At 67.5% G+C, this 57,154-nt stretch carries 53 protein-coding genes (2 of these 53 only partly in view); 12 read left to right on the top strand and 41 right to left on the bottom strand.

From position 1 onward, the window contains the following. From QM572_RS01140 to QM572_RS01010, 27 genes are all read right to left on the bottom strand, one after another. Nucleotides 1–1,362 carry the 5' portion of a VirB4 family type IV secretion system protein gene (locus QM572_RS01140; protein ID WP_415089137.1) on the bottom strand. It extends 120 nt beyond the left edge of the window, so the window shows 1,362 of its 1,482 coding nt (coding positions 1–1,362); it begins with the start codon at nt 1,360–1,362; its stop codon lies off the left edge, out of view. Next, nucleotides 1,359–1,763, bottom strand: coding sequence for a hypothetical protein (locus tag QM572_RS01135; protein ID WP_415089135.1), 405 nt, complete (start codon nt 1,761–1,763; stop codon nt 1,359–1,361). The genes QM572_RS01140 and QM572_RS01135 overlap by 4 nt, the downstream gene beginning before the upstream one ends. Nucleotides 1,764–1,827: 64 nt before the next feature. After that, entirely contained in the window at nt 1,828–3,300 is a 1,473-nt protein-coding gene (locus QM572_RS01130) for an SCO6880 family protein (RefSeq protein WP_415089133.1), read from the bottom strand. Beyond that, nucleotides 3,297–4,619, bottom strand: coding sequence for a conjugal transfer protein TrbL (locus QM572_RS01125; RefSeq protein WP_415089131.1), 1,323 nt, complete (start codon nt 4,617–4,619; stop codon nt 3,297–3,299). The genes QM572_RS01130 and QM572_RS01125 overlap by 4 nt, the downstream gene beginning before the upstream one ends. 30 nt (nt 4,620–4,649) lie before the next feature. Further along, the gene (locus tag QM572_RS01120) at nt 4,650–4,982 is read right to left on the bottom strand and encodes a DUF6112 family protein (RefSeq protein ID WP_415089129.1); all 333 of its coding nucleotides are present in this window, start codon (nt 4,980–4,982) and stop codon (nt 4,650–4,652) included. A 67-nt stretch (nt 4,983–5,049) separates the two neighbouring features. Beyond that, the gene (locus QM572_RS01115) at nt 5,050–5,763 is read right to left on the bottom strand and encodes a DUF6349 family protein (protein WP_415089127.1); all 714 of its coding nucleotides are present in this window, start codon (nt 5,761–5,763) and stop codon (nt 5,050–5,052) included. 59 nt (nt 5,764–5,822) lie between these two features. After that, a complete protein-coding gene (locus QM572_RS01110) occupies nt 5,823–6,122 on the bottom strand; it encodes a DUF6112 family protein (RefSeq protein ID WP_415089125.1) in 300 nt (99 codons plus the stop codon). A gap of 16 nt (nt 6,123–6,138) precedes the next feature. Continuing rightward, a complete protein-coding gene (locus tag QM572_RS01105; protein WP_415089123.1) occupies nt 6,139–7,125 on the bottom strand; it encodes a C40 family peptidase in 987 nt (328 codons plus the stop codon). 129 nt (nt 7,126–7,254) lie between these two features. Then, complete coding sequence (locus tag QM572_RS01100; RefSeq protein WP_415089121.1) at nt 7,255–7,725, bottom strand: cell wall protein; 471 nt, start codon at nt 7,723–7,725, stop codon at nt 7,255–7,257. A 263-nt stretch (nt 7,726–7,988) separates the two neighbouring features. Then, a complete protein-coding gene (locus tag QM572_RS01095) occupies nt 7,989–9,023 on the bottom strand; it encodes a ParB N-terminal domain-containing protein (RefSeq protein ID WP_415089119.1) in 1,035 nt (344 codons plus the stop codon). Then, complete coding sequence (locus tag QM572_RS01090) at nt 9,016–9,864, bottom strand: serine/arginine repetitive matrix protein 2 (protein WP_415089117.1); 849 nt, start codon at nt 9,862–9,864, stop codon at nt 9,016–9,018. Before QM572_RS01090 ends, QM572_RS01095 begins: the two co-directional genes overlap by 8 nt. Then, nucleotides 9,861–10,244 carry a hypothetical protein gene (locus QM572_RS01085; protein ID WP_415089115.1) on the bottom strand — a complete coding sequence of 128 codons (384 nt, stop codon included), beginning with the start codon at nt 10,242–10,244 and terminating at the stop codon, nt 9,861–9,863. The genes QM572_RS01090 and QM572_RS01085 overlap by 4 nt, the downstream gene beginning before the upstream one ends. Next, the gene (locus QM572_RS01080; RefSeq protein ID WP_415089113.1) at nt 10,241–10,870 is read right to left on the bottom strand and encodes a DUF2637 domain-containing protein; all 630 of its coding nucleotides are present in this window, start codon (nt 10,868–10,870) and stop codon (nt 10,241–10,243) included. Before QM572_RS01080 ends, QM572_RS01085 begins: the two co-directional genes overlap by 4 nt. Nucleotides 10,871–10,881: 11 nt before the next feature. Continuing rightward, on the bottom strand, nt 10,882–11,793 hold the full coding sequence (locus tag QM572_RS01075) for a bifunctional DNA primase/polymerase (protein ID WP_415089111.1): 912 nt from the start codon (nt 11,791–11,793) through the stop codon (nt 10,882–10,884). Between the two features lie 148 nt (nt 11,794–11,941). Then, on the bottom strand, nt 11,942–15,082 hold the full coding sequence (locus QM572_RS01070; RefSeq protein WP_415089109.1) for a LysM peptidoglycan-binding domain-containing protein: 3,141 nt from the start codon (nt 15,080–15,082) through the stop codon (nt 11,942–11,944). Next, nucleotides 15,079–15,507: a TadE/TadG family type IV pilus assembly protein gene (locus QM572_RS01065; protein WP_415089107.1), complete on the bottom strand. Its 429-nt coding sequence runs from the start codon at nt 15,505–15,507 to the stop codon at nt 15,079–15,081. Before QM572_RS01065 ends, QM572_RS01070 begins: the two co-directional genes overlap by 4 nt. Beyond that, a complete protein-coding gene (locus tag QM572_RS01060; protein ID WP_415089105.1) occupies nt 15,504–15,932 on the bottom strand; it encodes a TadE/TadG family type IV pilus assembly protein in 429 nt (142 codons plus the stop codon). Before QM572_RS01060 ends, QM572_RS01065 begins: the two co-directional genes overlap by 4 nt. Then, on the bottom strand, nt 15,929–16,366 hold the full coding sequence (locus QM572_RS01055) for a TadE/TadG family type IV pilus assembly protein (RefSeq protein ID WP_415089103.1): 438 nt from the start codon (nt 16,364–16,366) through the stop codon (nt 15,929–15,931). The genes QM572_RS01060 and QM572_RS01055 overlap by 4 nt, the downstream gene beginning before the upstream one ends. After that, nucleotides 16,335–16,526: a hypothetical protein gene (locus QM572_RS01050; RefSeq protein WP_415089101.1), complete on the bottom strand. Its 192-nt coding sequence runs from the start codon at nt 16,524–16,526 to the stop codon at nt 16,335–16,337. The genes QM572_RS01055 and QM572_RS01050 overlap by 32 nt, the downstream gene beginning before the upstream one ends. Before the next feature lie 61 nt (nt 16,527–16,587). Then, nucleotides 16,588–17,493: a type II secretion system F family protein gene (locus QM572_RS01045; protein ID WP_415089099.1), complete on the bottom strand. Its 906-nt coding sequence runs from the start codon at nt 17,491–17,493 to the stop codon at nt 16,588–16,590. Continuing rightward, nucleotides 17,490–18,182, bottom strand: a complete 693-nt coding sequence (locus QM572_RS01040; protein ID WP_415089097.1) for a type II secretion system F family protein — start codon at nt 18,180–18,182, stop codon at nt 17,490–17,492. Before QM572_RS01040 ends, QM572_RS01045 begins: the two co-directional genes overlap by 4 nt. Before the next feature lie 167 nt (nt 18,183–18,349). Continuing rightward, a complete protein-coding gene (locus QM572_RS01035) occupies nt 18,350–19,843 on the bottom strand; it encodes a CpaF family protein (protein WP_415089095.1) in 1,494 nt (497 codons plus the stop codon). Beyond that, entirely contained in the window at nt 19,840–20,604 is a 765-nt protein-coding gene (locus tag QM572_RS01030; protein WP_415089093.1) for a hypothetical protein, read from the bottom strand. Before QM572_RS01030 ends, QM572_RS01035 begins: the two co-directional genes overlap by 4 nt. A gap of 1 nt (nt 20,605) precedes the next feature. Beyond that, nucleotides 20,606–21,088 carry an SAF domain-containing protein gene (locus tag QM572_RS01025; RefSeq protein WP_415089091.1) on the bottom strand — a complete coding sequence of 161 codons (483 nt, stop codon included), beginning with the start codon at nt 21,086–21,088 and terminating at the stop codon, nt 20,606–20,608. A 219-nt stretch (nt 21,089–21,307) separates the two neighbouring features. After that, complete coding sequence (locus tag QM572_RS01020) at nt 21,308–22,267, bottom strand: hypothetical protein (RefSeq protein ID WP_415089089.1); 960 nt, start codon at nt 22,265–22,267, stop codon at nt 21,308–21,310. Further along, nucleotides 22,252–22,833: a hypothetical protein gene (locus QM572_RS01015; RefSeq protein WP_415089087.1), complete on the bottom strand. Its 582-nt coding sequence runs from the start codon at nt 22,831–22,833 to the stop codon at nt 22,252–22,254. Before QM572_RS01015 ends, QM572_RS01020 begins: the two co-directional genes overlap by 16 nt. Nucleotides 22,834–23,279: 446 nt before the next feature. After that, complete coding sequence (locus QM572_RS01010; RefSeq protein WP_415089085.1) at nt 23,280–24,254, bottom strand: aldose epimerase family protein; 975 nt, start codon at nt 24,252–24,254, stop codon at nt 23,280–23,282. 108 nt (nt 24,255–24,362) lie between these two features. Here QM572_RS01010 and QM572_RS01005 point away from each other — a divergent pair, with 108 nt between their 5' ends. The 4 genes from QM572_RS01005 to araA all read left to right on the top strand — a co-directional run bounded on the left by QM572_RS01005 (nt 24,363) and on the right by araA (nt 29,446). After that, nucleotides 24,363–25,397 carry a LacI family DNA-binding transcriptional regulator gene (locus QM572_RS01005; RefSeq protein WP_415089082.1) on the top strand — a complete coding sequence of 345 codons (1,035 nt, stop codon included), beginning with the start codon at nt 24,363–24,365 and terminating at the stop codon, nt 25,395–25,397. 141 nt (nt 25,398–25,538) lie between these two features. Further along, nucleotides 25,539–27,128 carry a xylulokinase gene (locus tag QM572_RS01000; RefSeq protein WP_415089080.1) on the top strand — a complete coding sequence of 530 codons (1,590 nt, stop codon included), beginning with the start codon at nt 25,539–25,541 and terminating at the stop codon, nt 27,126–27,128. A gap of 47 nt (nt 27,129–27,175) precedes the next feature. Next, nucleotides 27,176–27,865 (top strand): L-ribulose-5-phosphate 4-epimerase, encoded by a 690-nt coding sequence (locus tag QM572_RS00995; RefSeq protein WP_415089077.1) that lies wholly within the window; start codon nt 27,176–27,178, stop codon nt 27,863–27,865. A gap of 69 nt (nt 27,866–27,934) precedes the next feature. Continuing rightward, nucleotides 27,935–29,446 (top strand): L-arabinose isomerase, encoded by a 1,512-nt coding sequence (gene araA, locus QM572_RS00990; RefSeq protein WP_415089075.1) that lies wholly within the window; start codon nt 27,935–27,937, stop codon nt 29,444–29,446. 949 nt (nt 29,447–30,395) lie between these two features. Here the strand turns inward: araA and QM572_RS00985 are convergent. The 7 genes from QM572_RS00985 to QM572_RS00955 form a co-directional block, all read right to left on the bottom strand. Further along, nucleotides 30,396–31,469 (bottom strand): ABC transporter ATP-binding protein, encoded by a 1,074-nt coding sequence (locus tag QM572_RS00985; protein WP_415089072.1) that lies wholly within the window; start codon nt 31,467–31,469, stop codon nt 30,396–30,398. A gap of 11 nt (nt 31,470–31,480) precedes the next feature. Next, nucleotides 31,481–33,679 (bottom strand): hypothetical protein, encoded by a 2,199-nt coding sequence (locus QM572_RS00980; protein ID WP_415089070.1) that lies wholly within the window; start codon nt 33,677–33,679, stop codon nt 31,481–31,483. Between the two features lie 121 nt (nt 33,680–33,800). Further along, nucleotides 33,801–35,369, bottom strand: coding sequence for an ABC transporter substrate-binding protein (locus tag QM572_RS00975; RefSeq protein WP_415089068.1), 1,569 nt, complete (start codon nt 35,367–35,369; stop codon nt 33,801–33,803). A 96-nt stretch (nt 35,370–35,465) separates the two neighbouring features. Then, nucleotides 35,466–36,371 (bottom strand): carbohydrate ABC transporter permease, encoded by a 906-nt coding sequence (locus QM572_RS00970; RefSeq protein ID WP_415089066.1) that lies wholly within the window; start codon nt 36,369–36,371, stop codon nt 35,466–35,468. 21 nt (nt 36,372–36,392) lie between these two features. Next, nucleotides 36,393–37,220, bottom strand: a complete 828-nt coding sequence (locus QM572_RS00965) for an ABC transporter permease subunit (protein ID WP_415089064.1) — start codon at nt 37,218–37,220, stop codon at nt 36,393–36,395. A 322-nt stretch (nt 37,221–37,542) separates the two neighbouring features. Beyond that, complete coding sequence (locus tag QM572_RS00960) at nt 37,543–38,229, bottom strand: ThuA domain-containing protein (protein WP_415089062.1); 687 nt, start codon at nt 38,227–38,229, stop codon at nt 37,543–37,545. After that, nucleotides 38,226–39,839: a family 43 glycosylhydrolase gene (locus QM572_RS00955; RefSeq protein WP_415089060.1), complete on the bottom strand. Its 1,614-nt coding sequence runs from the start codon at nt 39,837–39,839 to the stop codon at nt 38,226–38,228. Before QM572_RS00955 ends, QM572_RS00960 begins: the two co-directional genes overlap by 4 nt. A gap of 104 nt (nt 39,840–39,943) precedes the next feature. Between QM572_RS00955 and QM572_RS00950 the strand changes: the two genes are divergently transcribed. Next, nucleotides 39,944–40,972 carry a LacI family DNA-binding transcriptional regulator gene (locus QM572_RS00950; protein ID WP_415089058.1) on the top strand — a complete coding sequence of 343 codons (1,029 nt, stop codon included), beginning with the start codon at nt 39,944–39,946 and terminating at the stop codon, nt 40,970–40,972. A gap of 27 nt (nt 40,973–40,999) precedes the next feature. On the opposite strand, the gene QM572_RS00945 is transcribed toward QM572_RS00950, so the two are convergent. Genes QM572_RS00945 through QM572_RS00920 form a run of 6 tightly spaced genes read right to left on the bottom strand, consistent with a single transcriptional unit; the run spans nt 41,000 to nt 48,396 of the window. Continuing rightward, complete coding sequence (locus QM572_RS00945) at nt 41,000–42,811, bottom strand: ABC transporter ATP-binding protein (RefSeq protein ID WP_415089056.1); 1,812 nt, start codon at nt 42,809–42,811, stop codon at nt 41,000–41,002. Further along, a complete protein-coding gene (locus QM572_RS00940; protein ID WP_415089054.1) occupies nt 42,812–44,086 on the bottom strand; it encodes an AGE family epimerase/isomerase in 1,275 nt (424 codons plus the stop codon). Continuing rightward, the gene (locus tag QM572_RS00935; protein WP_415089052.1) at nt 44,083–45,249 is read right to left on the bottom strand and encodes a glycerate kinase; all 1,167 of its coding nucleotides are present in this window, start codon (nt 45,247–45,249) and stop codon (nt 44,083–44,085) included. Before QM572_RS00935 ends, QM572_RS00940 begins: the two co-directional genes overlap by 4 nt. Nucleotides 45,250–45,254: 5 nt before the next feature. Next, on the bottom strand, nt 45,255–46,094 hold the full coding sequence (locus tag QM572_RS00930; RefSeq protein WP_415089050.1) for a sugar phosphate isomerase/epimerase family protein: 840 nt from the start codon (nt 46,092–46,094) through the stop codon (nt 45,255–45,257). Next, nucleotides 46,091–47,251, bottom strand: a complete 1,161-nt coding sequence (locus tag QM572_RS00925) for a dihydrodipicolinate synthase family protein (protein ID WP_415089048.1) — start codon at nt 47,249–47,251, stop codon at nt 46,091–46,093. Before QM572_RS00925 ends, QM572_RS00930 begins: the two co-directional genes overlap by 4 nt. Next, on the bottom strand, nt 47,248–48,396 hold the full coding sequence (locus tag QM572_RS00920; protein ID WP_415089046.1) for a Gfo/Idh/MocA family protein: 1,149 nt from the start codon (nt 48,394–48,396) through the stop codon (nt 47,248–47,250). Before QM572_RS00920 ends, QM572_RS00925 begins: the two co-directional genes overlap by 4 nt. 169 nt (nt 48,397–48,565) lie before the next feature. Here QM572_RS00920 and QM572_RS00915 point away from each other — a divergent pair, with 169 nt between their 5' ends. The 4 genes from QM572_RS00915 to QM572_RS00900 are packed head-to-tail and all read left to right on the top strand — an operon-like array spanning nt 48,566 to nt 53,221. Next, entirely contained in the window at nt 48,566–49,558 is a 993-nt protein-coding gene (locus QM572_RS00915) for a hydroxyacid dehydrogenase (protein WP_415089044.1), read from the top strand. Further along, nucleotides 49,555–50,502 carry a PfkB family carbohydrate kinase gene (locus QM572_RS00910; RefSeq protein ID WP_415089042.1) on the top strand — a complete coding sequence of 316 codons (948 nt, stop codon included), beginning with the start codon at nt 49,555–49,557 and terminating at the stop codon, nt 50,500–50,502. Before QM572_RS00915 ends, QM572_RS00910 begins: the two co-directional genes overlap by 4 nt. Then, nucleotides 50,496–52,421, top strand: a complete 1,926-nt coding sequence (locus QM572_RS00905) for a DUF2264 domain-containing protein (protein WP_415089040.1) — start codon at nt 50,496–50,498, stop codon at nt 52,419–52,421. The genes QM572_RS00910 and QM572_RS00905 overlap by 7 nt, the downstream gene beginning before the upstream one ends. Then, on the top strand, nt 52,418–53,221 hold the full coding sequence (locus QM572_RS00900; protein ID WP_415089038.1) for an alpha/beta fold hydrolase: 804 nt from the start codon (nt 52,418–52,420) through the stop codon (nt 53,219–53,221). Before QM572_RS00905 ends, QM572_RS00900 begins: the two co-directional genes overlap by 4 nt. A gap of 343 nt (nt 53,222–53,564) precedes the next feature. Here the strand turns inward: QM572_RS00900 and QM572_RS00895 are convergent, their stop codons facing one another. Then, nucleotides 53,565–54,356, bottom strand: a complete 792-nt coding sequence (locus QM572_RS00895) for a 1-acyl-sn-glycerol-3-phosphate acyltransferase (protein WP_415089036.1) — start codon at nt 54,354–54,356, stop codon at nt 53,565–53,567. Nucleotides 54,357–54,417: 61 nt separating this feature from the next. Between QM572_RS00895 and QM572_RS00890 the strand changes: the two genes are divergently transcribed. The 3 genes in view from QM572_RS00890 to QM572_RS00880 are tightly spaced (at most 53 nt apart) and all read left to right on the top strand, a layout consistent with a single transcriptional unit that may run on beyond the window. Next, nucleotides 54,418–55,470: an amidohydrolase family protein gene (locus QM572_RS00890; protein ID WP_415089034.1), complete on the top strand. Its 1,053-nt coding sequence runs from the start codon at nt 54,418–54,420 to the stop codon at nt 55,468–55,470. Continuing rightward, nucleotides 55,470–56,531 (top strand): amidohydrolase family protein, encoded by a 1,062-nt coding sequence (locus QM572_RS00885; RefSeq protein ID WP_415089032.1) that lies wholly within the window; start codon nt 55,470–55,472, stop codon nt 56,529–56,531. Before QM572_RS00890 ends, QM572_RS00885 begins: the two co-directional genes overlap by 1 nt. 53 nt (nt 56,532–56,584) lie before the next feature. Next, nucleotides 56,585–57,154: the 5' portion of a TetR/AcrR family transcriptional regulator gene (locus QM572_RS00880; RefSeq protein WP_415089030.1), read on the top strand. Its footprint extends 75 nt past the window's final position; only the first 570 of its 645 coding nucleotides appear in the window; it begins with the start codon at nt 56,585–56,587; its stop codon lies beyond the right edge, outside the window.

Raw genomic sequence — 57,154 nt, 5'->3', positions numbered from 1 at the left:
CAGTCGCCGCTCGGTGCCGGTGAGGCCAAGAGCGTCGGCGGTAGCGCCCAACTGGTCCGATTCCTGGCGGTAGATGATGCGCGTTTCGGCGTTGGCCAGCAGCGAGGACGCAAGAGCCCGCATCGCCGAGCCCTGATCGCCCACGGTTTCGAGGTCGCTGAGCTTGTGGAAGATCAACAGGTTGGCGATGCCGTAGTGCCTCGCCAACCTCCAGTGGGCGTCCATTCGTCGCAGCAGGGCGGGGTGGGACATGAGCCTCCAGGCTTCGTCGTAAACGACCCAGCGTTGTCCGCCGTCGGGGTCGGCCAGGGCGGACTCCATCCACGCCGATGCGCAGGTCATCAGCACCGAGATCAGGGTCGCGTTCTCGGTGACCCGCGAGAGGTCGAGCGAGACCATTGGCAGCGTTGGGTCGAATCGCACGGTCGATGGCCCGTCGAACAGGCCGGCCAGGTCGCCACCTACGAGACGCCGCAGCGCGTGCCCGACGAGCCGGCCGTCCTCGGCCAGGCGGCCTTCGCTGTCATCGCGGGCGTCGGGGGTCAGGAGCCGGTCGACCACCATCGGCAGCAACGGGACCTCGGTCGCGCGCACAGTGCTGGCCAAGGCGACGTCGATGGCGGTGTGCTCCAAGGGAGTCAGCCGTCGGTCCAGGACGGTTTCGGTCAAGGCCCCGATGAGGTCGCGTCGACGAGCCGTGACCTGCGCCGCCCATTCAACGTCGTCGAGCCCACTGGGCCGGTAGCCCTCATCGAGCGGGTTGAGTCGTGCGGGCATTCCGTGCCCCAGTTCGATGGCCATGCCACCCACGGCCCGCGCGACCGCCGTGTGCTCGCCCTTCGGATCGCCAGGCACGTAGACCCGTCGTCCGAACGGGAGGGAACGTGTATAGAGACTCTTGGCCAGCGCTGACTTGCCAGAGCCCACGATCCCGGCGACCACGACGTTGGGAGCGGTGATGAGTCCGTTGCGATACAGCACCCACGGGTCGTAGACGAACGATGCACCGCTGTAGAGGTCTTGTCCGACGAACACCCCATCAGAGCCGAGTCCGCCCTCGGCAACGAACGGATAGGCCCCGCCCCAGGTGGCGGAGGTGTCCTGGTGGCGAGGCAGCCGCAAGCGACCGGAGGTGCGGAGAGCGGCCGGTCCAGGTTCCCCGGAGCGCGGCAGGACCGCCATCGACCGACGCTCGGCCGTCAGCCTCTCGACCTTCTGCTTCGCGTCCGCTTTGCGAGCGTCGCGGTCGGCGGCCATCAGCGACTTGGCTGACGCCTGTCGAGTTCGCCGGTCACGGCGTCGCTCCCGTCGTGGGGCGACCAGGACTGCGCTGTGCAGCCGCTCGTCGTCCGTTCTGCTCACAGCGACAGGCCCTGGTCGACGGCGGCGGTGCGGTGGGCACCGTGCTCGGGAAACTCCCGGTGGTAGCGAAGGACCGCCTCGGCTTCGTGAGCATTGCTGATCGACTCGGAGGCCTGGTGCAAGACCTCACCCGCCCGGTGGAGCTCCCACGACACCCGGTAGGACGTCGACCTAGCCTGAGCCGAATCGGCAGCCACCCAGCCGCCACTCTTCGCCGGACCGTCGTGGAACGCCGCGATCTGATGGAGGGACTGGCTCAGTGAGGCAACGGCCGACGTCAGCGATCCGAGCACGGAATAGACCTGGCGCGGGTCGTCGATGGAGCGGGTCGCGTGCGCCAGCGCCCTCAGCGCAGTCTCGACCTCGGCAGCGTCGGCCGCCGGGTTCTCGGATGTCGGCATCTCGGTCTCCTTCGTGATGTGGTCGAGAAGGAGGTGTGCTGGGACTCCCGGCACACTCAGCGGGTCACACGCCTCGACACAGCGGGAGAGCGGCCGTGGCGAAGGCTTGCGCCTGTTGGCCCCAGAGGCGCCGGGTCTCGCAGGAGGCTTGGATGGCTGCCTGCTCGATAGCGGCGACTGCCTGCTCCAGCTCCTCGGTGGTGGTGGCGCTGACGGTGATGAATCCGGTGGCGCGCAGAACGCCGTGGCCGGCGGTGAGGTCAGCCTCCTGACGCAGCACGTCGTGGTACTCGGCGTCCTGCTGGGCGTCCTCTATCTGACCCATTCGCTGTCGCTGGGCAGCATCGGAGACGTGCTCGGTCTTCCGCTTGCGAATGTCGCGGGCCGCGTGGTCTGCCCGCATCGGGGTGTAGAGCAGCGTAAACGTGCGGCGTACGCCCGAGGAGAGCAGCACTGAGGACAGGAAGCCTGGGTGGACCAGCGAGCGCGGCCATTCGCTGATCCACAGCACACAGTGGTGGGCCGAGTCGCTGCGCAGATGACTCCACGACTCGGTGACGGCGACAGGTCCGGCGGTGGCCAGGTCGCGGCCGAGCTCACCGTGCCGCTCCAGAGCGGCAGCGATCTCAGGGTCGTAGGCGGATCGCAGAATGACGGCGAGGTCGCCGGGCTCCAGCCACGTCGAAGGCGCGAGATCGGCGGCGCGAAGTGCGGCGGTGACGGTGGTCATCTCCTGCCGTAGGACAGCGGCGGCTCCGCGCATCCCGCCACCGGCTGCGCGGATGGCGCGTGTGGCGTTCTTCATGTCCAGGGCGATGGAGACGGTGCTGGCGTGACGTTCACCGGCCGGCCCGGCACGCTCGATGAGCTCGCCGTAGGTAGTGGAGGCCCAGGAGCCGTCGTGCTGACCATGACGTTGCCACCACTCCGCGAGCCCCTTTCCGGAGTCGGGCAGCGTTCGCTCCATCATCTGCATTGAGGCGATCCGTCCTGAGCGACAGGCGGTGGCCAGCACTCGTGACCAGCTCGTGACCCGGCGTTCCTGCTCGATGGGGTCGAGAAGGACGAACGCCGGGTGGGTGACCGACACCAAGGCCGTGAGCGTTGCGGTGTGGGCGTCGTGGACCATCACCGCTCCTGTCTCGACGTCGAGCCACTGACGTAGCCGAGCCGCGTCACCAGGCAAGGCAAGCACCCCGGCCGGCCGAGGTTTGAGGATGCGGCGGCGGTAGATGAGTTGGCCCCCGGATGATCGCCACATCCAGCGGATGAAGATCGGAAGCCATTCGACCAGCTTGCGTCCACCGACGCCGACCCACGCCAGCGCTGCGCACAGGATCAGGAGCGGGGCCACGTAGGCGAGGACGATGCCGCCACCGAGGTAGAGCGAGAGGACCAGCACGGCAGCACCGATGCCAACAACGACGAGTTGCGGTCCCGACAGCCCGAGCAGCACGCCGCGCTTGGAGAGCCGAGAGAACTTCACCGGCGTCAGCTCGGCTTCACGTCCGACGCTCTGGGAAGCGGGCGCGCTCACTTCTTCTCACTCCGAGACTTCACCGAAGGGGTCGGATCGGCAACGTGCGGCACCATCGGTGCCGGTGGTGGTGGACTCCCCGCTGCTTGGCTGGCACCGTCAGCATGGCCCTCGGCGCTCGCCTTCACCTGCGAGCCGATGCGAGGGCCAGCGGTCGCCGCCTCCTTTGCTACGACCGCGCCGGCAAGGACGCCGCCCCCCGCGCCGGCAGCGGCCCCTCCTGCTGCCGAGGAAGTTCCGCCCGAGGCCGCAGCGCCTGTGCCGGGGCCTGACGACCCAGGTGACGGTGAAGCGGGCGAAGGGGATGGAGTCGGCGAAGAGCCGGACCCGCCGTTGCCGCTTGTTCCGTCGAGCACCTTCTTCGGCTCTTCGCCGTTCCGCCGGGTGGTCGGGACCGGGAGCGGTCGGTTGAGTGCGGCCTTGGTCTCCTGCTCCATGCTCATCGAGTGGTACATGTCGAAGCCCATGAACGAGATCGCCTTGTAGGCCATGTAAGGGGCGAAGGCTGCGATCAACATGAGTACGACTCCGGCGATGGGCTCGCTGACTGACTGCAGGTCGGCGTCGATGGGAGCTGAGACCTGGGCAGTGGCGAGCAGGAAGATCACCACCACGACGACCTTCGACAGGATCAGCGCGAGGACGAAGGAGATCCATTTACTGATCCAGCCGCGGGTGTGGTCCCACGTCGCTCCCGCAAGTGCCACGGGTGCGAAGACGATGGCGATGAGAATCAGCGCCTTGCGGACGAGCAAACTGATCCACACCATGACCGCACCGCCGATGGCTAGGCCGGCGATGAAGATGGTGATGACGGCGCCGACGCCGGGCGCTGCGATGTTGAGGGTGGCGAGTCCGCTGGCCAGCAGGGCGATGCGTCCGCCCATGTCCGTCATGTTGGTGCCGGCGGCTTGGACGATGCCGATGCAGATCTGGTCGGTGATCTCCAGTGCGGCGGCGAGCAGGGTGAGTGCCACGAACGAGCCGAGGATCGACTTCGCCAGCCCGAGAAGCGCGCGAGACAGCGCGGCAGGTTCGCGGCGGACCATTCCGCCGATGACTTGGAGCAAAAAGAAACCGACCATGACGAACGCGGCGATCCCGAACAGGATGTCGTACACACGCACGAACTGCGGGCTGGTGATGTCGACCATCGTGGTGGAGTCGAAGACCTTCCACATCGCCTCGAACATCCATCCGGCGGCACCGCCCATCGCGTGCGCCAGCCAGTCAAACGGTGCCGTTACCAGGCTCGCCGCGGCATCGCCGGCTGTATGGCAGACCCCGGAGATGACAGGTACTTTGCATACGTCGACCATTGTCGTGTCCTCGTTCCTGGCAGCCCGAGCTCAGACGGACTGGCCGACGTTCCAGAAGAAGTTCACCAGCGCCACGGCAGCACCCGTGATGATCGCGGCGCCCAGGGCGATGAGGACGCCGGTCTTGCCACGCCCGGCCAGGTGCGGGTTGCTGCTGTTGGCTCCGAGCGCCCAGACGATCGCGGAGACGATGAGCGCGAGCACGGCGAGGACGAGTCCGACGGTCATGGAGGCACCGACGATGGTGCGGAGCTGACTGATGCCGGGAAGTCCGTTGGAGTTCGGGGAGATGTTGATGTCGGCCGGGAGCACGGCGACGACGCCAGTCGAGAGAGTTGAGAGCGGGTGAGCGAGCGTGAGCATGGTGGTCTCCTGATCCAGCGCGGATGGGCGGTTGCATTGGTCAGGTGCTCGCGCTTGCCCGACCGGCTCAGTCGCCGATTCCCGGACCCGCCGGTGGAGCGGGGGTGCGTCTCACCTCGGGGGTCGGTCGCGCGCGCCGCGCCCGAGTCGTCGGCTTGGCCGCCGGGACCAGCCGGTCGGGGTCGACGGCTGTGTGGGAGAGGTCGTAGCCGGCCCACGGTGATCGTCCGGGGACATGCCGGTGTCCCATCGTGGGTCGCTCGGTGATGATCGGAGCCCCTGGAAACCGCATGTGGTCGGGGTAGTGCTCCTCGACCCATTCCCGGGCTCGTTGGGTTGGCCTCATGCTGTTGTCGACGATCCTGATGTGGGCTGGGACGATCGGCAGGTCCCGCCAGCCGGGAATGGCGTGGTCGTGCCACGCTTCGACTGCGACGTTCTCGCCGGTGGTGATGGTGTGCCACTCGCAGGGTTCGCAGACCGGGTGGTAGAGGTGGTCGCCGATGCACTCGCAGTTGACGTGCCGGTGGGAGTCGGTGAGGCAGCGCAAATCGGCGTTGAACATGTCGAAGCCGTGGGCACCGACTTGGACCCCTCCGGGCACCGCGGCGGCACGGTGCCACATGTGACTCAGGCTGTAGGCGCCGAGCACTCCGCTGTTGAGGAACTGCCAGTGGGCGAATGCGACGTCGAGCTCGGCCGGCGAGTAGTAGTCGGTCGTGAAGTGCAGCGGTGCGCCGGTCCAGGGTAGGGCGGCCTCGATCTCAGCCTCGCGGAGCATGCCTTCGATGTCGAAGGCAAACTGCCCATCGACTTCGGTGGCAGCTCGGCCCCCTCGACTCATAGTGTCGCGCCCAGGTGTAGGAGCCAGTTGGCCCAGGCCAGCGCACCGCCGGTCAAGACTGCGCCGCCAAGGGCGACGAACAGGCCGGCCTTCGCCTTCGCGGTGGCTTGCCAGCTACCGGAGGAGGACGCGATGGCCCAGGTGGCGGCGCACACGACGATCATCAGCACCGAGACCAGCAAGCCGTAGGTCAGCAGTGCGCCGATGATTGAGCGGAGTTGGCTCGAGCCGCTAACGGCACCGAAGTCGGGACCCACCGACGTGGCGAGAACGGGGGCAGTGAGCAAGCCGGTCATGTGGAGCAGGTGCCCATCACTGACCGAGGCGGCGCACGGTCATGATCTGGCCTGCGAACTCGGAGATGGTGCCGTAGCGGACGTTCTCACCGGTGCGTGGGGCTTGGAGGATCTTGCCGTCGCCGGTGTAGATGGCGACGTGGTGAGGCGCCGATGCACCGGGCTCGGTGAAGAAGATCAGGTCGCCAGGCTGCTTGTCGTCCCACGCGACCGCCTGACCGTAGGTCATCTGTGCGCCGGAGTAATGCGGGAGCCGCAGCTTGCCGCCGGAGGCTTGGTAGGCGGCGTAGAGCACCAGGCCGGAGCAGTCGAAGCCCGGCCCGCGGCCGTCGGAGCCGACGCCAGATGGGCCGGTGTAGGTGCCGCCGCCCCAGACGTAGGGCTTACCGATCTGCGTCTGCGCAGCCGCGATCAGTGCGCCCGCGAAGCCAGGCGGCAACTGGACGCCCGAGCCCGGGTTCTGGTCGCCGCAGGAGCCCGACGAGCTGCTGGTGGCGAGTGCGTTGAGGATGGCCTCGGCGACTGGCTCGTAGGCCGCGTACCTGTCGGGGTAGGCCGAGACCTCGACTGCTTGGGCTGCGGCGCCCTTGGGCAGAAGCTTCCAGTCGGTGATGTCGAGCAGGCCACGAGGCGAGCCGTGGTTGGGTCCGGTCGGCCCACCGTAGAACGCTTCGGCGTCGTACTCGGCATCCATGAGGTTCGCCACCGAGCCCCAGGCGGTGCTGGGTCGCATCTGGAACAGTCCGAGCGAGTCATGGTCAGAGCCGTCGCCGTCGTTGGGGTAGTTCGCCGAGTCGGGGTAGGCGGCTTCGTTCGACAGCAGGTGAAGGCTCGACTCGGTGAGCGCGGCCATCAGTGCGATCACGATGCCGTCGCGGCCGACGCCGTTGGTCCCTGCGCCGACACTGACCACCGTGGCCGCGCGGGTCAGCTGGGCCCGGTCGAGCGTGACGCTCTGCCCGTCGGCGATCCTCGCGGTCAGCGTCGTAGGGGTCACGCCCACGACCGGACTCGAAGGCAGACACTCAGCCTGGGCAGCAGGATTCATCAGCACACCGAGAGCGAGCAACACGCACGCTGGCCCGGCGAAAGTCGCTAGCAGTGCGGAGCCGACAGCAACCTTGAACATCGCTCAGTCCAGTGGGTCGTCGAGGACCGAGAGCCGCAGCAGATGGCACTCGGGGTAGGACGGGCCGCAGACGATGAACATGGTGAACGCGACATCGTGTTCGCTTGCGACCGGCGCCCCTTCCCACGTGCCAGAGCGGTGGCGCACGCCGTGGATCGTGAAGGCGGTCGTGCCGGGCAGGAGCGCGCTCCCGGCCTGGGCTTCGGCCTCGGCCCACTTCGAGGGCGTGGCGATCGAGTTGATGGTGAGCCACTGCTTCGTCTCGTACTGCGCCAGATCGAGCCAGGCGTCGTCAGTCGGGAGGTAGCCCTCCAGATCGGACAGCAGGCCGGCGGTCGACTCCCCGGTCGGATCACCGACCTTGACGAGCTGCTCGATGTGGTCGTCGCGTCCGACCATCGTCGTGGTGTCCCACGAGAAGAGAGCCTGCGCGACGTCGCGGGAGAACGCCTCGGGGTCGTCGGTCTTGCGCAATGGCGCCAGCGTGAGAGCGACAGCGGTGGAATCAGTCGTAGCCCGCGGATCGGAGGCCGCTGATGGTTCGCCCGGCGCGGTGTCCGTCGCGTGATTCCGATGCACCAACACGACGTAGGTGACGGAGGCGATCAGAAGCAAGACAGTTGCGACTCCCGCGACGATGAAGCGGCGTCGGCGAAGATCATCGGTAGTGGGCAAGAGCATGAAGACCCCTCGGCGCAGGAAGTGCGGACAGCAGGCAGGTACGCGGGAGGCTCCGGTCAGGCCGAGGCTGGCATCTGTCGCAGCTCACGAACGGAGGCCGCGAAGTCCGTGGTCTCGGCCAGCACCCGTTCGAACATCTCCCAATCGCTGTCCTTGACTTGGGCTGCGACCTCTGATGCCTCGTAGTGGCGCGACCAGCCGTCGAGGTCGCTCCAGGTCAAGAGGAAGGCGCGCAGCGACCGTGAGGTCGTGGTGCTCTTCTGCTTGGCGCGAGGTCGGCCACCGCCCCGGGCGCGGTCCTGCTGGGCGCGCTCGTCTGCCTCCTCCAGGAGTTGTTCGAGATCTTCGGCCGTTGGCGAGGATCCCGCAGGGAAGTCAGTCCCAGCCAGTTCGACCGCTGCCTTGACACGGTGGAAAGCCGGCGACACGTCCGCGCCGTTCTCAATCTTCTTCAACTCGGTGGCTGCCAGCTCGCGGACAAGCAGCGGTAGGTCAGGATCTTCACTGGCGCGCTTGACGGCGTTGGTCTGCTCCAGCCGCTGGAACGACAGCTTCCCGGTCAGAATCTTCGATGCTTGTTCGCGGGTCTTACCCTTTCGGCGCACTGGTGGTGAGGAGTCCTCACCACTAGTGACTTCCCCCGCGGGACCCGGTGGTGAGGAGTCCTCACCACCGTTCACCTCTCCCGAAGCGCATGCCCCGCCGAAGCGCGATTCCTCCTGGCGTCGCGTGGCGTCCTCAGTCAGCACCCGGGACAGTTCCTCGAAGAGGGCTGCCTCCTCCAACGGCGTCAGTGGTTTGTGCTGTTCGTTCTCGTCCTGCTGCGCAAGGATGCGCGACAGCTCGTCGGAGAGCCCAGAGCGGACCCATACCTTCAAGGTGCGCCAGCCCAACCGCTTGACCGCTTCTAGCCGACGGCGGCCACAGACGAGCACACCGTCCGGGGTGATCGTGATGGGCTGCAGAAGCCCGTGCTCGTCGATGGAGCGCATCAGCGCGTCGATGTCGCCGAGGTCATGGCGGTGCCGGAATCCGATCACGATCGAATCGAGGGTGCGCGCCAGCTCGATGTGCCCGCTCTGCTCAGACATGCGCGCCTCCGGCGACCACAGCATCAGCGACCGAGACGATGCCTCGGGTGATCTCCGGCATGTCGAGGACGTCCTCGACGTCATAGCCGATGAGCAGAAGCAACAGGACGCCCCGTCCCGCGTTCGTCTTAGCGCGATCGGGGTTCTGGTTGCCGAGAACCGTGCGAAGGATCACCAGCCATATGCGCTGGTCGATATCGAGCAGCGCCAGGGGGTGGCGGTCTCGTCGTAGGGCTTCGAACGCTCCCTGCCGGTCCTCGGAGCGAGCGAGGCGGTTGCAGATGTATTCCACACCGCTGCGCGCGATCTCCTGCGGCCAGCCGAGCTCGACGAATACCTCCACGGTGCCGTCAAGGGCGAAGAAGGCGTTCGTCGGCTCGTCGTCATCGTCGTGTCCGTCTTCGAGCGCTGCGCCGAGGCCGGTCTGGAACGCAGGGTGGTAGTCGATGAGGGCAACGTCGCGTTCGCTGAACCGCTCAGCGTCGTGGCGGACCGAGACCTGCGCGCGGCGTGCTTGATGGGTGGAGCAGAGGAGGCCGTTGGCTCGTTCCTCCGCGACCAAGGTGACGTGGACCGCGCGGGTGACCACGGCCCACGGGTCGTGGGCGTTGCGGGCCGACTGGGTTCGCATGACCTCGAACGCTGCGACCGCAGCGTCCTCGGGGTCCAGGTGGTGCTTGCGCGCCAGTGCGCCGTACTTGTCCATCGCGTAGCGCATCAACTCGGCCGCCTCGGGGTCTTGGCGCCAGCTCTGAGGACCGGCGTGGTCGAGTCGCTGCAGGATTGCGCGCAGTCCTTCGGGCTCGGCGAACGGTGGCCGAGCCATCCCGCCGCGCTTCACAGTCGCATCCCTTGGTCGCTGATCGTGGGTGCGGCATGCTCAGGGCGGCCGATCGCATTGCGCGTGATCCGGCGACGGACCTGCCATGCGGCCTGGGCAGGAGTTCGCCGCGCTCGGCGAGCGAGCTCGGCTTCGAGGTCGATGCCGCGTCGCAACATCGGCGAGCCGAGTGCCGTGGGCAACTCGGACGGGCGAATCCACGCGATGCTCCGTTGACCCTTCTGGGCGGCCTCACCTCGACTCAGGTCGGCTCGCTCGGCTGCACGCGAGGGGTCGCGGTGAGTGGCGAGCGCTGAGTGCTCGGGTGCCGTTGTCTCGGGCGGTTTCTGCTCGTCGAGCGTTCGATCGGTCCGACGCTCGTAGGCGCGGTGCTGGTTCATCTCTGCTCCTTGCTTGGGATGGCTGCGGTTGCCGTGGTGCTCGCGTCGATGGGTGCCAGCCAGCGGCCGACAGTCGAGGGGTGGACGCCCAGGTGGCGGGCGATGGCGCGGTTGCTCATCCCGTCAAGTCGCAGTTGCTCCGCTTCGGCGCGTTGGTCGACTGGACCTGTGTCGACTGAGATGGCATCCGACGGGGCAGGCGAACCGCTCACGTCTGGCTCGCGCGCAACATCAGCGTTGCGCGTCAGATGCACCGTCAGATGGGTGATGGCCAGGAGCACCACGGGCGGCACCGACGCAACAGAGGCGGCAACAAGCGCGGGCACGTCTGCGTCGGCGGCGATCACCGCGTGCAATGCGTTTGCCGCGACCGAGACGGCCGCGCCAGACGCGAGCAGGGACCACGGGTACCACGTCGCGTGCGGGTCTGACGACGAGGACAGCGCCACGACGGCAACAGTGGCGACCACGATGATGCCGTCCACGATGAGGGGCCATACCCATGCCCGACTCGGTGCGATGCCGGATCGTCGAGCGAGATCGGTCAGCGATGTGAAAGACAACCAGAACGCGCCTGCTGCGATCACGACGGTGCCGGCGATAGCGGTCGCAACGACCGGACTCATCGACCTCGTTCTCACGGCCCCTCCACCTCCATCGGCGCGAGCCCAGAAGCCGGGCCTCGCTGGAGGCGCGGAGCGGTGGTGCGGTACGCCGACCGGATCGTGGTCTCTGCTTCACGGTCGGAGAGTCCGGCAGCCCGAGCGGCGTCGCCGAGCACAGCTAGTGAGGCGCCGAGGTCGTGGCCGTCCTCGACCATGCGGCACGCGGCCCAGAAGAGGCCCTGATTGCGGGCTCCCTCGGGGCGAGTCGACACCCAGGTGGCCAGCCGGTCCGGCGTGGAGCGAGCCGCGGTCGAGGGCAGCAGCCGGAGCGATGGAGCGGGGCGTGCGGGGTCGAGGAACTGACGCAGCGCCGCCGTGTCGATGGAAGTGGGCCGGTGGTCGGAGATCGACACGACTCGGTACTCGCCGACAGCTCCGCCTGGCTGCGTCACCCGCGACGGCGGCAGTACGACATAGCCGCCGTCGGCGCGGCAGTCGACGTGTCGACGGGGAACCTGCCAGCAGCGTTGCGAGACCCCAGGCTTCGAGGGATAGCAGGCATGTAGGCCACCCGACGGCGTACGGACCATCGACGCCCAGCCGTCCACGAGTCCGGCCGAGCGGGCGCTCTCGAAGGCATCGAATCCACTGCCCGAGGCGTGAACATCCACGTCCACGACGACGATGCCGGACGGTGCGCCAGTGGGCATCGCCAGGTTGGCCTGCGGCCAGCGCCGCCACCAGTTCCTCACGCGGCTGGCGTCAGTCGAAGCATCTAGGAAGCCCCGTCGAGTCAGGGGCTCCTTGCCCAGCGAAACGCACGGAAAGACCGGCACCCCAGCCCGCGCAAGGCGCAGCGCGGCGGTGCCCGCATCGGGTGCCGCGGTGAGATCAGCGAGCAGGGTCGCCGACCACGCCGGAAGGTCTCGCGTCGAGCTGTTCATGTGCCCGACGCTGGCCTCAGAGGGTTACCGGATGGGTTCCCCCAAAGGGTGTTCCCCCTGGGTTCCCTCGCGGGGGAACCACCTACCGGAGTCGGCGTTTCCGCAGGTCAGCAGGGGGTTCCCTAAGAAGTCGTAGGAAGTTTTCGGGCTATCCCTTGCGGGGTGTCGGAGCGGGGCGGTTTCCGCTCGGCTGGGAGTCGGGCCGCGAGCGCTTGCTCGTCATGTCTTGGGTCCGTGGCGACAGTTCGACGGGTCCGAGGTCGTCGTCGCTGCGGTTGTAGATCTGGTCATTGAGGAGCTTCTCGGCCAATTCCTCGTGCCCCTCGGCGGAGGCTACGGCCACGAGGTCGAGGTTGGTGATCTCGTCGTATGGCGCAGCGTGGTGGGCGACCTCTGCTGCTTCGCGCGCCATCGCCAGCTCTCCCTCGGCGAGTGCATGGGTGGTCACGATGTGGGCGACGTCCACGATGGCGCAGGTGAAGATGTGGTCGATCCGGTCGCCCTCCAGGACCCAGGCCCAGCCGTTGTTTCGCAGCTGTCCGAATGGCTGGCCTGTGACCAATCTCAGGGCGGTCACGAGGTCGTTGATGCCGGCTGCGCCGCGCGCCTGTCCTCGAGCCCGGAGACGCCGGAACAGGTCAGCGTCGAGCAGTACGTCGTCGACTTGATAGAAGTACCCGCCCCGCTGCCTCGCGGCCCGGGACTCGTCCGCTTTCGGGAGATGCGGCCCGCTGGTGTGAGGGTTCGTGCCGAGCCAGGAGCGCAGCGCGTTCATGTCGACTCGGGCTCGCTTGGGCGTGATGACGAAGGCGTCGGCGACCTGGCCGGAGGTCACCCCGTCGGGATGGAGGGCAAGAAACGCCAGCATCTCGGTGTAGAAGGGCTTGCGGCCGGCAATGTCCGTCGCATCCCCGTACGCACGCCCACGCACCGGACCCAAGACGCTGATGCGTGGGAGTCGGCAGTCGGGGTCGAACCACCACGCGACTTCCTGATCCAAGGTCGGGTCAGCGTCCTCGACAGCAGCGCGAGTTGTCTCGGGCACGACAGGTGCGAGCGTCTCGACATCTTCGGACGTGGTCGCCGCGACATCGGCGTACTCGCTGGTCGGCCGAGGGAGCAACGCTGTGCCGCCTGCCGGTCCCGTTGGCCGAGACTCGACGAGCTCGTCACGCAGCGCGCCAGCCTTGTCGACCAGCTTGTCTCGGCCAGTAGCCGCCTCATCCACAGGAACCGGGGCGAGAGTGGAGTCGCGGGTGACGTCGAGGATCGCTGCGCACGTTGACGCTTCCTCGTCGCTCAGGCCCGCTGCCGCCACTGTGATGCCGAGAATGGGGATAGTGAGCCGGGCGGACACGTCCACATTCAGTGCCAGAGACTTCTCGGTGAGATGGTCACCGACGGTGACCACAGTGATGCCGCGAGCGGCGTGGGCGGCGTTGGCCGAGGTGACGGCGTGCGCAGCATCGGTGTCTGCGTAGGTGTGCTCAAGCAGGAGGGCGCGGCGTCGCTCTGGGGCAAGGCCGGGGATGCCGGATTGGGCAAGGTCTGCCGTGATCTTGTCGAGGAGGCGCGTGTCGACGTGATGGTGGAGCCGGTGCGGGTCAATGTCCACGAGCGTGGGTGAGAATCCAAACGTGTCGATGTCGACCTCGGCAGACCACGGGTTGAGTGCCAGTTCGGCCGCCAGGTAGCGGAGGAAGTCTTCGCCGCCAATGACATCACCCGTGACGACGACATGCGCTGCGTGACCCAGGTTCAGGAACCAGATCCTTCCACCGTCGTCCTGTCCGACGGCGACCAGCAGCGGGTACGGCGGGGGGCTCTGCTCGCTTGGCTCGCCGCTGCTGCTTTGGAGCGAAGCGATGCGAGTTCGGCCAGTTCCGGTCCACGGCTCCGGCAGGATCGCATCTGCATTGGCCTCGGCCAGATGGAGCGTTGCCTCGGTAGCGGAGAGAGCGACGGCGACCACCTGGGGCAGGGCGTGAGGGCTGTCGCTCATCTGGCGCAGAGCGTGGTCCAGCATCTCGATGCGCGTGGCCATCGAGGACCCTTCGACGTGGAGGGTCTTCTCCAGGTTGTTGAGTGGCGCGGGTGGCGGTACGACGATGTGGCCGGGCTTCCGGTAGCGCAGTTGGGTGCGTTGACGCCGACGCAGTGCGGTGAGGAGTCCGGCGGCAAGGACTGCGCCAGCACCGGTCAGACCCGGGATGAGCCAGCCGGGAGTGGCGGACCCTTTGTCGTGGGTGGCCTCGTGCGTGGTTGAGGGGACGGGGTCGGCTGAGCTGCTCGCGCTCGATGTCGGCTCGGTCGTGGGCGTTCGTGTCTCGGTTGGTGTCTGCGTGGGCGGAGTCACGGATACGGGCGGTGTCACCTCGTGTGGCGGCTTCTGCGGAGTGTCTGCCTTGTGCTTTGCGCCGGGGATCGTGATGTCCCAGCCGGGCCGAATCAGGTTCGGATCGTTCAGGTGCTCGCCGTCGGGCTGCACGGTGTGGCGCGAGGCCGCGAACAGTTCCGGGTAGAGGCCCGGGTTGCCGAGCTTGGCCCCGGCGATCTCGGAGAGAGTGTCGCCAGGCTCGACGATGTAGTCCTCGGCCGTCCGGTCGGACTCGTGCTCAGTCGCCTCGTACGGGACCTTGAGGACCGTGCCGGAGACAATGAAGTCGGGCCGGCCGTCGAGGACGTTCTGATTCAGATCCACGATCTCGGGGAATCGCGCCCCATCGCCGAGCAGTCGGTCGGCGATCTTCCACAGGCTGTCCCCGTGCTTCACGGTGTAGTCGATCGTCGCCTTGTGGTTCGTCGGGGCGTCGGCCGCTGCTGGGACGGGCGCAGAGGACGAGGGGACGGGAGCAGGGTGAGCCTGCGGGGCGCTGAGGACAGGGGCAACCACCGAGCCCTCGGCGGGCGGAGTCGGGAAGGCAACCATCACGGTGGGGGCCGCGACGAAGAGCAGGGCCGCGACGGTCACGAGCTGACCTACGGCGCGTTGAGGCATGCCGAGTCCGGGAAGAGTCGGCGCCGGCAGCCCGCGGACACGCGAGACCGCCTCGACGAGGACCGAGACGACGATGACGGCCCAGGCGATCCACGCTGCGGCGGCGATGACGACCATCGCAAGGGTGCCGTCGTCGGGGCTGGTGAGCAGTGCGCGGGTGTGGTCGAGCTGGGCGTCCCACGGGGCGGCGCCGATGGCGACGAGCACGACCGGGATGCCGCCCACCAGGAGCACGAGCGTGAGTGCTGCCCCGAGTCCTTGGAGTCGTTGCGCGAGGGTGGGCTGGGTCATTGTTCGCTCCCTCCGAGGGTGCGGATCAGTCGTGCCGAGGCGCTACTGGTGACGGTCAGGTTGCCGACGCCGATGATGCTGAGGAACTTCGGTTCGTAGACGTCGGTGACGTCGACCGTGATCGTGTTGCCGCCGGTGACGGTCACGGTGCCGGTGACGCCCGAGGCTGCGAGGTAGTCCTCGGCTGCCTTCTTGGCGGCGGTGGTGTCGACAGCGAGGTACTGGCCCTCGATAGCTGGCGCGGCCTGTACTTGCTCGCCGCCGGTGCGGGCGGCTTCGGCGGCGATGTCGTGGGCGCGCTCCTTGGCCTGGACCTGTCCGCCGAGGTCGACGGCCAGTCCGACGAGGACGATCATCACGAAGCTCGCGGTGACCATCCAGATGCTGATGGAGCCGCGCTCGTCCCGTGTGCGGCGCGTGCTCACCGTTCCCTCCAGGTGTCCAGCGGCGAGCTGACGGTGGCTTTGATGAGGCGGCTGCCTGAAACGCCCGGCACAGACAGGTCCGAGAGGTCGAGGAGGCACTCGACGGTGGCTGTCACCGCGCCCGGCGTGCCGACGGGCAGGGAGAAGGCGGAGTCGTCGATGTCGACGGTGACGGTCAGGCAGTGGATGTGCTGGTTGGCGAGGCTGGCCTCGGCCGCGGTCTTCGCGTCGCTCGATGCCTCGGCGGCGTCACGGGCGATCGAGGCGGAGCGGGCAGCGTCGGCTGCGGCTGACTCGACGGCTCCGTGGGTCATCGCCGTTCGTCCGCCGAAGATGATGAGCCCGACGAACAGGATGAAGGCGGGTACGCCAACGACGGCTTCGACAGCCGCCGAGCCCCGCTCGTCCCTCCGCTGGCCGGTCATGGTGCGGTGAGTCTCTCGACGGGCAACGTTGCCGACTGGACGATCGTCGGGCTCCAGCCGGGGATCACGCTGAGGCTGTGGCCGGTCACCGTGACGGTGACCGTGGTCGCGGTGCGGTCCGCGGTCGCGCTGGCGCCGGCCAGCACGTCGTCGCCGCCGGCATCGGCGACGAACGACGACGCGGCCGTGGCACCGTCGGAGTCCTTGCCGTTCTCGCCTCCGGCGACCTTCGCCCCCTCCTGTGCGGCGGCGATCGCCACTGTGCGGGCGTGGTAGAACAGCGCCGCCTGCATGCCGAGGAACATCACGGCGAACAAGGCGGGCAGCAGAATGACCATCTCGATCGAGACCGCGCCGCGCTCACCACGTCGGCGGCAGTGCAGCTGTCTCGGTCGACGATGGCTACTTGATGTTGCCGGCCTGCGAGGTGACATACGCCTTGATCGCCGCGACGACGATCCCCACGAAGACAATGACGGCCACAGCCCACAAGACGTTCTCGATCGTGACGGAGCCGCGCTCTGAGCGCGCGCGGCGGAGCCTGCTATCGAGGCTCAGATGGACGGTGATTAGGAGTGCGAGCAGTCGAGTCATTCTGGTGTTTCCTCTCCTGGACGGGTGTCCCTTCCTCGGGTCTGAGTGGGGTGTCTGGTTGTTAGGTGTTGCTGAACATCCGCAGCAACGACGGGGCGACGAGCAGCGCCAAGAAGATGACGCCGAGCAGGGAACCGGGGATGGTCATGCGCTCGCCAACCGCGTTTGCTTCGGCGATCTCGTCGTTCAGCATCGCCGTACGCATCGCAGCTGAGCGGGCGCGAAGGTTTGCGTACACGGAGGCGCCCTCCTCGCCCGAGAGCCGCATGATGTCGGCGAAGTCGTCCAGTTCAGGCAGGCCGAGTTCCTCGGCAAGCGCGTGGAGGGCGTCCCACGGTGGTTGGCCCGACCAGCGTGATCGGGTCAGCTCTTCGGAGAGCCGGGTGAAGACCCAGGAGTCGCCGACCTCAGCGGCCGCCTCCATCGCCTGGCGTACGCCGGAGCCGTTGAGGCGTTCGGTGGCGACGAATTCGAGATAGGCCACGAGTGCGCGGGCGAACTCCAGCCTGCCCCTCTTGGCGTCGTCGACGGCGTTGTAGTTGGGCAGGAAGAACATCACCACGGCCAGTCCGATGGAGGCGAAGGCTGGAATGGCGATGGGGAACCCGAGGCCGATCTGGTTGAAGAAGAACGCCAGCAGCGGCGGGATTACCAGGCCGAGGCCGGCCATGACGATCTTGTCGCCGTAGAACTTCGCCTGCGGAATGCGCAGCAGCGCCAGCTCGCGGGTCGGGGTCCTGATCCAGATGGCTGGCGGTAGGGCCTCGATCGCCCAGACCCCGATGCGTTCCTTGCCCTTCGCCGTCGTGACCGGACCAACAGCGTCGGCTCGCCCCCGGGTTGGGGTGAGTCGTGAGAGTGCTTCGGCCAGGTCCGGTTCGGCGGGCATGAGTCGGGCGATGAGCAGCACGATCCCCAAGCCCAGAAGGCCCCCGCCGAGCAGCGCGAGTTGGAGTCCGGTCGTCATGCCGCACCGCCTTCACTCGGTGATCCGGGGACGGACGCGAGGAACCGCGGCATCGGCCGCCCAATCGCCATGCGCTTCATCCAGACCAGCGTGGCGACGTAGGCCGCCAGCAGCCCGACGAGGACGACCTGACCGAGCGGGCTCTGATAGGGCTTCACGTACGTCCCCGAGATGGCGAGGATCACGAGCACTCCGACGCTGATGAGCGTCACCCACCGTGCTGTGGACCGGGGCTTGGCGCGGTCAGCTTCAACCTGACGCCGGGAGCGCACGTCGGCGGCAACGGACTCGGCCAGTCCCTCGAGGACGCTCGACAGTCCTGCGCCCCTCCTGCGGGCGCCGAGGATCAGGTTCGCGGCCACGAGGTCGCCGGTGGCGTCGTTCAGCTCGTCGGCGAACGCCCGCAACGCGTCCTCGGTGACCCACCGTGCCCGCAACCGCGCGACCAGTCGGGTCACCTCGGGAGCAATGGCGGCAGGGGTGGAACGGAGCGTGGCGACCAGTGCCTGCTCCAGGCCGACGCCGACGGTCAGCACGCCGGACAGCGAGCGGGTCCATTCCTCCATCGCTTCTAGACGCGCGATGCGCTGGGCGGCCGAGGAGGAGGAGAGTAGGACGGGCAGACCGACGAACGCGGTAGGGACGACGAGAAGGGCGAGCACCCACCCGGTGATCAGGAACGCGACCACGCCAACAGCGAAACCGGCGAACAGCAGTCGCCGAGCTTGCGTCGAGAGCTTCGGCAACCGTCGTGGCCGAGAGGGACGCTCGATGACCGGGGAAGGGCGGAGCCCGAGCCCGAGCGCGATCACGCCGCCGACAACGAGAGCGCCCGCGATAGCGGGGACCAGGAGGATCACGCCCGCACCTCCTTCTGCGCCAGGTAGCCGTTGAGGTCGAACCCGTGCCGTGCCAGCGCACGATACGAGTCGGGCAATACGGCGGGCACGGCGGTGCCGGCTAGGTCGTGGGGGTCGGGGGCGAAGACGTGCGTGGTGGCGTAGCCGGTCTCGCGCTCACCGGGGTCGAGGGCGATGATCTCGGCCACCCGACGTTGCCGGACGCTCCTCCCGCTCTGGCTCGTGGTCTTCAGGTCCAGGTGAACGATCACGTCGATCGTCGCCGCGAGCTTGGAGGTCGCGAGCGCGTGGGTAACGTGAGGGCCGGCTTCCATCGCACAGGTCACGAGCTTGCGGATCGCGGCGACAGCGTCGGAGGCGTGGGTGGTGGAGATGGAGCCTGTCCCACTCTCCATCGCTTTGATCATCGCCCAGATCTCCTTCCCTCGGACTTCGCCGACGATCTGACGGGAGAGGTTGAACCGGAAGGAGTCGACCAGCGCCTCATCGAGCGTGAACTCGCCCGCGGCTTTGCCGTCGGGTCCGCGTTCGCCGGAGCCGGGTCGGGCTTCCCAGGGGTGGACGATCCGGTGCCGGTCTCGCAGCTCGTGCAGGTGCAGCTCGTACTCGCTCTCGAAGGTCCCGATTGCTTCCAGCGGGTCGATCTCGGCACACAGCGCCCGGACCAGGGTCGTCTTGCCAGCGCCTTGTGACCCGGAGACCACGATGGATTTGCGCGACCGCACCGCCGCTCGCAGGAACGACGCGGCCACGGGAGTGAGCATCTGGCGTTCGACGAGGTCATCGAGGGTGACCTCCATCAGCCGGTGACGCCGGATCACCACCGACGGTCGCGGGGTCACCCACGCGGCAGCAGCCAGACGCGAGCCGCCGCCGAGGCGCAGATGCAGACGCGGTTGGGCTTCGGAGAACCCGCGGGCGTTGACCTCGGACCTGGAGGCGAGGAAGACCAGGAAGTCGATCAGCTCCTCATCGGAGTCGGCGACTGGCGGCCCGTCGGTGAGGGAGCCGTCGGTCAGCTCCAACAGCACGTTGTCGTGTCCGGTGATGATGATGTTCTCTAGCCGGTCGTCATCCACGAGAGGCTGAAGTCGCCCGAGCCGGAACAGCGAGTCGAAGACCGCCCGGGCGAGCGCGTCCTGGTCGGCTGGCGACATCGCGGTCGAGCCCGCGTTCACGCGGTCGGCGACGGTGGACTCGATGAGGTCGAGCACGATCGTCCTGCCGAGCTCCTCTTGGGAGATCTTGTCGAGCCGGCCTCGGTCGGCGGCGACAGCTTGGCTGAGTTGCTCGGACGCTTGCGCCCGCAGGGCAGAGACCAGCGACCAGTCCACGTTGCTGCCGATAGGTCCGCTGCTCACGGTCGTCAGTTGCAGCGTGGCCATCGGATGGGGACTGCTCCGCTGGTCGGTGGGCGTTGGAGGCGACTTGCTGAACAGCGGCAACCCCGCGAGCGGTGCCTTGCGCTCCTCGGAGCGCTCGGTCGTCATGACCGGGCTCCTTCGAGCAGCTCGGTACGGCGCCGGCTGATGGTCGAGTGGATCGACGCAACCGCTGCGTTCAGGCTGCGCACCAGCGGCCCGGACTCGAACCGCTTCGGCTTGTCGGAGCCCCGGTAGAAGACCTCGGCCGATGCTGGATCGGCGGCTAGCGTGGCGACCACTGGCAGTCCGGCTACGCCGGCGACATCGCTTGCCTCATAAGGCTGCCCGGGGCCGACAAGCAGAAGTCCTGACTGGTGCCAGTCGAGAGCGGGGCGCTGGAAGGCGTCGGCCCACGACCGCATCGCGGAGATCGCCGGAAGCGACGTACGGCTGACGAGCAGGGCCAGGTCGGCCGCATCGAGCAGAGGGGTCGGTGATCCGTTCAGTCCGAGCCGACCGGCGTCGACGATGACGTCCTGCCCGGTCGCCTCAAGCTCGCCGAGGGTCTCGGCCAGCGGTGCCCATAGATCGCGCAGTGCGCTGGCCTGGGTGTGGGAGCGGGTGCCGGGGACGAAGGAGACCGTCGTGCCGTCGATCTTCTGAACCACGTCGGTGAGCGCGTCGCTGCGGTTGCTCGTGGTCAGCGCCAGCTCGATCAGGCCGGGGTCGTCGCGCGTCCCGCGGAAGTAGCCCGCGAGCAGCCCTGAGCCACCCGTCGGGTCGGCTTCGACAAGTAGGACCGGTCTTGGCCACAACAGCGCCAGCCCAAGGGTCGACGTTGTCACGCCCGGCGACCCGGACGCGGAGGCGAGGGCGATGATCGCCATGTCAGTTCTCCCGCGAGTCCAAGACGATGGCGACGTTCCCGGTTGCCACCCGCTCGGCCAGCACAGCCGCATCGGCATGATCGACGAGCAGATCCACCACGGTGTTGCCCGAGGTCTCGTCGGTGTGGACTCCGACCACGGTCGCATCGTTGAACAGCGGCGCGCCCGCTGGGATGTCCGCGCCCTGCCCGGGCGTGACAACGACACGGACGTGGTCACCGCTGTTCAGTGCCAGCCCCGGTGACTGTGCCGGCGTGAGCGAGACCCCGACGACCGACTGGCCGTCACCGGGAACGATGGTCGAGGTGAAGGACTCCGGGGTCAGCATCCCGCCGGCCGCGATGTCCAGGGAGGCATGCTTGCCGACGACCTCGTCGAACTCCGAGCCCAGCACCGGGTGGAGAGCGGGATCGGCGCTGAGGCGTATCCGCTCCAGGTCGGAAGCCTTGATCACCGAGCCACGAGAGATGGTGTCGCGCGCCACCAGCACCTCCTGGGTGTCGGTCGTGGCCTTCCACGCCCATCCGGCGAGCAGCGCGCCGAGGCAGATCGCCGCGACCGCTGCCGCGATGAGCGCAGGCCGCCGGCGCAGCTTCGGTGGAGGCACGAGGGCGGTCGGCGTTGGACCCTCCTGATGAAGAGTCCTCTCGTCTCGGGTGGCTGTACTCATACCTATGCCTCTCGCCCTCGTCCCAGGTGCCCGTTACCGCACGAGCACCTGCGCTTCCCCGACCGCGATCTGCACTGATCGCGACAGTCCGTTGAGCCGGATGACTCCGTTCTGCCCGGCCCCCTCCCAGGTGATCACCCAGTCCGATGTGGCGGTGACCGTGTACTTCCCGCCCGGCTCGTGCGAGCTGGACTTCATGTAGACGTAGCCGCAGTCCGGGGACTTCTTGTTGCCGTACGACGCCTTGTACGGCGTGCCTGCGGTCGTGCAGTTCACGGTCGAGCCGTCGCCCATGTCCCAGGTGATCTTGTTGACCTTTGCCGTTGCGGTGATCGTGATGCCACCTGCCGTGGCGGAAGCCGTTGCGGGTCCGAAGGTGTGTGCGTCGGGACCCACGTCCCACAGCCAGATCGGCATCCCGACCAGTCCGATGCTGTTGGTGCTCGGCTCGGGCGTGATGCCGATGTCGATGGCGCGTAGGTCCATCTGCTTGATCGCCAACTCGGCCACGTCGCGCGGTGTCGGCCCTGCTCCCGAGTTCGCCGGTGGGTCCTGCCCCCAGAGCATGACCAGAGACCCGGTCTGAGGTTGGTAGCAGTTGTAGACCGCCCCGTCCCCCGGCTGATGGCCCTTCCAGCTCGGGTCGCCGGCGGGCGGTTGAGGATCGACCGGGGCGATATAGCACTCGTAGTCGTTCGACCAGTAGCCCGCGTCGCTGGTGCACGGAACAGGCCCCGGAGCGGGCTTGCTGATTGCCTGCGCCGTCCCGTCCCAGTAACAGGATGCGCCGCTTCCGGTGTCGGTCGGCTTGTCGCCGTTCGCTTCTCCCGGACTCGTAGGGGCGTCCGGCGTTTCAACCGAGATCTGGCAGGCACCCGTCGCGGGGTCCGTCTTCTGGCACGTGGTTGTCGCGTGAGCGGGCTGGTCCCCAACCGCCAGCAGGCAGGAGGCGACTACGAGCGCTGACGCGATCGGCGTCATGATTCGGCGCACGGGGATCTCTTCAGGTCTTCGCTAGTGGCTACGCGCCACCCGCTGGCCGGGTCCGCTTCATAGTGGTAGTTCGCGACGGTCAGTCGCGTCCAGCCGACGTCCGGCCGGCTGGAGGCCACTACCGACTTGCCGTTGGCATCAATGACGTCGACGTTAGAGACGTCCCAGCAAACGTCGATCTGCACCGTGGGCACATTGCCTGCGCCGGGGTCAGCGTTGTCGAGATCAACCGACTGGACCTGAAGATGAGCAATCTTGGTCTCGCCTGTCTGTGTTTCCCTCTTCTCGCGCGCCTCGCGCACGAGCGACTTCAGCGAAGACAGCTCGACACTCGTGGCCACCGGCGCTAGTTCGTCCAGGGAGACGTTCGGGTCTTGGCGAGTTAGGTCGATCGCCTTGTAGTACCTCTCGACGAGTTCGGACGCTGCCTGTGAAGCAGCCTCGCTATCGGAGGAGGGCGTGGGCGCGCTGGTCAATGCGGTGGGAGTCGACGAACTCGTCCCTGAGTCCGGACTCGTCGTCGGACGACCTTCGTCGGAGGCGCAGGCAGCCATGGCGACCGCCACCAGTGCAGCGGACGCTAGCGCAAGGAATCGTGGTGCGTACGTCATGGCCGAGATCCATTCCGCCCTTGCGACGCGGTGTCGCGAGGATCGCATGCAACGTCCCGCCGGCGGGCCGACGAGGTCGTCGCACTTGAATCGTACGACTGATTTCGGTTGATGAACCGAGCAATTTCCATGAGCTTCTCCGATCGCTTCGATCGCACTCGTCGTTTCGGTCACCAGGTATGCCTCGCTGACCGTCGCCGCAGCGGCGCCCCTCCATCTGTGGGCCGACCCCCGATCCCGACTTACACGTCATGCAGAACGAGATGGGCTCCGTGGCCGGGGCTTATGGACAACTCGGCCGGACCTGGGGCTCTTGCCCGGCACGGACACCTTCAAGCCAAGGAAGTCTGCGGCGATGACCGTTTCGCCCGGCGCCGAATCGCATCGCGTGCGCCGAGAATCTACGAGGTGGTCTCCACGCTCCATTCCGTCAGCGACTGGAAGGTCTCGCCGGGGCGCAGCACGGTCGAGGGGAAGTCGGGCCGGTTGGGCGAGTCGGGGAAGTGCTGGGTCTCCAGGCACAGGCCAGACCGGCGCTCCAGCGGGACGCCGCCCTTGCCGACGACCGAGCCGTCGAGGAAGTCGCCGGAGTAGAACTGGACGCCAGGCTCGGTCGTCCGGATCCTCAGGCGGCGCCCGGTGCAGGGGTCGTCCAGCACGGCCGCGGTCCGCACCGGGCCGGCGCCGCTCAGCATCCAGGTGTGGTCGTAGCGCACCTCGGAGCCGATCGCGACCGGTTCGCGCAGGTCGTACGGCGCAGCGACGGGCGCCGGTGCGCCGGCGAGCGGGATCGCGGAGGGGTCGACCGGGAGCCAGGAGTCCGCGTCGATCCGGATTCGGTGGTCGGCGATCGAGCGGGTCGGCCTCCCGTGGAGGTTGAAGTAGGCGTGATTCGTCAGATTCACCACCGTGGCGGCATCGGTCGTCGCACCGAGCTCCTGGCGTACGACGGCGCCCTCGACGCTGAACCTCGCCGTGACGCTCAACCGGCCCGGGAACCCCATGTCGCCCGCCGGCGACTCGAGGTGGAAGGTCACCGAGCAGTCGTCGCGCTCGCCGACCGACCACTCGCGCCGGAAGAACCCCTCGGGGCCGCCGTGCAGGGCGGTCGAGCCGTCGTTGAGCGGGATCCGGTGTGTGACGCCGTCGAGCTCGAACCGCCCGCCCGCGATCCGGTTGGCGAAGCGGCCGACGGTCGCGCCCAGGAAGGGATGCTCGCCGCGGTAGTCCGCGTCGTCGTCGAAGCCGAGCACGATGTCGTCCCAGTGGCCGTCGCGATCGGGCACCTCGAGCCCGCGCATCGTGGCCGCCCAGGGCAGCAGGGTGAGACGGAGCTGGGGAGTGGTGAGCGCGATCGCTTCGCGCACGCAGGGCATGCCCGGATCCAAGCAAGCACCGCTCGGCTTGGCAAGCGCTCACATTCGAGAGGAGAACTCTGCACGGGGGAGTCCCGCGGAGTGGATCCGATCTCTACGATCACCGGTATGGCGCAGCAGGTGAACGGTGCGGTCGAGCTCGCCGGCCGAGCTCCGAGCATGGCCGACGTGGCCGCGGCCGCCGGTGTCTCCCACCAGACGGTCTCGCGGGTCCTCAACGACGTCGGCGGGGTGCGCCCGGGCACGCGCGACCGCGTCCTCGCGGCGATCAAGGAGCTCGGCTACCGCCGCAACAACGCGGCCCGCATGCTGGCCACCAACAAGTCCGGCCGGATCGGCATGATCTCCGCCCACCTCGCCCTCCACGGGCCGAGCCGGATCGCGGTCTCCGTCCAGGCGGCCGGCCATCGCGAGGGGTACGACGTCTCGCTGGTCGACGTCGAGGACTACTCGGCCGCGGCGCTGGGGGGAGCGGTGAACCGTCTCCTGGACGAGGCGGTCGAGGCGATCGTGATCGGGGTGGCGCACCGCCAGGCGCTCACGCAGGTCGTGGCCCTCGACCTGCCGGTGCCGATCGTCGTGGTGCAGGGCGTCACCGAGGGTCAGACGATGGCCGCGGGCATCGACCAGGAGGCCGGCGCGCGCCTGGCGGTGGACCACCTGCTCGACCTGGGCCACCGCCGGGTCGCGCATCTCGGCGGACCGCTCGACTGGATCGAGGCGGGACTGCGCCGGGCCGGCTGGCGCCAGGCCCACGAGCAGCGCCGGATGCTGCCGGGGCCCGAGCTGACGGGGGACTGGTCGGCGAGGAGCGGCTACGAGGCCGGACGGCTGATCGCCGACGACCCCGACGTCACGGCCGTCTTCGCGGCGAACGACTCGATGGCGCTCGGCCTGCTGCACGCGCTGCACGAGAGCGGTCGCCGCGTGCCGGAGGACGTCAGCGTGGTGGGCTTCGACGACGAGCCCGAGTCGGCCTACTTCTGGCCGGGGCTCACGACGGTCAGCCAGGAGTTCTCGCTCCTGGGCCAGCGGGCGATCGAGCTCACGATGCGGGCCCTGGACGGCGAGCCCGAGCCGTCCATCGGGCTGATCCGCCCCGAGCTGGTGGTCCGCGACTCCACCTCGTCGCCGTCCGCGTGACACACGCCCGCAGCGCCGGGTAGAGCGCTCACATCTTCGCCTCCCATGTCGGAGGTGCTGGTTGACACCACTGGATGTTAGCGTTCACACTCGTTCCGTATGACGCCGGTCACACCCGGTGCTGATCGGAGAGGGCGACAGATGGGCTGGAACGAGCGTGCCGCGGCGGACCTGGCGGCAGGGCGGACCGCCCTGGGAATCGAGCTGGGATCGACCCGGATCAAGGCCTGCCTGATCGGCTCCGACCACGCGGTCCTCGCGACGGGGACCTCGACGTGGGAGAGCGAGCAGGTCGACGGTCACTGGAGCTACTCCCTCGACGCGGTCTGGTCCGGCCTGCAGGAGTCGGTGGCCACGCTGCTCGACCAGGTCGACACGGCGTACGGGGTGCGGCCGGAGGTGGGCGCCCTCGGGATCTCGGCGATGATGCACGGCTATCTCGCCCTCGACGCCGCCGACGAGCTGCTCGTCCCCTTCCGCACCTGGCGCGACACCACCACCGGCCCTGCCGCGGCCGAGCTCACCGAGCTCTTCGGCGAGAACATCCCGCTGCGCTGGTCGATCGCCCACCACCGGCAGGCGACGCTGGACCGCGAGCCACACGTCGCGCGCGTCGCGCACCTCACCACACTGGCCGGCTACGTCCACTGGCGGCTGACCGGCGAGCGGGTCCTCGGCGTCGGCGACGCCTCGGGGATGTTCCCCATCGACCCGGCCACGGGCGACTACGACGCCGAGCTGGTCAAGGCCTACGACGCACTCGACCACGCGGGAGCCCCTTCGATCGCCGACCTGCTGCCGCAGGTGCGGACGGCGGGCGCGCCCGCAGGCACCCTGACCGGGGCCGGCGCGGCGCTGCTCGACCCCAGCGGCACGCTCCGCGCGGGCATCCCGCTGTGCCCGCCCGAGGGCGACGCCGGCACCGGCATGGTCGCGACCAACGCCGTCGCCCCGCGCACCGGCAATGTCAGCGTCGGGACGAGCGTCTTCGCGATGGTCGTCCTCGAGCGTCCCCTCGATCGCGTGCACGAGGAGATCGACGTCGTCACCACCCCGACCGGCGAGCAGGTCGCGATGGTGCACTGCAACAACGGCGCCGGCGAGCTGGCGTCGTGGGGCGCGGTCTTCGGCCAGTTCGCCAGCGCGATCGGCGCCGGCGCCGACACCGACACGGTCCTCGGCGCGCTGCTCCACGCCGCCGCGGACGGCGACCTCGACGCCGGCGGCGTCCTCGCCTACAACTTCCTCGCCGGCGAGCCCGTCGCCGGCGTCTCCGAGGGCAGGCCCCTCCTCGTCCGTACGCCGTCCAGTCGTCTGACGCTCGCGAACTTCGCCAGGGCCCAGCTCTACGGCGTCTTCGCCGCGCTGGTGCTCGGCATGGAGGTGCTCTCCGGGGAGTCCGTCGCCATCGACCGGATGGTCGCTCACGGCGGCCTGTTCCGCACCGAGGGGATCGCGCAGCGGGCGCTGGCCGCCGCGCTCGGCGTGCCGGTCGCGGTCGGGGAGACCGCCGCCGAGGGCGGAGCGTGGGGCATCGCCGTCCTGGCCTCCTACCTCCGGTCGGGCGCGACCCGGCCCCTCGCCGACCACCTCGCCGAGGTCGTCTTCGGCGGCGCGGCGCTCTCGGTGATCGACCCCGATCCGACCGAGGTCGCCGCGTTCTCGGACTACCTCGAGCGGTTCGCCGCCGGCGTCGCGGTCCAGCCCGCCGCCGTCGCCGCCATCCGCTGAGCCGCCCCGGCGCCATGCAGACCACGACCACTCCCGAGGAGATCCCGATGACCGTCCCGACCCCCATGCGTGCCGCGGTCGACAGCGCTCGGCGCCGCGTCGCCGCGCTGCACGCGGAGCTGCCGCGCTGGGAGCTCGTGGTGTGGAGCGCCGGCAACGTCTCCGAGCGCGTCCCCGGCGTGGACGGCCACCCCGACCTGCTCGTGATCAAGCCCTCCGGCGTCTCCTACGACGACCTCGACGCCGACGCGATGGTCGTCTGCGACCTCGACGGCGCCCTCGTCGAGGGCCTGCGCACCCCGTCCTCGGACACCGCCGCCCACGCGTACGTCTATCGCCACCTGCCCGAGGTCCACGGCGTCGTGCACACCCACTCGACCTACGCCGCCGCCTGGGCCGCGCGAGGCGAGGAGATCCCGTGCGTGCTGACCATGATGGCCGACGAGTTCGGCGGCCCGGTCCCGGTCGGCCCCTTCGCGATCATCGGCGACGACTCGATCGGCCGCGGCATCGTCGAGACCCTGCGTGGCCACCGCAGCCCGGCGGTCCTGATGCGCAACCACGGCCCCTTCACCATCGGCGCCTCGGCGGCCGCCGCGGTCAAGGCCGCCGTGCTGCTCGAGGAGGTCGCCCGCGCGGTGCACGTCTCCCGCCAGCTCGGCGACCCGACGCCCATCCCGCAGGAGGCGATCGACGCCCTCTACGACCGCTACCAGAACGTCTACGGCCAGCGCTGACAGCGCCGACCCACGCCACCACTGCCGACCAGCGCTTCCAGCAGCACACGAGAACAGCGAGGAACACCCATGTCCAAGGCGTATCCCGACCGCGAGGTCTGGTTCTTCACCGGAAGTCAGGACCTGTACGGCGAGGAGACGCTGCGCCAGGTCGCCGAGCAGTCCCAGGCCGTCGCGCGTGCCCTCGACGAGTCGGCGGACGTCCCGGCGCGGATCGTGTGGAAGCCCGTGCTCAAGGACGCCGACGCGATCCGCCGGGCGATGCTGGAGGCCAACAGCGCCGACCACGTGCTCGGCGTGATCACCTGGATGCACACCTTCAGCCCGGCGAAGATGTGGATCGCCGGCCTCGACGCGCTGCGCAAGCCGCTGCTCCACCTGCACACGCAGGCCAACGTCGAGCTGCCCTGGGACAGCATCGACTTCGACTTCATGAACCTCAACCAGGCGGCGCACGGCGACCGGGAGTACGCCTATCTGGCCGCACGGCTCGGGGTCGTCCGCACGACCGTCGTCGGCCATGTCAGCAACCCCGCGGTGACCCGCCGGGTCGGCACCTGGATCCGCGGCGCCGCAGGCTGGGCCGCGACCCACGAGCTGCGGCTGGTGCGCTTCGGGGACAACATGCGCAACGTCGCGGTCACCGAGGGCGACAAGACCGAGGCCCAGCTCCGCTTCGGCGTATCGGTCAACACCTGGGGGGTCAACGATCTGGTCGCGGCGGTGGCCGAGGTCGCGGACAGCGCGGTCGATGCGCTCGTCGCCGACTACGAGGACCTGTACGACGTCGAGCCGGCGCTCCGCCGCGGCGGCGAGCGCCACGAGTCGCTCTGCTACGCCGCACGCCAGGAGCTCGCTCTCGAGAGCCTTCTCGGCCAGACCGGCGCCAAGGCGTTCACCACCAACTTCGAGGACCTCGGCGATCTCCGGCAGCTGCCGGGACTCGCCGTGCAGCGGCTGATGGCGAAGGGCTACGGCTTCGGCGCCGAGGGCGACTGGAAGACCGCCGTCCTGGTCCGGGCCGCGAAGGTGATGGGCGAGGGGCTGCCCGGTGGGGCGTCCCTCATGGAGGACTACACCTACGACCTGACGCCCGGTGCCGAGCTGATCCTCGGCGCTCACATGCTCGAGATCTGCCCGTCCCTCACGACCGCGCGGCCGCGGGTGGAGGTCCATCCGCTCGGGATCGGCGGCAAGGAGGACCCGGTCCGCCTGGTCTTCGACGCCGACCCGTGCGAGGCAGCGGTCGTCGTGTCGCTGGCCGACATGCGCGACCGCTTCCGGCTGACCGCCAACGTGGTCGACGTCGTCGCTCCGCCGGCCCCGCTGCCGCACCTGCCGGTAGCCCGTGCCGTCTGGCGTCCGCGACCGGACTTCCCGACCTCGGCCGAGGCCTGGCTGACCGCCGGCGGCGCCCATCACACGGTGCTCTCGACGGCCGCGGGGGTGGAGGCGTTCGAGGTCTTCGCCGAGCTCGCGCGCACCGAGCTCCTGGTCATCGACGAGAGCACGACCCGCCGGGCCTTCGCCGACCAGGTGCGCTGGAACGCGGCCTACCACCGCCTCGCCCAGGTTCTTTAGCCGCTGGTGAGCGCCTCCGCGTCAACACCGATCGACTCATGAGTCGGGGTAACCGACGCGACAAGCGCCATGACCTTCAACCGTCGCGAGACGCCACGGTTCGCCGACGCTTGCGGCTCGACCTCTTGTTAGCCAGAGATCGGCGCTGACGTCAACCCGCCACGCCGAGCTGCGGTGTGGCGAGTTGATCCCGGCGAGCATGTGGCGCGGCTGCGGGGCCGGCGGAGCCCCTCGATCTGGACCGGCGCGTGGTCTGGACGCGCGCGGGCCTTGATTCACAGCTGCCTTGCCGAGTCGTTCTCGGTGCAGCCCATGAGGTGAAGAGCGACACACCGAATATGCCGCACCAAGGAGTACGTCGGGGTCGAGTGCTTTGCGCCAGGTCACGCCTTCGTAGACGACCTGCGAGACGTCGTACGACTCCTCGGTATCGAGCTGCAGTGTGAAACCTACGCCCAGCATGCCGAGCCCGATCACAGCGCCGTCGAAGCAGGAGCCTCCGCGCTGGAGTCGGCGCAGCCTGCCGCGACCGTCGGCCAGCTCGATAGCTCGCACGGCGGCCGCGAGGCTACCGTTGCGGGCCCCAGATCCATGCGTGCCGGTTGACGCTGATCCCGCGACGGAGATGTGGTGGAGCGAGGCAAGATTGGACAGCGCCCGACCCCGCAGTTGCAGCCAAACAGCTAGCCGCCGTACCTCGTGCCCCCGGGACCCGCACTGCATCGCCGATCAGCTCGATCTCCCCCGCCATCTCGTCGAGGGTGACTAGCACACCTAGTGAGTCAGCGAGCGCCGTAACGAGTGGCGGGTGCCGCGCGGTCACACGCGTTCATGGGCGACGACCAAGGCCTGCAGCTCCTCGACCGAGGTCGGGGCTAGAAGGTCGGTCGCGACGAAGGTGTGGCTGCCTGTCCACGTGCTGCCGGCGGCGCCACGGGACCGGACAACGCTAGTTGAGTCTCCCGCCCGTGGCGGTGTCGAAGAGGTGTACGTCGCCGGGGTCGGTTGTGACGAAGAGCTGGCTGCCCTTGGCGATCCGCTCACGAGCCGGGACGCGGACCACGACCGTGGAGGGCGTGCCCTCCACGTCGCACGTGCCGTAGACGTAGGAGTCCGAGCCGAGCTCCTCGACCACCGTGACGTCGATTGGCAGACCGCCCTCGCTCTCGGAGACCAGGCGCCACGCCTCGGGGCGGACCCCAATGGTGACGTCACTGGGCGTGTCAGCCGGCAGGCGCGCGGGCACCTGGAAGCCGCCGATGTTGGCGTAGCCGTCGTCGGGCTTGGCCTTGATCAGGTTCATCTGCGGGGAGCCGATGAAGCCGGCCACGAACAGGTTGGCCGGCCGGTCGTACAGCGCGAGCGGGGTGTCGACCTGCTGCAGCACACCGACGTTCATGACGGCGACGCGGTCACCCATCGTCATCGCCTCGATCTGGTCGTGGGTGACGTAGACGGTGGTGACCCCGAGGTCGCTCTGCAACTTGGCGATGTCGGTGCGGGTCTGCACACGCATCTTCGCGTCGAGGTTGGACAGCGGCTCGTCCATGCAGAAGACCTGCGGTTGCCGCACGATCGCGCGACCCATCGCGACCCGCTGGCGCTGGCCGCCCGACAGCGCCTTGGGCTTACGCTCGAGGTAGTCCGTCAGACCGAGGATCCTTGCCGCCTCGGCGACCCGTCGTTCGCGCTCGGCCGCGGGGACCTTGGCCATCTTGAGTGAGAACGCCATATTCTCCGCGACCGACATGTGGGGGTAGAGCGCGTAGTTCTGGAACACCATCGCGATGTCCCGGTCCTTCGGCGGCACGTGGGTGACATCGCGATCACCGATCAGGATGTGGCCCTCGTTCACCTCCTCCAGACCGGCGAGCATGCGCAGGGACGTGGACTTGCCACACCCCGACGGTCCGACGAGGACCATGAATTCCCCGTCCTTGATCTCCAGGTCGATGCCCGGGACGGCGGGGGAGTCGGCCCCCGGATACCAGCGCTGAGCCTTATTGAACGTTACTGATGCCAATTCTCTGCTCCTTATGAGTATCGCGCCCGGACGAACGGTTCGGCGATGTTTTGAAGGACCAGGTTCGGTTTGCGACCTGATCGCGTCTTGGGCGTGGTGACGCGGGCGCTCTCCTTGAGCACGCTGTCGCCGCTGACGGAGGGACCCGTCTGCAATTCGAGGTAGGCGGCGCCATGCCCGGCGACCCATCCGGGCGCGGAGGGGACGAGATGGATCTCGGCGGACGTGCGAACGTCTCGGATGTCGATCGGCGATGCGCGGTGATTGACCACAACGGCGCGATCACCGAAGCGAGCGACCTCCACTCCCTTCGTCGGATGGGTCACCGCCAGGGGAGAGGTGCCGATGAGCGTCTGCACTGGCGTCGACCTCATCAGGACGATGGGGTGCATCTCGCGTTTGCCGTATTCGGGGGGCACTATCGGCATGGTCTGGCGGGAGTACGCGAAGCCGTACTCAAATCCGAAGGAGTAGACCGTCCCGGCGCCGAGAGACGTCTCGACGATGGCGGGGCGGCCAGACTGGATGTAGCGGCCGCGTACCTCCGTGTCGTGGGTGAACGCGACGGTGGACCAGCCGTGAGGGATGATGTCGTCGTCCCACGCGATGCAGTCGAAGTCAACAGTCTCCTCCCTGACACCGAAGGCGTTATGGGCCAGCCCCGAGCCGGGCCCGTGAAACGCGACGCCACCGCTGCGCACCCAGGCGGCCACGGCTGCCTCCAGCTGCCTGTTGTCGACGACGCAGCCCACGTCATAGAGCGAGTTCGTCGGGATGACGAGATAGCGGTAGTCCGCGAGCCCGGAGCTAACGACCTGGTCGGCGTGGACGACGTCGACGTGCCAGCCGAGGTCAGTCATCTGCTGATGCCAGCCGAGCAGGTCCATCCGGTGCCGGCCACCCTCGTCGACCTCGAGTGGTTCCAACAGACTCATCTCGGCGGGGAAGAGGATCGCAACCTCCTTCGCGCGGGGCTCGTCGAGTAGTGGGATGACAGAGGTCGCCCACCGGTTTCCGGACCTGAGTGAGTCCTTGAACAGGTCGTCCATGCGGAACATCACTCCGCCGTCGTCGAGCCCGCTGTAGCCGTAGACGTGCAGCCGCTTCGCGCCGTTGGCGACGTGCGTGGCGATCGCCTCCGCCGGCGGTACGACGCGGTAGACGTCCTCGTTCACGTGACGACCGAGGTAGAGGCCACCGGTGAAGGGTCCGTGTTGGTTCACGGTCCTGGCGATGGAGCTCTCCACACTGACGACGCTCGCGTCCGGCCGGTTCTCTGGGTTCAGCGGCGCGGCGATGAAGAGTACCGAGTCGACGTGAGGCGCGATGCGGTAGACGTCGAGCGCCCGCTGGCCGGTCTGCCAGTCGGGCACGCCAGGCGGGTTGAAGAAATAGCCCCACTGGTGGAGGACCGGCTCGACGAAAAGGGGCGGTGTCGTCGAACGCCAGTGCTCGTGCATCTGGGCGAAGTAATCGACCTGGACCTCGGCTAGGTGGGTCTGGTTGTCGATCCAGCGGTGGTAGTCGGGCGTCCTCTGAGCGAAGTCGCCGGCGGTGGGCCGGGCGCAGCCGACCCAATCCAATTCGGAGGGTCGGAGCCAGTACTGCTCCGGCTCGAGATCGGCGAAGGAGCGGGCATCGAGGGCATAGCGCTTGTTGAGGGCGCTGACGTCGCCGGCGTACCTGTCCTCGAGCCAAGCGAGATACTTCCCGCGGCCCTCGGAGTCGAAGCTTGGCTTGGGAATCGGGTCGAACATCGTCTGCATCACGATCCGTCCTCCCGGGGTGCGCCGCATGTGATCACCGAAGAGGTCGAGGAGTCCGTGGACGTGGTCCACCATGGTCTGCTGTGCGATCGGCGACCAGTACTTGTAGGTGCCCATCGGCGTGCCGTCGGGGCGGATTGCCTCCTCGCCGCGCACCGGCGGGACGCTCCTGATGTTCGGGTAGAGGTTGTCGCCGCAGAGATAGAGCGACAGGCAGGTCACGTCCATCTGGTGCTTAGCCGCTTCGGCGACCATGAGCTCCTGCATGGCGACGTACGCGCTGGCCTCCTCGCCGCGATATCGGGCGAAGAAGTCCTCCCACGGTTTGGAGTCGAGATTGATCGAGGTGAACCCTAGATCGGCGACGTCGGCTATGCCCGCGCGGGTGGCGTCGGCGTCGCTGCAGAAGGGCTCGAAGAAGTTTCCGAACCACATCTGGATCATGGGAGAGGTCGTTTCGGGGCTAGTCAAGGCGGGTCCTGACGTGTCGGTCGCGGTCGATGACGACTCGGTCCTGGCCATCCGGGTAGGGACGGGTAGCCAGGACCGCGCCTAGTGTGCCGATCTACTGGTGGGCCTTGGCGTAGGCGTCCGCCTGCTTGGCGAGCTCCGCCTGGAGCTTGTCGATGCCAGCGCGGTCGGCGGCCTTTTTCAGTGCGTCGAGACCCTTGTCGACGTCGACGACGCCGGCGAATAGAGGCTTTGCGTATTGCGTCATCACCGCGGTCATCTGGGTGTTCTCGCTCTTCACGGGCTCGACGTCGGGAATGAACGCGGCGAAGGGGTCGAGGGTGAAGTTGTCGGTGTCCTTCGACCAGTCGAAGATCTGCTTCTCGGTCTCCGACATAGTCGACGGACTCCGGAACAGGGGAATTCTCCAGGACAGCGCGAAGGCCGGGAAATTGTACGAACTCTTGAACTCGACCCCATTCTCGCCTTGAGCGACCCAGTCTGTGCCTTCGATGCCATAGGAGATGAGGTCGTAGTTCTGCTTGATCGAGGCCCAGTCCTGCAGGGCGAGCGCTGAGTCGTTGCTCTGGCCGTGGGTGTTCAGGACGACGAAGTTGTCCGCCTGGAAGTTCTGCAGCGGCTTGGCGCTCAGGCCTCCCTTGAGAGGGGCGATATTCGCCATCGCGGCGGTGGGGACAGCCTTCTTCAGCGTGGTCAGGTAGTTCGAGGTGGTCCCATCTGTGATGGCCCACGTGGCCGCCGTCTTACCGGATGTGAAGAGACCTTGCTCGGCAGTCGCATCAAGATTCAGGATGTCCTTGTTGATGATGCCGTCCTGGTTGTACTTCCTGACTCGATCGAGGGCATCACGTACTCCGTCCTGCTCCCAGAACGGGATGGGGTTCGAGCTCCCGGAAGTTCCGGCGTCGGCCGCGAACGCAAACAGCATCGAGTCGCCGGTGAAGCTCCACCCGAAGGCGTTCGGGTTCTCCCATGCCCATGCGTTGAGGATGGGCGTGACTGGCCCAAAGGTGGTCTGCTTGCTGCTGTTGGTGTTGAGGCCGAGCGGGATCATCCCGGACTTCTTCTGCCTGACGGCGTAGAAGAATCGCTCGAGCGTCTCGAAGTCGTTGATCTCGCCGAAGCCGAGCTCTTCGGCGAGGTCCTGTCGGATGCCGAAGTGATGAAGGCGCGCGGCACTGTTGACTTGCGGGATGCCGTAGAGGGCGTCGCCCCAGTGGTTGGACTCCAAGATCTTGGGGTCGATGGTCGCGGACAGGTTTTTGTACGAGCCGACCTTCGATCCGACGTCAACCAGCGCCTTATCCGACGCGAGTTGAGCCATGTTCAGCCACCGCGCCTGGAGGGCGGTGTCGAACTTCGCCCCGGAGGTGAAGCGGAGCAGGCTCTGGGTGCCGTAGTCCGCCCAGGAGATGAATTGCGGTTGGATGGTGAATCCAAGGTCTTTCTTCAGCCGCTTGTTGATCTCCGACTGCACGTTCTGCCAGCCCGTGGGCACGGTGCCGGGTAGAAGGAACGTGAGGTTGCCGGTGAACTTTCCTCCACTGGAGGAGTCTGAGGAGCAGGCAGACATCGACATGCCGAGCATGCTGGCGACCGACAGTGCGCCGGCCCCTTGGAGGAGCGACCGCCTGCTAACGACGGCCGAAGCGATCTGGTTCATTGAAGTGCCTTTCGTGCAGGTGTCATCGACTGATGGCGCGTTGAGGGTGCCGACCCGAGCTGGCGGATGGGTGAGGGTGCTGCGATGGAGCTGTGGTCAGCCCTTGCTTGCTCCGAGGGTCAGCCCCTTGACGAAGTAGCGCTGGGCGAAGGGATAGGCGACCAGGATCGGCGCGATCGTGATCACCGTTAGAGCGAGGCGGAGCTGGTAGACGGGGGCGACGTTGTTGCTGACCGGCACCATGCCGGCGGCGTTGGCGACGCTTGCGATGAGGTTCTGGAGCACCAGCTGAACGGGGTACTTCTCCGCGTCCGAGAGGAACAGGAGCGCCATGAACCACTCGTTCCAGAAGTGCACGGCGTAGAAGAGGGCGATCACCGCGAGGATTGGCTTGCTCAACGGGAGCACGATCGAGAAGAACGTGCGCAACTCGCCGGCTCCGTCAACTCGGGCCGCCTCCAGGATTTCCGAGGGCAGCTGGGAGAAGAAGCTGACGGTGATGAACACCAGGAAGGGTGCTACGGCAGCCGGGAGGATCACTGAGAACCAACTGTTGGTCAGGTGGAGATATTGCGTGACCAGGATGTAGAGAGGTACGAGGCCGCCTGTGAAGAGCATCGGGATGTAGCCGAACACCGCCAATGCGGCGCTCAGACGCGGAACGCGCCGGGCGATGACCCAAGCCAGTCCGGCTGTGCAGGTGGCCGCGATCACGGTCCCAACCACTGTGATGAAGAGGCTGGCGACCATTGCCTTCCACAGAGCCGAACCGGCGAAGATCGACGAGTATGCCGCGGTGCTGAATGGGTGCGGCCAGAGGCTGTATCCCGAGGAGGACAGCTTGGTCTCGTCGGTAAACGACCCGGCCAGGATCATCCACAGCGGGAGGAAGGCGAACACGGCGAACAGCGACGCGCCCACAATGCTGACGATGGTGAACGGCTCGACGTTTCGGCTGCGGCGCAACGGCGCCTTCGCGGGCCGAAGGGCGGTGATTGTCATGCGTCTGTCTCCATCTTTCGATTAGAGGAGCGACGAATCGCGTGAGAACCGGCGGGTGAGGAGGGTGGCGACGCCGACCAGCGCGAATCCGACCACCGACTGGAAGAGGCCGATGGCGGCGGTCATGCCGAAGTCCCCCTGGGTACGGAGTGCTCGGTAGACATAGGTGTCGATGACGTCAGTCGACGGGAAGAGTGTCCCGTTATCGCCGACGATGGCGTAGATGGTCCCGAAGTCGCCGAAGAAGATCCGACCGATGCCGAGGATGATCAAGATTGCAGCGGTGGGCTTGAGGAGGGGAGTCGTGATGTGGAGTGCCATGTGGGCTCGTGAGGCGCCGTCGAGCGCCCCCGCCTCGTAAACCTCTTCCGGGATCGATGTGATGGCGGCGAGGAAGATCACGGACGTGTAGCCGCCCATCTGCCAGACCTTGACGATCGTGAGGATCCAGGGCCAGGGGCCTGGTGTCGTGTACCAGTCCACCTCCGGCAGCGACAGGACTCCCAGCATGTTGTTCACTGCACCGCCGGAGCCGCCAAAACCTGACAACAGGACCTGCAGGATCACGCTGATGACGATGGGGGAGACGAAGTAGGGGAAGAAGATGACCGACTGCAGCGGCTTGCGAAGGAACTTGCTTCGGATCTCGTTGAGCATGATGGCCAACGCCAGCCCGACGATCAGGGTCGACGACAGGAACAACACATTCAGGAATACCGTGTTGAAGAGGACACGCCCTGCAGATCCCGAGCTGAAGAAGAAGCGGAAATTGGCCAGGCCCGCCCACGGCGATCCGAAGACGCCGTCGGTGATGTTGAACCTTTGAAACGCAACGACGAGTCCAGCCATCGGAAGATAGGCGAACACAGCGAGCAATGCGATCGCTGGCAGCGCGAGCAGCAGAAGTTGGACCTGCTGCCCGCGCGAGGCTCCCGGCTCGTGACCACTGGAGGCTCCGCGAGACTTCCGTCGCCGAGCGCGAGCCTCCGGCTGTGTCGAGTCTGGAGCGGTCCCCGCGGGAGTGGGTGTGCTGACGAGGGTCATTCGAACGAGGCCTTGTTGCTAGTCATCAGTGCTCCTTCTGCGCTGGAATGCGCTTTCCCGACTGTAATGCGTGTGTGACGTAAAGCACAACGGATCGTCGCAAGTTCTCGGAAACGGCTTTCCTCTGTCATCGGACCCGGTTGGCTAGCCACTTCAGCTCGGCCCGCAACATCAGGGCGCGATCCCTCGACTCATAGGAGCGAGTTGAGTGCCCGAGGCCGTCGTAGATGACCGACGGAGCCGCTCCCGAACGCCAGGCGACTGGGTGTTCGGTTCCTTGCCATGTCGTCGTGACGAGCACGGTCGAGGCAGTGGCGACGTCCAGAGCGCAGTAACGCTCGTCATTGGCACGTATGACGTCGTCCAGTGAGCCAAGCACTCCCGATGCGTCCTCCGGTGACCGCACAAGGTCGAACTCGGCCGGCCCCTCGGGCGGGTGGAAGGACTGACCCGGGATCCATTGGCCGCCGAGCAGGTCGTGCCAGCCGGGGGAGTCGTTGAAGGTGTTCGCGGACTGATGCATGGCGAGCACGGGGAGCCCGTCGCGCACGGCATCGGCGAACTCCTCATGAGCGGGCTGCCACTCATCCGGGCCGCCGTCGAACGCAGGATCGATCCGGCCGGTGCCTGCGTTGACGACCACGAGGTCGTAGTCGCCCGCGCTGTGGAGGGTCTGGTGGAAGGTGGATCGAACGTCGACCCGGTGGCCGAGGTCGTGCAGTTCGCTCGCGATGCACCAGGATGTGGCGGCGTGATCGTGCCAGGGGTCTTCGTACCTTCCGCGGCCAGCGATGATAAGCGCGCGCACCGTCATGACGGAGCCTTGGCGCTGGGGTCGTCAGTCTGCGAGATGACGCTGACGCCGGCGAACTCGGCTGACATCGTCCCGGGCCCAGTGTCCTCGGCGAACAAGACGATCATGGTTCCGGTGAACCGGAGGGCGCCTCCCCAGTCGTCGGAGAGGCTTGCCATGTCTAGGGGCTTGCCCACGTGCCTCCAGCCGTCGCCGTCGGGAGACGCCTCGAAGCGGAGCACTAGGCCGTCAATCGAGGCTCGCAGATGCACTGACGGCCATTCGTCGACGAGGATCCCCGAGCGAGTCTCGTGGTAGCGATCGCCGTCCGTGGAGGACACGACGAGTTCGGCACGGCCGTCGTAGCACGTGACAGTGACGAGGTGGTGGCCTCGTCGGTCGTACCAGAGGCCGAGACCCGCGCGCTGGGCATGGAGACGTGGCTTCACGGCGAGCTTTGTCGCGATGGCGCAATGGGTGCTGAGAAGGCGGGTGGCGATCAGGCTCACACCTACGGACGCAAACACACTGCGGCGCCCGCGGAGGCGTAGCCAGCCGGGCCGGGTGGAGAGATCGACCCACGACGGATCGGCGGGCTCGCGGAGCGTCAGCCATCGGGGATCGAGAGCATCGCCGTCGAATGTGTCCTCGAATCCGCTGGGATAGGGAAGGGGTTGGTCCAGCGCGCTCGCGCGGGCCGGCCAGTGCCCACCGCCGATGAGTCGCAGGCGACCGTCGATCCACTCCACTTCCTGGAGACAGGTCTCCCTGCCAAGGACGCAGACGGGTCCTGTCGTGGAGAGCAGCGGTCGGCTGGCCAGGTGCACGAGCACCCACTCGCCATTCGGACCTCGGACGAGCTCACCGTGACCTGCCTTCTGGAGGGGCCACTGCCAGTTGTCGCGGGTTGTCAGAAGCGGCTCGGGATCGAGGTCATAAGGGCCCTCGATGAACCTCGACCGGCCGGTGCGGATCCCGTGGTTCCAGCCCGTCCCGCCCTCGGCCAGCATGAGGTGGAACCACCCGTCGTGGACATAGAGGTTAGGTCCCTCGAGGAGCTCTTCCGATGTAAGGATAAGACGCTCCTCCCCGACGACATCGGTCTCATTGATCTCTTGGAGGGTGACGCCGGCGAAGGAGAAGTTGTCCGGTCGGTGGTCCCAGCGCATGTTAAGCAGCCAGTGCCGACCATCCTCGTCGTGAAAAATCGACGGGTCGAAGCCCCCGCCGCCCAAGCGGACCGGCTTCGTCCATGGCCCCTCGAGGTCCGAGGCCGTCGTGAGGAAGACGTCGATGTCCTTAAAGGGTCCGCTCCAAGTGTGCACGGCGCCGACGACGAGCCAGTATCGGCTGCCATCGTGTGATAGCGACGGTGCCCAGAGACCACCGGAGTCCGGTACGTCCCTCAGGTCGAGATCGCCGGGATCGGTGAAGACGTATCCGGCTGGCGCCCACGACTGCAGGTCCACGGAGGTGTGGAGCGCGATACCGGGCCACCATTCGAAGGTGCTATTCGCCAACACGTAGACATCTCCGACCTGGATCAGAGAGGGGTCTGGATGGAATCCGGGCAGGATCGGGTTCGGCGGCAGGCTCGTTCTCGTACTGGGATTCGGGCATTCGGGGGTCATCGAGGATCCTTCTTGGTCGTCCCCCGTCGCCGCGCGCTCGCGGAGGCTCGTCGATCGCTAGAATTGGGAATACGTATTCCTGCCGTTGTTCGAGGGGTCTGAAAATGAATCAGCTGGCACCCGGACCAGTGACGCTCATGGACGTCGCCAACGAGGCCGGAGTGTCGCTTGCGACTGCGTCGCGAGCATTCAACGGCAGCAAGCGCAAGGTAGGGGAGGAGCTCCGGCAGCGTGTCTTGGCAGCAGCAGTCAAGCTCAACTATTCCGCCAACGCGCCGGCGCAGGCGATGGCGAAGGGGCGAACCAACGTCGTGGGCCTGGTGGTGCACGACATCGCTGACCCGTACTTCTCCTCGATCGCCGCTGGCGTCGTGCGGGCGGCGGACGAACACCACCTGCTTGTTTCCTTGGGTACGACGGTGCACCGGCCGGAGCGCGAGCTCGAATACCTCGCGAGCCTGCGCGGTCAGCGAAGCCGAGCAGCCATCCTCGTCGGCAGTCGAACAGCGGACGCCAGACTCACCGCGCGTCTCAGCCGCGAGATCGTCGCTTTTCAGGGATCGGGGGGCCATGTCGTCGCTGTGAGCCAGGCCAAGTTCCCCGTCGACACCATCGCCATCGAGAACCGCAAGGGCGCCCGCGCGCTCGCGGCCGAACTCGTCGAACTGGGCTACCGGCGGTTCGCCGTGCTGGCGGGTCCGACGGAGCTTCTGACAGCAAAAGACCGCGTCAATGGGTTCCGTGACGCCCTCACGAAAGCGGGTCTGCCCGCGCCGGTCCTGCTGCGAGGCGCCTTCACCCGGGATGGCGGCCACGACGCGATGGCCCATCTCCTTGACTCCCATCACCAGGTCGACTGCGTTTTCGCAGTGAACGACGTCATGGCGGTCGGCGCCATGGCCGCCTGCCGGACGCGCGGCGTGCGTCCGGGCATCGACATCGGGCTCGCGGGGTTCGACGATATCGGGACCCTTCGTGACATCCACCCGAGCCTGACTACGGTCAGGCTTCCGCTCGAGCAGATCGGAGAGCTGGCCCTCGAGCTCGTGCTGACGGCAGATCACCAGCCTCCGCGGCGCAGACGGGTGTCGGGCGAGGTCGTCATACGCGATAGCACGCCGCGTCGAGTGTGACTTCGGAGGAATGGTGCCGCACCTCCTTCAGCCCGCCTGGCTCTGAAGAAGGTGCGCATATCTGCCGCCGGCTTCGGCGAGCTCCTCGTGGGATCCGCTCTCGACGATGCGCCCGCGGTCGAGTACGACGATGCGATCCGCAGTGCGCACGGTGCTGAGGCGATGCGCGACCACCAGCGTCGTGCGGTCCCGTCGGAGCCGTTCCAGGGCGTCTCGAACGGCACTCTCGGCGTGGATGTCGAGCGCGGATGTGGCCTCGTCGAGGATGAGCACGCGTGGGTCGCGGATCAGGGCACGTGCGATGGCGAGCCGCTGGCGCTGGCCACCGGACAGCCGAGAGCCGAGCCCGCCGACGGGGGTGTCCCAGCCATCGTCGAGCGACTGGACGAATGTCCAAGCATTGGCGTCCTGGAGCGCCTGCTGGACGCGTGCGTCCGACGCGCTCTCGAGGCCGTACGAGATGTTCTCGCGGATTGAACCCTCGAACAGCACTGGCTCTTGCGGGACGACGGAGAAGAATCGGCGCGCCGAACGCAGGTCGATCCCCGCCATGTCTACCCCGTCGAGCTGAATGGTGCCCTCCGTGGGGCGGATGAAGCCCAGGGCAAGGTTGATCAATGTGGACTTGCCCGCGCCCGAGGGCCCGACGAAGGCGATGGTCTCTCCCGGCTCGATGCGAAGGCTCACTCGTGAGAGGACGGACTCGGGGCTGTCGGGAAAGGCGAAGCCGACGTCGTCGAAGACTAGGCGGCCGGTTACCCGGCCGAGGGTCGGCTTGCCGCGATTTTCCTCGATGTCCTCCTCCTGAAGAACCTCAGCGACCGAGCGAAGGGACTCGCGACCTCGCGCGACGATCGGCGCAAGTGCGAACGCGTTGGTGGTGGCATTGGTGACGATGGTGAAGTAGGTGCTCAGCAGCACAACCTCGCCGGGGGTGATGGAGAGCCAACCCGTGACCGACGCTGTAGCCGCGCTGATCAAGCAGATGACCCCGAGAGTTTGGTAGCTCACCCATGAAAGCGCGCCGAAGCGCCCGTTGAGGCGGTCGAGCCGTACGCCGGCATTGCGTACCCCAGCGGCGGTGTCGAGCACGCGCTCAGTCGCCACCTGTTCGAGGCCATGCGCGCGGGTGAGCGCCGCGAGCGACGTCATCTCGCCGACCTGTCGGGAGAGACGCTCGACCTCGCGGCGGAAGGTCTCGTTGCGCTCATGGGAGCGAACGCGCAACCAATGCATGAGCGCTACAGCGACCGGCACCATCAACACGAAGAGAACTGCGAACTCGGGAACGCGGATCAGTACGACGATGCCGGCGCCGACGATCACGCCGACGGCACTCATCACGGGCGCGAAGACCTGCTGCAACATCAGCTCTACGTTCTCGACGTCACGCACCACCTTGCTCTGTGTCACCGATGCCCCGAGGCGAGCGTGGAATCCTATGCTGAGTTCTTGGAGCCGATGCGTGAGAGCGTTACGCAGCCAAGCGCCGATGTCGCGGACAGTCGCGGATAGGTTGCGGACGAACACTGCGTTGGCCGGTAGGTTGAGCACGATAGTGGCAGCGCCGATCGCTCCGTTGATCAAGACGGGGGCGAGGGAGGTGCCGGCGACGACGGCATCAACGATGTTCGCTGTAACGATCGGCATGACCCAGAACGGCGCGTCCTTGATGAAGAACGCGACGGTGCCGGCGACGACGCGCCGTCGATGCGGTGCGGCGAGATGAGCGATGGACCGCCACGGGTGGACGGGATCTACCGCTGTGGCCGCGTCGATCACCCGTCGCGGACGACCAGCAACGCGGACGTTCGTGCCGGTTGGAGGGCCGAGTGCCATTCAGCCCTCGCCCATCGGGCTCGTCGCGGGACTGGACGAGGCGGTCGCCCGCCTGCGTTGCGCGAGATCGTACGCACCGCCCGCGAAGGAGATGGGCCGGTTGAGTTCTGGCAGCAGTGAGGCCTGGTAGGCGTGGTAAACGTCGGGCTTGCCTTGCCATACGGTGGCGGCGGGTCGGTTCTCCGGGTCGAGTTCGTGACGCCAGGAGCCTGTCCCGTCGAGGAGGTACTCGCACGCGTAGTCCCACCATTGCCCATACCAATCAAGGTACTGCTGGTCGCCGGTGGCCTCGTGTAAGGACCATGCTGTCGCGATCGCCTCGGTGACGACCCAGTGCAGTCGGTCGCGGACGACGGCTCTGCCGTCGAAGTCGGTGGTGTAGACGAAGCCGGCGGTGCCGTCCACCCCCCACCCGTCGCAAACCGCCACATCGAACATCGATCGGGCGTGGTCGAGAAGCCGCGGCGACGCGTCCGAGCCGACCGCGGTCTGTACGTGGACGGCGAGCCGGGCCCACTCGAGCAGGTGCCCGATCGTGACCCCGAAGGGTCGGAACGGATGGGCAGGATCGCCACGGTTGTAATCGAGTCTTGCGGTCCAGTCGGCGGCGAAGTGCTCGGGCATGCGATAGCCGTGGGGCGCGGCGAACTCCTCCACGACTCGTGTCAAAATGCGGTGGGCCCGCTGCAGCCAGATGGCGTCGGTGGTCACGTCGCCGACAGCGAGAAGCGCCTCGACCGTGTGCATGTTGGCATTGATCCCTCGATAGTTCTCGAGGGCGCTCCAGTCGCGATTCCACACATCCACGACGAGGTCGTCCGCTGTTCGCCAGAACCGCTCGTCGTGGACCGACAGCGCGTCGTCGAGCAGTGAACGTGCGTCTGGATGGCCGGCGGTAAGAGCGCTTGAGGCGGCGAGAAGGACAAAAGCGTGACCGTAGCCCTCTTTGGCCGTCGCGGTTGGGCCGTGCGTGCCGACGGCGGAATACCATCCGCCGTGGACGTCATCGTGAAGCCGGCCTCGCAGCGCCTGCACCCCGTGGTCCAGCAGCGGCGCGCAGCCGCTATCACCCTCGAGTACGCCGAGTGCGAAAACGTGGGTCATTCGGCAGGTGATCCAGAGTTCGACGTCGCGATCCTCACGCCTGTCGCCGGCGTCGTCGAGCCAGCCGAAGCCTCCTCCCGGAGCGGCAGAGGCGGCGGCGAACCTTCGCAGGTCGGCGCGATGCCGGCGCAGCCACGCGAGAGTCGGTCCATCCTGATTTGCGTGCTTCATGCGCTCTCCAGCGTCGACGTAGTCCTCGGTGCCGCTGGGCCCGCACTTTGACTGGAGTCAGTCGTGACGGCGGTATCGGACGCTGCGAGCGCAGCCAAGCGTTCGCCGGCGTTCTCCAGCCACATCCCCGGGTCGGCCATCGCCGCCTCGACAGACCCGGCCATCCGAGCGAGCTGAACGGTGCCAGCCAGCTGCGGGGCGTCGCCTGTCTGCTGTCCCACGCAAGCCCAGACGGGGAGGCCGAATCGGGCGCCCGTCGAGGTGACGTGCCCAACGACCTTTCCCTGGAATGACTGCCGGTCCAAGCGGCCTTCGCCCGTGACCACCAGATCGACGTCGCTGACGAGGTCGTCGAGCCGTACGCGACGCGCGATCGCCTCGACGCCAGGCGATAGTCGGGCACCCCACAACGCGACGAGTCCGTAGGCCGTCCCTCCGGCTGCCCCGCTTCCGGGATTTCCGACAGGATGTCCGACGACGTGCGCGTAGTGGAGCAGTCCGGCTTCCAGCTCGTCGATCTGTGCGGCGTCGGCGCCCTTCTGCGCGGCGAACTGGTGGGCGGCGCCGTCGGGTCCGACCAGTGGGGCATCGACGTCGACGAGGACTTCGACTCCTTGACCGGGCGGCGCGATGAGACGACTAGTGTCGATGCGCGCGAGGTCGGTCAGGTGGACACCGCCTAGGGGAATCCGGCTCCGGCCGGGGCCGCAGAATTTTGCTCCGAGAGCGGTGAGTGCTCCGGTTCCCCCGTCGGTGCTCGCGGAGCCGCCGAGGGCTGCAACGATCTTCCGGACGTCCGGGTGCTTGGCTGCGGCGGCAAGCAGCTCACCGAAGCCGTGTGTATGAGCCTGCATCGGGTCGAGCTCTTTCAAGAGGGGCAGGCCGCTCGCGGCGGCAAGCTCGACGAACGCCGTGCCGTCAGGACAGAGGAGCCACGGCGCCATGACGGGTCCTCCGGGTCCGAGTACCCGCACGAACCGGCGGAGGGACCCCGGTGTGGTGCTCGCCAGCACGTCAAGAGAGCCCTCGCCTCCATCCGCCATTGGTTGCAGGACAACGGTGTCCGCCGGGCGTGCCCGGAGCCAGCCGCGGCTGAGCGCAGCGGCAACCTCGGGGGCGCCGACCGTTCCCTTGAACGAGTCGGGAGCGATGAGGACGCGCATCGGACTCAGGCCGCGACCGGCGCGAGCTCGGAGACGAAGCGAAACTTCATTGTCTCCAGCACCGAGTCGGGGTCGGTCGCCCAGACCTCGGCGTTGAAGATCTCGACCTCGATGTCGCCGTCGTAACCCGCCTTGGTCATCAGGTCCAGATGGTGCCGGAAGTCGATGTGCCCGCTGCCCATCATCCCGCGCGCCAACAGTGTGTCTGCTGGCAGCGGAGTGATCCAGTCGCAGACCTGGAAGCTTGCGATTCGCTTCCCAGCGCGTGCTACTTGCGCCTCGAGCTGCGGGTCCCACCAGACATGGAAGGAGTCGACGACCACGCCTACCTGCTCGGCAGTGAACTGCTCGGCGAGGTCGAGCGCCTCGCCGAGGGTCGAGCACACACCGCGGTCGGCGGCGTAGATGGGGTTCATCGGCTCCAGGGCCAGGCGTACGCCCGCATCAGCTGCTGCCGGCGCAAGGGTGGCGATGGCCTCGGCTACGCGTGCCCGAGCGCCCGGAAGATCCTTGGATCCCGGAGGCAGGCCGCCGACGACCATCACTAGGCACGCCGCGTCCAGGGTGTGCGCCTCGTCGAGGGCGCGCAGGTTCTCCTCGATTGCGGCGCGCCTTAACGACTCCTCGATGCCGGTCAGGAATCCGCCACGGCATAGTGACGAGACCCGAAGGCCGGCGTCCCGGATGAGACGCGCGGACTTCTCGAGGCCGGTGTCCGCGAGTGGCTCGCGCCATACCCCGATCGAGCCGATGCCGTGGCGGACGCATCCCTCGACCGCCTCCGGGAGCGACCATGAGTTGGTGGTCTTCTGATTGAGGGACAGCCGGCTGATGAGGTCACTCATCGCGTCATCCCGACGCTCGCCAGGAAGGTGCCCATCCGCTCTGCCGCGAGATCCGGATCGGGAAGCAGCCCGGCGGCATCAGCGAGTCGGAAGGTCTCGACGAGGTGCAGAGGGCTGCGCCCGTTCTGCAGCCCTCCGACCATGCCGAAGCCGGACTGGTGACCGCAGAGCCACGCGAGGAAGGCGATGCCCGTCTTGTAGTAGTAGGTCGGAGCCGCGAACACATGGCGCGCCAAGGGGAGTGTCGGCCCGAACGCGGCGTCGTAGTCGTCGACGTTGCCGCCCTCGAGAGCTTGGAGGGCGGCCGAGGCTGCCGGCGCGATCCCGGCGAAGATGCCGAGCAGCGCGTCGGAGTAGTGCGCTCCGTCGCCTTGGATCAGCTCGGGGTAGTTGAAGTCGTCACCGGTGTAGAGCCGTACGTCCGTGGGAAGCGCAGCGCGTAGCGCCTTCTCATGCTCCGCATCCAGCAATGAGACCTTCACCCCGTCGACCTTCTCGGCGTTGTCGCGGACGAGGTCCAGGAACGCGTCGGTGGCGGTGGAGACGTCCGCCGAGCCCCAGTAGCCCGCCAGGGCGGGGTCGAAGGCAGTGCCGAGCCAGTGCAGGATCACCGGCCCCTCAGTCTGGGCCAGCAACCGGTCATAGACCTTCCGGTAGTCCTCGGTGTCCCGGGCGGCACGGGCGAGCTGGCGGCTGGCCATGATGATGGCGCGGGCACCGGTCGACTCGACGAAGGCGGTCTGCTCCTCGTAGCCCGCGAGGATGCTGTCGAGATCGGTGATGTCGTCGGCCAGGTGGTCGGTTCCCGCACCTGCCGCGACGCGGGCGCCGGCCGCGGCTGCCTCCGCGGCGCTTCGACGGATCAGCTCCTGCGTCGCTGGCCAGTCGAGTCCCATTCCGCGCTGGGCGGTGTCCATCGCTTCCGCGAGCCCCAAGCCGTAGGAGAAGAGATGGCATCGGAACCCCAGCGTGGCGTCCCAGTCGATGACGGCGGGAGCTCCGGGAACATTGTCCCCGAAGGGGTCGGTCACGACGTGTGCGGCCGCATACGCAATGCGGACCGTGAGCGGCGTTGCGGGTTGTGCCCATGAAGTGGGCTCGCGCAGGGTGTGCGCGCTCCAGGTGCGGTCGGCATCGGGCAGGTCGATGGACGTCACAGTGTCAGCTCGCCAAGCTCGATACGGCGTCCCTCGGCGGACGAGCGCAGCCCCTCCTCGGCGAGCCGCACTCCGCGGGCGCCCGACATGAAGTCGTAGGGGTGCTCCGCATCGTCGACGAGCGAGCGGAGGAACAACTCCCACTGCGCCTTGAACCCATTGTCGAAGGTCTGGCGATCCGGCACGTCCTGCCACTGGTCGCGATAGGCGATGGCGTCGCGCAGGTCGGGGTTCCACACCGGTTTCGGGGTGGCTGCGCGGTGTTGGATGCGACAGCCGAAGAGGCCGGCGACCGCGCTTCCCTCAGTCCCGTCGACCTGGAATTCGACCAGCTCGTCTCGGTGGACGCGGACTGCCCAGGAAGAGTTCAGCGAGACGATCGCACCGCCGTCCAGTTCGAAGATTCCGTACGCTGCGTCGTCGGCCGTCGCCGTGTACGGCTTGCCCGCCTCGTCCCAACGCTGAGGAATGTGAGTGACCGCGCGTGCGGTGACCGCGCGCACCGGTCCGACGATGTTCTCCAGGACGTAGTTCCAGTGGCAGAACATGTCGGTGGTCACGCCACCTCCGTCCTCGGCGCGATAGTTCCAGCTGGGACGCTGAGCGGGCTCGAGGTCGCCTTCGAAGACCCAGTAGCCGAACTCGCCTCGGATCGACAGGATCTGGCCGAAGAAGCCGGACTCGACAAGCTGCCGAAGCTTGATTAGTCCGGGCAGATATAGCTTGTCGTGGACGACGCCGTTGGCGACGCCGGCGTCCTGAGCGGCGCGAGCGAGTCGGAGCGCGCCCTCGAGCGACTCGGAGATCGGCTTCTCGGTGTAGATGTGCTTTCCGGCCGCGATGGCCTTGAGGATCGACTCCTCGCGCACGGTCGTCAGCTGAGCATCGAAATACACCTCGCCCGATCCGGCGAGCGCCTCGTCCAGGTCGGTCGTCCAGCGAGAGATCCCGTGCTGGTCGGCGATCTCCTTGACACGCTCAGCGTTGCGGCCGACGAGGATCGGGTCGACCTGGAGGCGGGACCCGTCGGACAGGTGGATGCCGCCAGCGTCACGGATGGCCAGGATCGATCGGACGAGATGCTGTCGGTAGCCCATCCGGCCGGTGATGCCGTTCATGATGATGCCGAGGGTCTTGGTGGTCATGGTGGTCCCTTGCACAGTTGGAAAGCGCTTGCCGTGACGCTACTCTCGCCTTGCGTCGATGTGCAAGAGGTCACATTTTGAGCGCGGTAAGCGGTTACCGGCGCAACGGGATGGTGTGGCCGGTACCTAGCGAAATGGAGCGAACTACATGAGTTCTCGACCTCGTGCCATGCTGGCGATGGCGCCCGATCTGCCCGACCGGCTGTTTAATCATGGTTCTCGGCAGCGACTTTCCGCGGCCTTTGAAATCGATTGGGATCAGCCGGTGGTCTCGGACCTGACCGCGCTTCCGGGCGAATGGCTTGCCGGTGTTGAGGTCCTGCTTACCGGGTGGGGTGCGGCAGAGATCGATGCCGGGCTGTTGTCTCGCATGCCGGATCTTCGGTCGATCCACCACGCGGCCGGCTCGGTTCGGCGTCTTGTGGGCGATTCCTGCTGGGACCGGGGGATCAGGGTGACAACGGCCGCGGAGGCCAATGCGATCCCGGTGGGCGAGTACGCGGCTGCCATGATCGTGCTCGCAGCCAAGCAGATCTTCCGCAGTCAGGTCCTCTATCGCGCTCGGCGTGCGTTCATCCCGCGCGAGAAGGAGTTTCCGCACGCGGGAAACTTCGGCACGGTCATCGGGCTGGTCGGTGCCTCGCGGATCGGCCGGCATGTGATCGAGCTGCTGCGCAGCCACCAACTCGATGTGCTCGTGTACGACCCGTTTCTCGGCGAGGAGGAGGCTGAGGCGTTCGGTGTCGAGGTTGTGTCCCTCGAGGATCTGTTCACCCGATCGGCGGTCGTCAGCCTGCACGCGCCGCTTATGCCGGCAACGGCCGGCATGGTGACCGCGGAGCTGCTTGGACGAATGCAGGATGGCGCGACCCTCATCAACACAGCCCGCGGCGGACTCGTCGACGCCGACGCCCTCGAGAGCGAACTCGTCTCGGGACGCCTCTGGGCGGTGCTCGACGCTACGGATCCGAACGAGCCGTTGCCCCCCGACTCCGCGCTCTACGAGTTGCCCAACGTGGTGGTGACACCGCACATGGCAGGAGCGGTGGGCAACGAGTTGCAGCGGCTCGGCGACCACGCTGTCGAGCAGGCGCTGCGAGCGCATCGCGGCGAGCCGCTCGCAGGCGAGGTCACCCGCGAAACGGTCGGTGAGCTGGCATGACAGAAGCGGCGTACGCCCTCGTCATCGGCGAGTCGATCGTGGACATCGTGCGCTCGCCGGATGGTCACGTCGTCGAGCACGACGGCGGCAGTGGTGCGAACACCGCCGTCGCGCTCGCTCGGCTCGGACGCCCCGTGCGCTTCGCGACAGCCTTCGCAGGCGACGACCGTGGTGTGCGCCTCGGCCGGCGTCTTGACGATGCCGGCATCCGCACGGCAACCGACCCTCATGTCGTCGCGCGCACCTCGAGTGCGACGGCCGAGCTCGCCGAGGACGGATCCGCCCGCTACGATTTCGACCTCGAGTGGCGGCTCGGCCCGACAACGATGGAATATCCGCCGCACATCGTGCATTTCGGCTCCCTCGCGGCTGTTCTTCAGCCGGGCGCTACGCAGGTCATGCGCCTCGCCGGCCGATTCCGAGATCGGGCTCTGGTGAGCTACGACATCAACATGCGGCCGACAGCGACGGGTGTCAGCGCCACGGTGGTCGGAGCGGTCGAGCTGGCCGTGTCCCTGGCCCATGTGGTGAAGGCCAGCAACGAAGACCTCGCCGTGCTCTACCCCGGCCTCGATCTGGACGATGCCGCGCACCGACTCCTCCACCTTGGGTCCAGCGCGGTGGTCGTCACGCGCGGCGCTGACGGAGCCGCCTGGTTCGACACGAAACGACGAATCGACGTAGCCGCCCAGCCAACCACCGTTGTTGACACCATTGGAGCCGGCGACACGTTCAGCGCAGCGATGCTGGACGCTCTGTGGAACGAGCCCAAGCCGGCCGGGCTCTCAGGGCCGGGTGTCTGTGCGCTGCTGGCGTACGGCGCGCGCGCGGCGGCCATCACCGTGTCTCGCCCGGGGGCCAACCCGCCGCGGCGTGATGAGCTCGATCTGGACTCGCGCGAGGCCGGCGGCGTCCACCCCGTCTCGGTCTCGGAGGCGTGGTGAGCCGATCCGCGGGTGCGGCGCGCGGTGAATGGGAGGCCGCTGCCGACGTTCTCATCGATACGGCTCGCCGCCTGCGTACCGTCGACGGTGCCGGTGTCGTCTTTCCCGGTGGACGTCCTTCGGACAACGGGCCCGCCATCGACGCGCTCGAGGGATTCGCTCGGTCCTTCTGGCTGGCGGCGTGCAGGATGCCGTACGCCGACGACTCCCGGCGTGAGGAGATCGCTGCCGACTACATCGCCGGTCTTCGAGCCGGACCAACGGCGTGGCCCTCGCTCGAGATCCCGCAGACGATGGTCGAAGCCGCCTCAATTGCCTTCGGCCTTTGGGCATCGCGGACCTGGACCTGGGACCGGCTGCGTGCTGCAGAGCAGGAACGACTTGCTGAGTGGCTCCTCGCGGCCGTCTCTCGGCCAGGGCTGAACGGGAACTGGCTGCTCTTCCGGGCGCTCACCCATGCCGCCCTGCGGAGCTTCGGCCTCGACATCCCTCACGAGCCGACGTTCGAGGCGCTGGACGCGACGGAGACCTACTACCGCGGAGACGGCTGGTACACGGACGGTGGAGACGAGTCGTCGAGAAAGTTCGACTACTACAACGCCTGGTCCTTCGCGACCTACCCGCTGCTGTGGGCTCTCATCGAGGGCGACCACCTCGATCCACGTCGAACCGACCGCTTCCGCGCACATGCCGCGTCCTACCTCGAATGGCTGCCCCGGCTTATCGGGTCCGACGGCGCGCCGGTCTATCAGGGCCGATCCCTCATCTACCGAGCCGGCATGACCGCCCCGCTATGGGCGGCCGAGCTCGCCGGCGTGCCTGGGCGTCCCGGGACGGCAGTGAGCGCGTCGACAAGGGTGCTCCGATGGTTCCGCGAGCACGGCTCGTTCCCAGAAGGTGTCGCCACCCTGGGCTGGACCCGCGCCTTCGCCCCGATGGCGCAGGGCTACTCCGGCCCGGGTTCGCCCCTGTGGCTCAGCAAGGCCTTCCTCGGGCTGCTGCTCCCGGCCGACGCTCCCGCGTGGCGAGCGGAGCCGGCCCCGCTTCCGATCGACGCCGGCGACCACATCTGGACGGCTGCTGAGCCTGGATGGCTCGTGAGCGCGACCGCCGGCGACGGATTGGTCCGCGTCCTCAATCACGGCACGGGCAGGCGTCGGGACGAGATCGACCCGCACTCCGCGACGCTCCGGGACGACCCGAACTACAACCGACTCGCCTACTCGACGGCCACGGCGCCCACGTTGGACGGTGCCCGGCTCGGTGAGCCCGGTGGGGTGGCTGACAACTCGATCATCGTGCGCGACAGCGCCGGCCGGACGGCCCACCGCGCCGTGCCCCGCCCGCTGGTCTGGAGCCAGCGGATCATCGCGAGCGCCTTCGATCTGATCGTGCCGGAGACCGGCGACAAGGTCGCCGGCGTCATCGCCGTGTCAGTGTGCGACGGTCCTACCGAACTCCGCATGGTCCGATTCGACCGCAGCATGCATCAGGCCGAGCTGACCGGCTGGCCGGTGTCGGGAGCTTCCATCGACGTGGACCTCGACGCGGGCGTGCGCCTGGTGGCCGACGACGGCCTCTGCTCGCAGCTCCGGCCGATCGGCTCGGCGGAAGTCGCAGCGGATCCGGCCGGCCCGACGGCGTTCGGCGATCGGACCGTCGTTCCGCTGGTGCGACTCCGATCGCTCGCCGGCGGCGAGTGGCGCGGTGTGCTATTGAGCCTGACTCGAGCTCCCGAGACGAACTCGCGGCTCTGCACGCTCGGCGAGGTGGACGTGAGCCTCGACGGGGGCCACCTGCAGGTGGTCTGGCCGAGCGGCTCTCTCCAGTCTCTGGATCTCGATGCGCTCACTCTGACCGATGCGGGCGAGCCCGCACTCTCGAACTCCGGGATGCCTGGGAAGAAGGACACGCTATGACGACCCGCATCGGCCCCGGCTACATGGTGGTCGACGGCGTCCGCCTGGCCATCCTGGAGGCAGGGCCCCTCGACGCGGACACGACCTTCGTTCTTGTGCACGGCTGGGGCTCCTCGAGTGGCGCGTGGGACCGCCTCATCCCGGAGCTCGCCCCCGAGCATCGCGTTCTCGCCGTCGACCTGCGCGGCCATGGCGGCTCCGAGGTGGGAGAGGAGGCCGTGACGATCGAGCGGATCGTCACTGATCTCGGCGTCGTCCTCGAGATGGCCGGTGTCGAGCAACCGATCGTGATCGGGCACTCGCTCGGCGGGACCATCGCCACGGCGTACGGACTCACGAACCGTGCCGCCCGCGGCGTCGTCGTCATCGACCCGTCCTATGGTGCCGACGAGTCCGAGATGGCGGGCACGTCGGCTCGCCTGGAGGACTACCGGCGGCACGGAGGTCTCACCCCGGCCCGCGGCATCGCGGGTGGGTTCGCGGCGCGGGCCAACCCTTCGCTGCTTCTCTCCGCTCAGCATGCGCTGCTGTGCGCGCAACCGCGAGCCTTGTCCGAACTGTTCGAGTCGAACTACCTCGCGCCGGGCGCGGTGGGCGCGGAGCCGGGGACCCGCGCCTGGCTCGGCCAGCGCACCGTGCCGACGCTCGCCCTGTTCCCCAGCGAATACCGTGCTCGCGTCGACCTCGCCGCCGGAGGCGCGAGTGTGGAGGTCTGGGAGGGCGCCGGTCACTTCCTCCACCAAGAGCAGCCTGAGCGGTTCGCCGCCCTCGTGCGCGCGTGGGCCCCGAACCTGCATTAGCACTCGGCCCACGCGCCCGCATCAGACCCGGCGTAGCACCACCGTCGATCCCGGACGTACCTTCACCAGTCGATGAGCTGCCACGACCGTGCGATGGTGAGCGCCCCAGGAGGCGGGCCCCCCGAAGCTCGCCGGCCGCCGCGGCACGGTGAAAGTCCGGTCCGAGCTCATATTCATGGCGACGAGGTAGTGGCCGTAGGTGAGCAGGTGGAACGGGCCGGGCCGGCGAGCATCTCCTCGACTCCGTCGAAGTGCACGCCCAGTGTCGGTCGGGCACGTCCGATGGGATCGGTGCGAGCCGATAGGTATTGCCCGCGAACGCTTGGTGCACCAGGCATCGGTGCTAGTGCCGAGCCGTCGCGCTCGGCGGAGATGCCCGTCGGCGCACAGCAAGCTCGGAAAGCGCGTCTTGCATGACCTCGGAGACACGGTTCGCGAAGTGAGCCGCAGTTTCCCCGGCCTCGGGTCGCATCGGCCGCAGGACCCTGCTCGACAGCTTCGCGGGCACTGGGAGGTAGGGCAGGAGACCGACCAGTCCGATGTTCAGTCCCCACGGTATCGACAGGGTGACGGGAAGGGCTTTGAGGCGTAGGAGGCGGTCAGTGCGGAGTGCCCTGGCAAGCCACTGTCCGTCCGAGAGGACGAAAAGGGTTTCGCCTGAGCCGGCAGTCGCAATGGGGACGATGGGTACGCCTGCTTCAATCGCCAGCCGCGCGAAGCCGCTTCGGCCCGCGAATAGGATCTTGTCGCAATCACGGCGTGCCTTGAATGCATCGAGGTCACCGCCGGGGAACACCAAGACGTGATTCCCTTGCGCGAGCGCTCGCCGCGCGGCTTCAGCACTGGCCGGGACGGCGCCGATCGCCTCCAAGAGCCGACCGACTCCGAGGGTCCATGCGATCTTGTGAACCAGGATCGTCACGGGGCGGTCGAGCGCAAGCTCTTCGAAGGCCGCCAGAACCGCGAAGACGTTGAGGTCGAAGATGCCGCCGAAGCCGTGGTTGGCAACGAAGAGCGTGGGCACCTCGGGTCTGACCAAGTCTCCGGAGATGTCGAGCCGGTGGTAGTGCCGTACCCACGCGATCTCGCTTCGTTGAATCGCGGCTCCGATGACTTGGAGTCGGTCTCGCGGCATGGGTAACGGTCCTCTCGTAACGAACTGATGGCTTCATCGTTTCAGAGGTAACGATCAGAACGTGACTCACGTCACGGGCGAAGGGAGGATCGTGAGCCTCGCACTTCCGGACGCACCTTTCAGGGTGGACGTCCACTGCCACCACATCCCGGACTTCTACCGCCTCGCGCTCTCCGAGCACGGCATCGTCACGGCCGGTGGCATCCCGATACCGGTATGGACGCCCGAGTACGCGGTTGCGTTCATGACCGAGTACGGCATCCAGAGCCAAGTTGTCTCCATCTCCGAGCCAGGCGTCTACTTCCTGCCGACCGAGACGGAGCGTCGTGACCTGGCCCAGCGGATCAACGACTACACCAAAGACGCGCTCATCGACGGCAGTCTGGCGTTAGCCGACCGCTTTGGTGGTTTCGCAGTACTTCCGCTCGGGCCGGATCTGTCCGCGGTCGACGTGACCAACGCGTGCGCAGAAGCGCGCAGGACGATCACCAAGCTCGGGATGGACGGCGTCGGCCTGTTCTCCTCCTATGACGGCAACTACCTAGGTGATCCGCGGCTGGACCCGCTCATGAAGGTTCTCAACGACCTCGGAGCCTTCGTGTTCATACACCCCGTCACACCCGCCGCCTATCCCGATCTCATCCTTCCCACCTTCCTCTACGAGTTTCCGTTCGATACCACCCGAGCCGTGGTCTCAATGGCGTACGCCAAGATCTTCAGCCGCTTCCCGCGCATCCGATGGCTCATCGCCCACGCCGGCGGCACGATCCCGTTCATCGGGGAACGGGCGAGGACGTTCGCCGCAACGGCCGGCCTGGCGCGGGGCCGCGGTGAACGCTCAACCATCGAAAAGAACTTCAACTTCAGTCGGCTCTTCTATGACACGGCACTCTCGCCAGCGCCCTCGGCTATGAAAGCCGTCCTCGCGACAGCTCCTCGTTCCCACATCATGTTCGCAACCGACTGGCCCTTCGCCGGGCCTGTCTTCGTGGTCCCGGGCGACCCTGCGCCCCAACTCTCCGAGACCTTCACCGACGCCCAGCGCCGCGAGGTCGAACGAACCAACGCCCTTGACCAGCTTCCACGGCTGGCCGCGCGTCTAGGAGTCTCCTGATGAGGCAGCTCGAGCTTTCGCGGCGGGCGCTTCTGGCTGGCACTGCCGCAGGGGGACTTGTCGCGGCGCTCCCGGGAATCGCCGAAGCAGCGGCAGTCGGCGCCCCGATCGACATTCATGCGCACGCGCTCCCGCACTTCTACGTCGATGCTCTCCGCCGAGCGGGCCTCCATCGCGTCTCAGGGCTGCCCACTCCGAAGTGGTCGCCTCGGACCGCAGTCGCGTTCATGAACCGGCATGGGATCGGACAGCAGGTGCTCTCCGTTCCCGACCCTGCAGTCAGCTACTTGCGCACGGCCTCAGCGCGCGTCGCCTTGGCCGAGCGCCTGAACGACTACCTGCACCAGATCACCGCGAGTCGCCATTCGGCGACCCGCGGACGGTTCCGTGCCTTCGCCGTTCTGCCGATCGCGAGCACCTCCGATGCCAATGCGGCCCTGGCTGAGGCGCGGCGGTCGCTCGGGCTCGGACTGGACGGAGTGTCTCTGCTGAGCAACTACGGAGACGCCTACCTGGGCGACCCGGGATTCGCCCCGCTGCTCGGCGGGCTGAACGAACTCAAGGCCGTCGTCTTCGTCCACGGGAACGTCGCCGGGACTCACCCGGCCCGGGCGGGCCACGCCGTCGTTCTTGAGGGGCCGTTCAACACAACCCGAACGATCGTGCAGCTGTCCTACCTCCAAGCGTTCACCCTGTACCCCAACATCACCTGGATCTTCGGCGACGGCGGCGGGGTGCTGCCGTATCTCGCCTACCGAACCTCACTCCTGGAGTTGTATCCGGCGATCGCGCAGAACCTTGGCTTGAACAACTTGGACAACGCCAACTTCGACTACGGCAAGCAGCACTTCGACACCGCATGGGCTTCCTCGCCCGCCGCGCTGAGGTCCCTCACCGAGGTCGCCGGGGCCGACAGCATCCTCTTCGGAAGTGACTGGCCGCTCAGCGCACCCTCGATGCCGCGACGAGGATTTCCTCAGCCGACGATTGCCCGCATCTTCTCATCTGGCGAGCGTCGTGCCATCAGAGGAGGAAACGCTCTACGACTCCTGGGCACCTAGCGCCTCCTGATATGGCATCATTGCTGATGAAGTCGTCAGGAATGAGGTCCATCATGGGAACCGAGCCCGAGGCAGCGAGATCGCGTCTAGATCGCAGGAAGGCCCGTACTCGCGGCGCGCTGGTCTCGGCCGCCCGAACCTTCCTCGCCCAAGGGACGACCAGCGTCAGCATCCAAGAGATCACCGACGCCGCCGACGTAGGTTTCGGCAGCTTCTATAACCATTTCGCGACGAAGGACGAGCTGTTCGAGGAGGCTGTCGAGGTCACCCTCGACGAGTGGGGCCAGCTCAGGGACGCAGCCGTGGAGGGACTTGAGGACCCGGCGGAGATCTTTGCGCGCAGTTTCCGGATGGCCGGTCGGATGCAGCGACTCATGCCGGAGCAGGTCAAGGTCATGCTCAACGCCGGAGCGGCGATTCTCGTCAATGAGCGAGGCATCCGGCCGCGCGCGTTGGCCGACCTGCGGCGCGGCATAGAGCTGGGACGGTTCACGATGCCTGACGCAGAGACGGCAGTGATGCTTGCGGGCGGCGTGCTGCTGGCCCTGATGGAGTTGTTGGAGTCGGATCCGAACTCTGATGACGCTGCGGTTTCGGACTTCTTCGCTGAGCGACTTCTGATC

It is taken from the genome of Nocardioides sp., from assembly GCF_047607365.1.
Classification (GTDB): Bacteria; Actinomycetota; Actinomycetes; order Propionibacteriales; family Nocardioidaceae; genus Nocardioides.
The sequence above is the reverse complement of the archived record's forward strand: the minus strand, read 5'-3'. Positions and strand labels throughout refer to the sequence as shown.

Coding starts and splice junctions, on each gene's coding strand:
- QM572_RS01135 (WP_415089135.1), bottom strand. CDS start 1,763: ATGCCGACATCCGAGAACCCGGCGGCCGACGCTGCCGAGGTCGAGACT.
- QM572_RS01125 (WP_415089131.1), bottom strand. CDS start 4,619: ATGGTCGACGTATGCAAAGTACCTGTCATCTCCGGGGTCTGCCATACA.
- QM572_RS01120 (WP_415089129.1), bottom strand. CDS start 4,982: ATGCTCACGCTCGCTCACCCGCTCTCAACTCTCTCGACTGGCGTCGTC.
- QM572_RS01115 (WP_415089127.1), bottom strand. CDS start 5,763: ATGCTCCGCGAGGCTGAGATCGAGGCCGCCCTACCCTGGACCGGCGCA.
- QM572_RS01110 (WP_415089125.1), bottom strand. CDS start 6,122: ATGACCGGCTTGCTCACTGCCCCCGTTCTCGCCACGTCGGTGGGTCCC.
- QM572_RS01095 (WP_415089119.1), bottom strand. CDS start 9,023: ATGTCTGAGCAGAGCGGGCACATCGAGCTGGCGCGCACCCTCGATTCG.
- QM572_RS01085 (WP_415089115.1), bottom strand. CDS start 10,244: ATGAACCAGCACCGCGCCTACGAGCGTCGGACCGATCGAACGCTCGAC.
- QM572_RS01080 (WP_415089113.1), bottom strand. CDS start 10,870: ATGAGTCCGGTCGTTGCGACCGCTATCGCCGGCACCGTCGTGATCGCA.
- QM572_RS01075 (WP_415089111.1), bottom strand. CDS start 11,793: ATGAACAGCTCGACGCGAGACCTTCCGGCGTGGTCGGCGACCCTGCTC.
- QM572_RS01070 (WP_415089109.1), bottom strand. CDS start 15,082: ATGACCCAGCCCACCCTCGCGCAACGACTCCAAGGACTCGGGGCAGCA.
- QM572_RS01060 (WP_415089105.1), bottom strand. CDS start 15,932: ATGACCGGCCAGCGGAGGGACGAGCGGGGCTCGGCGGCTGTCGAAGCC.
- QM572_RS01055 (WP_415089103.1), bottom strand. CDS start 16,366: ATGTCACCTCGCAGGCCGGCAACATCAAGTAGCCATCGTCGACCGAGA.
- QM572_RS01050 (WP_415089101.1), bottom strand. CDS start 16,526: ATGACTCGACTGCTCGCACTCCTAATCACCGTCCATCTGAGCCTCGAT.
- QM572_RS01045 (WP_415089099.1), bottom strand. CDS start 17,493: ATGACGACCGGACTCCAACTCGCGCTGCTCGGCGGGGGCCTTCTGGGC.
- QM572_RS01035 (WP_415089095.1), bottom strand. CDS start 19,843: ATGACGACCGAGCGCTCCGAGGAGCGCAAGGCACCGCTCGCGGGGTTG.
- QM572_RS01030 (WP_415089093.1), bottom strand. CDS start 20,604: ATGGCGATCATCGCCCTCGCCTCCGCGTCCGGGTCGCCGGGCGTGACA.
- QM572_RS01010 (WP_415089085.1), bottom strand. CDS start 24,254: ATGCCCTGCGTGCGCGAAGCGATCGCGCTCACCACTCCCCAGCTCCGT.
- QM572_RS01005 (WP_415089082.1), top strand. CDS start 24,363: ATGGCGCAGCAGGTGAACGGTGCGGTCGAGCTCGCCGGCCGAGCTCCG.
- QM572_RS01000 (WP_415089080.1), top strand. CDS start 25,539: ATGGGCTGGAACGAGCGTGCCGCGGCGGACCTGGCGGCAGGGCGGACC.
- QM572_RS00995 (WP_415089077.1), top strand. CDS start 27,176: ATGACCGTCCCGACCCCCATGCGTGCCGCGGTCGACAGCGCTCGGCGC.
- araA (WP_415089075.1), top strand. CDS start 27,935: ATGTCCAAGGCGTATCCCGACCGCGAGGTCTGGTTCTTCACCGGAAGT.
- QM572_RS00980 (WP_415089070.1), bottom strand. CDS start 33,679: ATGATCCAGATGTGGTTCGGAAACTTCTTCGAGCCCTTCTGCAGCGAC.
- QM572_RS00975 (WP_415089068.1), bottom strand. CDS start 35,369: ATGAACCAGATCGCTTCGGCCGTCGTTAGCAGGCGGTCGCTCCTCCAA.
- QM572_RS00970 (WP_415089066.1), bottom strand. CDS start 36,371: ATGACAATCACCGCCCTTCGGCCCGCGAAGGCGCCGTTGCGCCGCAGC.
- QM572_RS00965 (WP_415089064.1), bottom strand. CDS start 37,220: ATGGCTGGACTCGTCGTTGCGTTTCAAAGGTTCAACATCACCGACGGC.
- QM572_RS00960 (WP_415089062.1), bottom strand. CDS start 38,229: ATGACGGTGCGCGCGCTTATCATCGCTGGCCGCGGAAGGTACGAAGAC.
- QM572_RS00955 (WP_415089060.1), bottom strand. CDS start 39,839: ATGACCCCCGAATGCCCGAATCCCAGTACGAGAACGAGCCTGCCGCCG.
- QM572_RS00950 (WP_415089058.1), top strand. CDS start 39,944: ATGAATCAGCTGGCACCCGGACCAGTGACGCTCATGGACGTCGCCAAC.
- QM572_RS00945 (WP_415089056.1), bottom strand. CDS start 42,811: ATGGCACTCGGCCCTCCAACCGGCACGAACGTCCGCGTTGCTGGTCGT.
- QM572_RS00940 (WP_415089054.1), bottom strand. CDS start 44,086: ATGAAGCACGCAAATCAGGATGGACCGACTCTCGCGTGGCTGCGCCGG.
- QM572_RS00935 (WP_415089052.1), bottom strand. CDS start 45,249: ATGCGCGTCCTCATCGCTCCCGACTCGTTCAAGGGAACGGTCGGCGCC.
- QM572_RS00930 (WP_415089050.1), bottom strand. CDS start 46,094: ATGAGTGACCTCATCAGCCGGCTGTCCCTCAATCAGAAGACCACCAAC.
- QM572_RS00920 (WP_415089046.1), bottom strand. CDS start 48,396: ATGACCACCAAGACCCTCGGCATCATCATGAACGGCATCACCGGCCGG.
- QM572_RS00915 (WP_415089044.1), top strand. CDS start 48,566: ATGCTGGCGATGGCGCCCGATCTGCCCGACCGGCTGTTTAATCATGGT.
- QM572_RS00910 (WP_415089042.1), top strand. CDS start 49,555: ATGACAGAAGCGGCGTACGCCCTCGTCATCGGCGAGTCGATCGTGGAC.
- QM572_RS00900 (WP_415089038.1), top strand. CDS start 52,418: ATGACGACCCGCATCGGCCCCGGCTACATGGTGGTCGACGGCGTCCGC.
- QM572_RS00895 (WP_415089036.1), bottom strand. CDS start 54,356: ATGCCGCGAGACCGACTCCAAGTCATCGGAGCCGCGATTCAACGAAGC.
- QM572_RS00885 (WP_415089032.1), top strand. CDS start 55,470: ATGAGGCAGCTCGAGCTTTCGCGGCGGGCGCTTCTGGCTGGCACTGCC.